This is a genomic window from Sporosarcina aquimarina (assembly GCF_033253705.1).
GTDB classification, from domain to species: Bacteria; Bacillota; Bacilli; order Bacillales_A; family Planococcaceae; genus Sporosarcina; species Sporosarcina aquimarina.
Window position 1 is genome coordinate 228499 of the sequence record NZ_JAUBDH010000005.1, and the last position, 57150, is coordinate 285648.

64 protein-coding genes and 2 tRNA genes (2 of these 66 cut by a window edge) are annotated in these 57150 nt (G+C 44.1%); 57 read left to right on the plus strand and 9 right to left on the minus strand.

Features of this window, described 5'->3' with window-relative positions; translation table 11 throughout:
• Positions 1-1144, minus strand: partial view of a catalase gene (locus QT716_RS10215; protein ID WP_317935945.1) — the 5' portion only. Its footprint begins 335 nt before the window's first position; 1144 of the gene's 1479 nt are visible here — the first part of the coding sequence; its start codon is at positions 1142-1144; its stop codon lies beyond the left edge, outside the window.
• A gap of 317 nt (positions 1145-1461) precedes the next feature.
• On the opposite strand from QT716_RS10215, the gene QT716_RS10220 reads away from it, so the two are divergent.
• The 4 genes from QT716_RS10220 to cydC are packed head-to-tail and all read left to right on the plus strand — an operon-like array spanning position 1462 to position 7319.
• On the plus strand, positions 1462-2865 hold the full coding sequence (locus tag QT716_RS10220) for a cytochrome ubiquinol oxidase subunit I (RefSeq protein WP_317935946.1): 1404 nt from the start codon (positions 1462-1464) through the stop codon (positions 2863-2865).
• Entirely contained in the window at positions 2852-3868 is a 1017-nt protein-coding gene (cydB, locus tag QT716_RS10225) for a cytochrome d ubiquinol oxidase subunit II (protein WP_317935947.1), read from the plus strand. The genes QT716_RS10220 and cydB overlap by 14 nt, the downstream gene beginning before the upstream one ends.
• Positions 3868-5592, plus strand: coding sequence for a thiol reductant ABC exporter subunit CydD (gene cydD / locus QT716_RS10230; RefSeq protein WP_317935948.1), 1725 nt, complete (start codon positions 3868-3870; stop codon positions 5590-5592). The genes cydB and cydD overlap by 1 nt, the downstream gene beginning before the upstream one ends.
• Positions 5589-7319, plus strand: coding sequence for a thiol reductant ABC exporter subunit CydC (gene cydC, locus QT716_RS10235; RefSeq protein ID WP_317935949.1), 1731 nt, complete (start codon positions 5589-5591; stop codon positions 7317-7319). The genes cydD and cydC overlap by 4 nt, the downstream gene beginning before the upstream one ends.
• A 98-nt stretch (positions 7320-7417) precedes the next feature.
• Here the strand turns inward: cydC and QT716_RS10240 are convergent, their stop codons facing one another.
• Both QT716_RS10240 and asd read right to left on the minus strand, forming a co-directional pair.
• Entirely contained in the window at positions 7418-7906 is a 489-nt protein-coding gene (locus tag QT716_RS10240; protein ID WP_317935950.1) for a DedA family protein, read from the minus strand.
• 16 nt (positions 7907-7922) lie between these two features.
• The gene (asd, locus tag QT716_RS10245) at positions 7923-8723 is read right to left on the minus strand and encodes an archaetidylserine decarboxylase (RefSeq protein WP_317935951.1); all 801 of its coding nucleotides are present in this window, start codon (positions 8721-8723) and stop codon (positions 7923-7925) included.
• Positions 8724-8767: 44 nt separating this feature from the next.
• Between asd and pssA the strand changes: the two genes are divergently transcribed.
• The 4 genes from pssA (at position 8768) to recQ (ending at position 11906) form a co-directional block, all read left to right on the plus strand.
• Positions 8768-9301: a CDP-diacylglycerol--serine O-phosphatidyltransferase gene (gene pssA, locus QT716_RS10250; protein ID WP_317935952.1), complete on the plus strand. Its 534-nt coding sequence runs from the start codon at positions 8768-8770 to the stop codon at positions 9299-9301.
• Between the two features lie 102 nt (positions 9302-9403).
• Positions 9404-9494 (plus strand) — tRNA-Ser (locus QT716_RS10255).
• A gap of 125 nt (positions 9495-9619) precedes the next feature.
• On the plus strand, positions 9620-10063 hold the full coding sequence (locus QT716_RS10260; RefSeq protein ID WP_317935953.1) for a hemerythrin domain-containing protein: 444 nt from the start codon (positions 9620-9622) through the stop codon (positions 10061-10063).
• A gap of 70 nt (positions 10064-10133) precedes the next feature.
• A complete protein-coding gene (gene recQ, locus QT716_RS10265; RefSeq protein ID WP_317935954.1) occupies positions 10134-11906 on the plus strand; it encodes a DNA helicase RecQ in 1773 nt (590 codons plus the stop codon).
• 71 nt (positions 11907-11977) lie between these two features.
• Here recQ and QT716_RS10270 read toward each other — a convergent pair whose 3' ends face one another.
• Entirely contained in the window at positions 11978-13129 is a 1152-nt protein-coding gene (locus QT716_RS10270; protein WP_398293125.1) for an MFS transporter, read from the minus strand.
• A 204-nt stretch (positions 13130-13333) separates the two neighbouring features.
• Between QT716_RS10270 and QT716_RS10275 the strand changes: the two genes are divergently transcribed.
• From QT716_RS10275 to argF, 3 genes are all read left to right on the plus strand, one after another.
• Positions 13334-14320: a diaminopimelate dehydrogenase gene (locus tag QT716_RS10275; protein ID WP_317935955.1), complete on the plus strand. Its 987-nt coding sequence runs from the start codon at positions 13334-13336 to the stop codon at positions 14318-14320.
• A 75-nt stretch (positions 14321-14395) separates the two neighbouring features.
• Entirely contained in the window at positions 14396-15484 is a 1089-nt protein-coding gene (locus QT716_RS10280; RefSeq protein ID WP_317935956.1) for a M42 family metallopeptidase, read from the plus strand.
• 129 nt (positions 15485-15613) lie between these two features.
• A complete protein-coding gene (gene argF, locus QT716_RS10285; RefSeq protein WP_317935957.1) occupies positions 15614-16573 on the plus strand; it encodes an ornithine carbamoyltransferase in 960 nt (319 codons plus the stop codon).
• Between the two features lie 79 nt (positions 16574-16652).
• Here argF and sspI read toward each other — a convergent pair whose 3' ends face one another.
• Positions 16653-16865: a small acid-soluble spore protein SspI gene (gene sspI / locus QT716_RS10290; protein WP_317935958.1), complete on the minus strand. Its 213-nt coding sequence runs from the start codon at positions 16863-16865 to the stop codon at positions 16653-16655.
• 95 nt (positions 16866-16960) lie between these two features.
• Here sspI and QT716_RS10295 point away from each other — a divergent pair, with 95 nt between their 5' ends.
• The 4 genes from QT716_RS10295 (at position 16961) to QT716_RS10310 (ending at position 21940) form a co-directional block, all read left to right on the plus strand.
• Positions 16961-17725: a TrmH family RNA methyltransferase gene (locus tag QT716_RS10295; protein WP_317935959.1), complete on the plus strand. Its 765-nt coding sequence runs from the start codon at positions 16961-16963 to the stop codon at positions 17723-17725.
• A 532-nt stretch (positions 17726-18257) separates the two neighbouring features.
• Positions 18258-19295: a phenylalanine--tRNA ligase subunit alpha gene (gene pheS / locus QT716_RS10300; protein WP_317935960.1), complete on the plus strand. Its 1038-nt coding sequence runs from the start codon at positions 18258-18260 to the stop codon at positions 19293-19295.
• A 12-nt stretch (positions 19296-19307) separates the two neighbouring features.
• Positions 19308-21719 carry a phenylalanine--tRNA ligase subunit beta gene (gene pheT, locus QT716_RS10305; protein WP_317935961.1) on the plus strand — a complete coding sequence of 804 codons (2412 nt, stop codon included), beginning with the start codon at positions 19308-19310 and terminating at the stop codon, positions 21717-21719.
• Positions 21720-21727: 8 nt separating this feature from the next.
• Complete coding sequence (locus QT716_RS10310; protein ID WP_317935962.1) at positions 21728-21940, plus strand: hypothetical protein; 213 nt, start codon at positions 21728-21730, stop codon at positions 21938-21940.
• Positions 21941-22164: 224 nt separating this feature from the next.
• Here QT716_RS10310 and rnhC read toward each other — a convergent pair whose 3' ends face one another.
• The gene (rnhC, locus tag QT716_RS10315; protein ID WP_317935963.1) at positions 22165-23103 is read right to left on the minus strand and encodes a ribonuclease HIII; all 939 of its coding nucleotides are present in this window, start codon (positions 23101-23103) and stop codon (positions 22165-22167) included.
• 155 nt (positions 23104-23258) lie between these two features.
• On the opposite strand from rnhC, the gene zapA reads away from it, so the two are divergent.
• The 12 genes from zapA to uvrC all read left to right on the plus strand — a co-directional run bounded on the left by zapA (position 23259) and on the right by uvrC (position 36410).
• Positions 23259-23525 (plus strand): cell division protein ZapA, encoded by a 267-nt coding sequence (gene zapA, locus QT716_RS10320; RefSeq protein ID WP_398293134.1) that lies wholly within the window; start codon positions 23259-23261, stop codon positions 23523-23525.
• A gap of 9 nt (positions 23526-23534) precedes the next feature.
• Positions 23535-24074, plus strand: coding sequence for a CvpA family protein (locus QT716_RS10325; RefSeq protein ID WP_317935965.1), 540 nt, complete (start codon positions 23535-23537; stop codon positions 24072-24074).
• 75 nt (positions 24075-24149) lie between these two features.
• Positions 24150-25856 carry a DNA polymerase/3'-5' exonuclease PolX gene (polX, locus tag QT716_RS10330; protein WP_317935966.1) on the plus strand — a complete coding sequence of 569 codons (1707 nt, stop codon included), beginning with the start codon at positions 24150-24152 and terminating at the stop codon, positions 25854-25856.
• Between the two features lie 13 nt (positions 25857-25869).
• Positions 25870-28230, plus strand: a complete 2361-nt coding sequence (locus QT716_RS10335) for an endonuclease MutS2 (RefSeq protein WP_317936024.1) — start codon at positions 25870-25872, stop codon at positions 28228-28230.
• A gap of 75 nt (positions 28231-28305) precedes the next feature.
• A complete protein-coding gene (locus tag QT716_RS10340) occupies positions 28306-28719 on the plus strand; it encodes a DUF350 domain-containing protein (protein ID WP_317935967.1) in 414 nt (137 codons plus the stop codon).
• A 239-nt stretch (positions 28720-28958) separates the two neighbouring features.
• The gene (locus QT716_RS10345; RefSeq protein ID WP_317935968.1) at positions 28959-30653 is read left to right on the plus strand and encodes an AMP-binding protein; all 1695 of its coding nucleotides are present in this window, start codon (positions 28959-28961) and stop codon (positions 30651-30653) included.
• Between the two features lie 91 nt (positions 30654-30744).
• Positions 30745-31326, plus strand: coding sequence for a TetR/AcrR family transcriptional regulator (locus QT716_RS10350; protein ID WP_317936025.1), 582 nt, complete (start codon positions 30745-30747; stop codon positions 31324-31326).
• A gap of 143 nt (positions 31327-31469) precedes the next feature.
• The gene (locus QT716_RS10355; RefSeq protein ID WP_317935969.1) at positions 31470-32243 is read left to right on the plus strand and encodes an enoyl-CoA hydratase; all 774 of its coding nucleotides are present in this window, start codon (positions 31470-31472) and stop codon (positions 32241-32243) included.
• Positions 32244-32264: 21 nt separating this feature from the next.
• Positions 32265-33038: an electron transfer flavoprotein subunit beta/FixA family protein gene (locus QT716_RS10360; protein WP_317935970.1), complete on the plus strand. Its 774-nt coding sequence runs from the start codon at positions 32265-32267 to the stop codon at positions 33036-33038.
• Positions 33039-33074: 36 nt separating this feature from the next.
• A complete protein-coding gene (locus QT716_RS10365) occupies positions 33075-34055 on the plus strand; it encodes an electron transfer flavoprotein subunit alpha/FixB family protein (RefSeq protein ID WP_317935971.1) in 981 nt (326 codons plus the stop codon).
• Between the two features lie 173 nt (positions 34056-34228).
• Positions 34229-34543: a thioredoxin gene (gene trxA / locus QT716_RS10370; RefSeq protein ID WP_317935972.1), complete on the plus strand. Its 315-nt coding sequence runs from the start codon at positions 34229-34231 to the stop codon at positions 34541-34543.
• A gap of 64 nt (positions 34544-34607) precedes the next feature.
• Complete coding sequence (uvrC, locus tag QT716_RS10375) at positions 34608-36410, plus strand: excinuclease ABC subunit UvrC (RefSeq protein ID WP_317935973.1); 1803 nt, start codon at positions 34608-34610, stop codon at positions 36408-36410.
• Positions 36411-36968: 558 nt separating this feature from the next.
• Here the strand turns inward: uvrC and QT716_RS10380 are convergent.
• Complete coding sequence (locus QT716_RS10380) at positions 36969-37385, minus strand: DUF2507 domain-containing protein (RefSeq protein WP_317935974.1); 417 nt, start codon at positions 37383-37385, stop codon at positions 36969-36971.
• A gap of 227 nt (positions 37386-37612) precedes the next feature.
• Here QT716_RS10380 and QT716_RS10385 point away from each other — a divergent pair, with 227 nt between their 5' ends.
• From QT716_RS10385 to QT716_RS10445, 13 genes are all read left to right on the plus strand, one after another.
• Positions 37613-38221, plus strand: a complete 609-nt coding sequence (locus tag QT716_RS10385) for a succinate dehydrogenase cytochrome b558 subunit (protein WP_317935975.1) — start codon at positions 37613-37615, stop codon at positions 38219-38221.
• A gap of 43 nt (positions 38222-38264) precedes the next feature.
• Positions 38265-40010, plus strand: a complete 1746-nt coding sequence (gene sdhA, locus QT716_RS10390) for a succinate dehydrogenase flavoprotein subunit (protein ID WP_317935976.1) — start codon at positions 38265-38267, stop codon at positions 40008-40010.
• 36 nt (positions 40011-40046) lie between these two features.
• Positions 40047-40847 (plus strand): succinate dehydrogenase iron-sulfur subunit, encoded by an 801-nt coding sequence (sdhB, locus tag QT716_RS10395; RefSeq protein WP_317935977.1) that lies wholly within the window; start codon positions 40047-40049, stop codon positions 40845-40847.
• Between the two features lie 264 nt (positions 40848-41111).
• The gene (locus tag QT716_RS10400) at positions 41112-41504 is read left to right on the plus strand and encodes an acyl-CoA thioesterase (protein WP_398293171.1); all 393 of its coding nucleotides are present in this window, start codon (positions 41112-41114) and stop codon (positions 41502-41504) included.
• Positions 41505-41569: 65 nt separating this feature from the next.
• Positions 41570-41791, plus strand: a complete 222-nt coding sequence (locus QT716_RS10405; protein WP_317936026.1) for a helix-turn-helix domain-containing protein — start codon at positions 41570-41572, stop codon at positions 41789-41791.
• Positions 41792-41989: 198 nt separating this feature from the next.
• Complete coding sequence (locus QT716_RS10410) at positions 41990-42379, plus strand: RDD family protein (RefSeq protein ID WP_317935979.1); 390 nt, start codon at positions 41990-41992, stop codon at positions 42377-42379.
• Positions 42380-42558: 179 nt separating this feature from the next.
• A complete protein-coding gene (locus tag QT716_RS10415; protein ID WP_317936027.1) occupies positions 42559-42966 on the plus strand; it encodes a MarR family winged helix-turn-helix transcriptional regulator in 408 nt (135 codons plus the stop codon).
• Position 42967: 1 nt separating this feature from the next.
• On the plus strand, positions 42968-43774 hold the full coding sequence (gene murI / locus QT716_RS10420) for a glutamate racemase (protein ID WP_317935980.1): 807 nt from the start codon (positions 42968-42970) through the stop codon (positions 43772-43774).
• A 132-nt stretch (positions 43775-43906) separates the two neighbouring features.
• Positions 43907-44665, plus strand: coding sequence for a ribonuclease PH (rph, locus tag QT716_RS10425; RefSeq protein WP_317935981.1), 759 nt, complete (start codon positions 43907-43909; stop codon positions 44663-44665).
• Positions 44662-45276, plus strand: a complete 615-nt coding sequence (locus QT716_RS10430; RefSeq protein WP_317935982.1) for an XTP/dITP diphosphatase — start codon at positions 44662-44664, stop codon at positions 45274-45276. The genes rph and QT716_RS10430 overlap by 4 nt, the downstream gene beginning before the upstream one ends.
• Positions 45273-45776, plus strand: coding sequence for a metallophosphoesterase (locus QT716_RS10435; RefSeq protein WP_317935983.1), 504 nt, complete (start codon positions 45273-45275; stop codon positions 45774-45776). The genes QT716_RS10430 and QT716_RS10435 overlap by 4 nt, the downstream gene beginning before the upstream one ends.
• 77 nt (positions 45777-45853) lie before the next feature.
• Positions 45854-45927: transfer RNA gene (locus tag QT716_RS10440), tRNA-Arg, on the plus strand.
• Positions 45928-46055: 128 nt separating this feature from the next.
• Complete coding sequence (locus QT716_RS10445; RefSeq protein ID WP_317935984.1) at positions 46056-47048, plus strand: tyrosine-type recombinase/integrase; 993 nt, start codon at positions 46056-46058, stop codon at positions 47046-47048.
• Positions 47049-47670: 622 nt separating this feature from the next.
• Here QT716_RS10445 and QT716_RS10450 read toward each other — a convergent pair.
• Together QT716_RS10450 and QT716_RS10455 are read right to left on the minus strand one after the other, a co-directional pair.
• Complete coding sequence (locus QT716_RS10450) at positions 47671-48195, minus strand: hypothetical protein (RefSeq protein WP_317935985.1); 525 nt, start codon at positions 48193-48195, stop codon at positions 47671-47673.
• 187 nt (positions 48196-48382) lie between these two features.
• Positions 48383-48727 (minus strand): helix-turn-helix domain-containing protein, encoded by a 345-nt coding sequence (locus tag QT716_RS10455; protein ID WP_317935986.1) that lies wholly within the window; start codon positions 48725-48727, stop codon positions 48383-48385.
• Positions 48728-48943: 216 nt separating this feature from the next.
• Between QT716_RS10455 and QT716_RS10460 the strand changes: the two genes are divergently transcribed.
• The 17 genes from QT716_RS10460 to QT716_RS10535 all read left to right on the plus strand — a co-directional run.
• The gene (locus QT716_RS10460) at positions 48944-49177 is read left to right on the plus strand and encodes a hypothetical protein (RefSeq protein WP_317935987.1); all 234 of its coding nucleotides are present in this window, start codon (positions 48944-48946) and stop codon (positions 49175-49177) included.
• 263 nt (positions 49178-49440) lie between these two features.
• Positions 49441-49710: a helix-turn-helix domain-containing protein gene (locus tag QT716_RS16275; RefSeq protein WP_398293150.1), complete on the plus strand. Its 270-nt coding sequence runs from the start codon at positions 49441-49443 to the stop codon at positions 49708-49710.
• A 228-nt stretch (positions 49711-49938) separates the two neighbouring features.
• Positions 49939-50139: a hypothetical protein gene (locus QT716_RS10465; protein WP_317935988.1), complete on the plus strand. Its 201-nt coding sequence runs from the start codon at positions 49939-49941 to the stop codon at positions 50137-50139.
• 358 nt (positions 50140-50497) lie between these two features.
• A complete protein-coding gene (locus tag QT716_RS10470; RefSeq protein WP_317935989.1) occupies positions 50498-52375 on the plus strand; it encodes a hypothetical protein in 1878 nt (625 codons plus the stop codon).
• 44 nt (positions 52376-52419) lie between these two features.
• Positions 52420-53202 (plus strand): hypothetical protein, encoded by a 783-nt coding sequence (locus QT716_RS10475; RefSeq protein ID WP_317935990.1) that lies wholly within the window; start codon positions 52420-52422, stop codon positions 53200-53202.
• A gap of 125 nt (positions 53203-53327) precedes the next feature.
• Complete coding sequence (locus QT716_RS10480; protein ID WP_317935991.1) at positions 53328-53555, plus strand: helix-turn-helix domain-containing protein; 228 nt, start codon at positions 53328-53330, stop codon at positions 53553-53555.
• Positions 53556-53592: 37 nt separating this feature from the next.
• A complete protein-coding gene (locus QT716_RS10485) occupies positions 53593-53727 on the plus strand; it encodes a hypothetical protein (RefSeq protein WP_317935992.1) in 135 nt (44 codons plus the stop codon).
• A gap of 109 nt (positions 53728-53836) precedes the next feature.
• The gene (locus QT716_RS10490) at positions 53837-54403 is read left to right on the plus strand and encodes an HNH endonuclease (RefSeq protein ID WP_317935993.1); all 567 of its coding nucleotides are present in this window, start codon (positions 53837-53839) and stop codon (positions 54401-54403) included.
• Positions 54400-54570: a hypothetical protein gene (locus QT716_RS10495; RefSeq protein ID WP_317935994.1), complete on the plus strand. Its 171-nt coding sequence runs from the start codon at positions 54400-54402 to the stop codon at positions 54568-54570. Before QT716_RS10490 ends, QT716_RS10495 begins: the two co-directional genes overlap by 4 nt.
• 131 nt (positions 54571-54701) lie before the next feature.
• Positions 54702-54884, plus strand: coding sequence for a hypothetical protein (locus QT716_RS10500; protein ID WP_317935995.1), 183 nt, complete (start codon positions 54702-54704; stop codon positions 54882-54884).
• Positions 54865-55230: a cysteine-rich VLP protein gene (locus QT716_RS10505; protein ID WP_317935996.1), complete on the plus strand. Its 366-nt coding sequence runs from the start codon at positions 54865-54867 to the stop codon at positions 55228-55230. The genes QT716_RS10500 and QT716_RS10505 overlap by 20 nt, the downstream gene beginning before the upstream one ends.
• Before the next feature lie 133 nt (positions 55231-55363).
• Positions 55364-55717 (plus strand): hypothetical protein, encoded by a 354-nt coding sequence (locus tag QT716_RS10510; RefSeq protein ID WP_317935997.1) that lies wholly within the window; start codon positions 55364-55366, stop codon positions 55715-55717.
• Entirely contained in the window at positions 55714-55860 is a 147-nt protein-coding gene (locus tag QT716_RS10515) for a hypothetical protein (RefSeq protein WP_317935998.1), read from the plus strand. The genes QT716_RS10510 and QT716_RS10515 overlap by 4 nt, the downstream gene beginning before the upstream one ends.
• Positions 55853-56035, plus strand: a complete 183-nt coding sequence (locus QT716_RS10520) for a hypothetical protein (protein ID WP_317935999.1) — start codon at positions 55853-55855, stop codon at positions 56033-56035. The genes QT716_RS10515 and QT716_RS10520 overlap by 8 nt, the downstream gene beginning before the upstream one ends.
• Entirely contained in the window at positions 56025-56237 is a 213-nt protein-coding gene (locus QT716_RS10525) for a hypothetical protein (RefSeq protein ID WP_317936000.1), read from the plus strand. The genes QT716_RS10520 and QT716_RS10525 overlap by 11 nt, the downstream gene beginning before the upstream one ends.
• 1 nt (position 56238) lies before the next feature.
• Positions 56239-56652: a hypothetical protein gene (locus tag QT716_RS10530; RefSeq protein WP_317936001.1), complete on the plus strand. Its 414-nt coding sequence runs from the start codon at positions 56239-56241 to the stop codon at positions 56650-56652.
• Positions 56649-57150, plus strand: the 5' portion of a protein-coding gene (locus tag QT716_RS10535) for a hypothetical protein (RefSeq protein ID WP_317936002.1). It continues 89 nt past the right edge of the window; the window shows 502 of its 591 coding nt (coding positions 1-502); it begins with the start codon at positions 56649-56651; its stop codon lies off the right edge, out of view. The genes QT716_RS10530 and QT716_RS10535 overlap by 4 nt, the downstream gene beginning before the upstream one ends.

The following is a 57150-nucleotide window of genomic DNA, read 5'->3' on the forward strand; positions in this document are numbered from 1 at the left end:
GGTTTCCGTCCACTCGCATTTGACCATCACGATGGAAACTGTGGAACGGACATTTTGGAGCATTTACCGGGATTTGGTGATGGTTTACACCAAGACGGTATCGTTGGGCATCTCCATAAGAGAATAAGCGCGCTTGCAGCATTTTGTCTGGAGAGAAACTGATTCCTGGAACTACTTGAGCTGGAGTGAAAGCAGCTTGCTCGACTTCAGCAAAATAGTTTTCTGGATTACGATTCAATTCAAATTCTCCAACTTCGATGAGAGGGAAGTCTTCTTTATACCAAACTTTAGTTAAATCGAATGGATTGTATGGCATATTCGCAGCTTCTTCTTCAGTCATTACTTGAACGTACATTTTCCATTTAGGGAAATCTCCGTTGTCAATACTCTCTAGTAAATCCCGCTGATGACTTTCGCGATCAGTTGCAATTGTTTGACTTGACTCTTCATCTGTCAAATTCTCAATTCCTTGCTGTGAACGGAAGTGGAATTTCACATAATAACGCTCATTATCAGGGCTGATGAAGCTATACGTATGACTCCCGAAACCGTGCATATGGCGATACGTACGCGGAATTCCGCGATCACTCATGACGATAGTTACTTGATGTAATGCTTCCGGAAGAGACGTCCAGAAATCCCAGTTATTCGTTGCACTTCTCATGTTCGTCCGCGGGTCACGTTTTACAGCGTGATTTAAATCAGGGAACTGCATCGGATCTCTAAAGAAGAATACGGGCGTATTGTTACCAACCATGTCCCAGTTACCTTCTTCTGTGTAGAACTTAAGAGAGAATCCGCGGATATCACGTTCAGCATCTGCGGCTCCTCGTTCGCCAGCAACTGTTGAAAATCGAGCAAACATCTCAGTTTGTTTTCCAACTTCAGAAAAAATCTTTGCTTTTGTGTACTTTGTAATGTCATTCGTTACAGTGAATGTACCGTATGCACCCGAGCCTTTTGCGTGCATGCGGCGTTCCGGAATGACTTCCCGGTCAAAATGCGCAAGCTTCTCTATTAACCAGACATCTTGTAATAGCAGAGGTCCTCTTGGTCCGGCAGACATTGAATTTTGGTTATCAACTACAGGGGAACCTGCAGCTGTTGTTAACTTTTTTCGTGAGTTATTCTCATTTTTCTTCATGTATATTCCTCCTATGTAAATCATTTTCGAACTTCACATTCACTATAGCAGAGCGATTCTTAGATAGCTAGCATTTTGTTTATAATCATTATCGTTAAGGATGAGTTATTGTTAACTGAAAATTTAGTTTGAACAATTATTCTATTTAATTTTGAAATCATGTCCCTTAAAGTGGTATGTGACAACATTCCAACATTAGGTCACAAAACCCCCCTGAAGTTTTGAGGTTTGTAACAGATCCTTTGCTAATTGCTCACAAACTATTTTAGCGTTTAATTTATAATGGAGACAGATTGAGTTTGAGGGGAGAGGTAGAGATGGAAGAGGTTTTACTTTCAAGAATCCAGTTCGCATCGACAACATTATTTCACTTTATATTTGTCCCGTTGTCTATCGGATTGGCGCTGATCATTGCGATCATGCAAACGCTCTACGTTGTTAAGAAAAAAGAGATATATATGAAAATGACAAAGTTCTGGAGTATTTTTTTCCTCATTAACTTTGCAATAGGTGTTGTAACTGGTATCTTCCAAGAATTCCAATTTGGGATGAACTGGTCTACTTATTCTAGATTCGTAGGAGACATATTCGGTGCACCGCTCGCTGTTGAAGCGTTGCTTGCCTTTTTCCTGGAGTCTACATTTATCGGAATTTGGATCTTTGGAGCACAAAAATTATCTAAGAAACTACATTTAGCCTCTATATGGTTAGTTTCAATTGGAACAATATTATCTGCATTTTGGATTTTAGCAGCAAATTCTTTCATGCAAAATCCAGTCGGGTATGTATTACAAAACGGACGGGCGGAAATGAATGATATCGTAGCCCTTTTAACAAACGAAAAGCTCTGGGTTGCATTCCCGCATACAATTTTCGGCAGTATCGCAACAGGTGCTTTCTTTGTAATAGGAGTAAGTGCGTTTTACCTCATAAAGAAACGTCAAGTCGACTTCTTCAAAAAATCAATTACCATTGGTTTAGTAGTTGGACTTGTGGGCGGATTAGGATTGGCATTTACAGGTCACTCCCAAGCGCAATATCTAATGCATGCGCAGCCTATGAAGATGGCGGCTGCTGAAGGTCTATGGGAAGACAGTGGAGATCCTGCTGCTTGGACAGTTGTTGCAAAAATCGATTCAGATGAGCGTGTGACAACTGGACGTTTAGAAATCCCTTATTTATTAAGTTATTTATCCTACAATGAATTCTCGGGCAAAGTATTGGGCATGAATTCATTGAACGAACAAATGATTGCGGAACATGGAGAAGGAGATTACATTCCGCCAGTAAAAACAACCTTTTGGAGTTTCCGAATTATGGCGGGAACGGGTGGTGCTTTGGTAGTTGCGAGCATGCTCGGATTGCTGTTGCTGTTCCGTAAAAAGATCGCAACATCGACGTTCTATTTAAAATTGATGGTCCCGGTTATTTTCTTACCGTTCATCGGAAACTCGTTCGGTTGGATAATGTCTGAAGTCGGCCGACAGCCTTGGGTTGTCAATGGTCTTATGAAGACGGCTGATGCAGTTTCACCGAATGTTTCAGCAGGCAGTATATTGTTTTCGCTCATTTCGTTCTCAGCAGTATACGCAGTTCTCGGAATCATCATGGTGATTTTGTTCATCAAAGTGATTCAGCGCGGACCGGAAGAACGTAAACCGAAAGATGTATCAGTTACAGATCCGTTTAATGTAGGAGGCGTTTCACATGGTACTAAGTGAGTTATGGTTTGTGCTCATCGCAGTCCTCTTCATAGGTTTCATCTTCTTGGAAGGATTCGACTTCGGTGTTGGGATGAGTTTGAAATTCTTGGCTAAATCAGAACGCGACAAAAAGCAGCTCATCAATACGATCGGTCCTGTATGGGACGCAAACGAAGTGTGGCTTATCACAGCAGGGGGAGCAATGTTCGCAGCGTTCCCTCATTGGTACGCGACGGTGTTCAGCGGATATTACTTACCGTTTGTTGTCTTGCTGCTGGCACTAATTGGCCGCGGCGTTGCATTTGAATTCAGAGAAAAAATCGAATCAGACAAATGGGTCAAGACCTGGGATTGGGCAATCTTCACTGGCAGTATTTTGCCGCCATTCCTATTTGGAGTTCTATTCTCAAGCATGTTAAAAGGAATGCCGATCGATGCGGATATGAACATGCACGCTGGATTCTTGGATTTCGTGAACGTGTATACCGTGGTTGGAGGAATTGCATTCGTGCTTCTTTCTTATCTACACGGATTGCTATTCATTACGTTGAAAACAGAAGGTTCTATGCGTGTTCGTGCGAAAGAAGCTGCACTTAAAATTTACTGGGCTGCAGGCGCGAGCATTATCGCATTTGTCTCACTAACTGCAGTGTATACAGATGCATTCGCAAATAGAGGTACGATTTTGATACCTATGTTTGCAGTTGTGATTGTTTTATATGCGCTGCTCCATCGTTTAATTGCAAAAGGACGCGAAGGATTCAGCTTTACAGTAACAGGGATAACACTTATCGCGGTGATGGCATCGTTCTTCATCGGTTTGTTCCCGAATGTAATGATCAGCTCAATGGATACTGCATTTAACATGACAATCCGGGAAGCGGCATCTGGAGATTACTCGTTGAAATTAATGACGTTCGTTGCGCTGACAATGGTTCCAATCGTTATCGCATATACAATATGGGCGTACTATATATTCCGTAAGCGTCTTACGGATGATGTGGAGTCACACGGATATTGATGGACCGACATCTTCTGCAATATAGCGGCAGCAAGAAGACCTTTCTGCTTGTAGGAATCTTGACAGTCGTTCAAGCGGCTTTCATCATCCTGCAAGCTCTCTCCTTATCTTCAGCCATTACCCGGATGTTTCAAGGGCTAGAATGGAAGGGAACCGTTATATCGCTCGCCGTGTTTTTCGTTGCTCATGTGATTCGTCATTCCCTTCAATGGGGGAAAGAACGAGTGGCACTCAAGTTTGCCGATTCGATTGCCCGATCTTATCAAGATCAGTTGGCTGAAGCATTATTAAGAGATGGTACTGGTATGATTGCCCGTTATGGGTCAGGTTCATTACTGACTCTAACGTTAGAAGGTGTTCCGAAATTCCGTAAATACGTCGAGTTGTTTATTCCAAGATCTTTATCGATGGGAATCATTCCGGCGGTTATTTTAGTCTATATTGTCACCACTGATCTTATGTCAGGTGTGACGCTGCTATTCGTAATGCCGATTTTGATTGTTTTCTTAATCTTAATCGGGATTGTTTCTAAAAAGAAAATCGATGACCAAATGGGCACCTACCGCTTACTGTCCCGTCATTTCGCAGATTCCATCCAAGGGATTGAAACTCTTAAGTTTTTAGGAAGAAGTAAGTCCCATGAAAAAGCGATTGCTGAAGTAAGTGACAAATATCGAGTTGCGACGAACCGGTCGTTAAGTTACGCTTTTTTGTCATCGTTTTCGTTAGATTTCTTTTCTAGTCTGTCCGTTGCGCTTGTGGCTGTCGAACTCGGTTTGCGATTGATAAATGGAGGTATTGGGCTTGAAGCTGCACTGGCAATTCTAATTCTAGCTCCAGAGTACTTTTTACCAGTACGCGATTTAGGTGCTGACTTCCACGCAACTATGGATGGAAAAGATGCGGCAGACGAAATTCGTACCCTACTGGCAGATTCGAATTCAGATGCAAAACAAGAACTGCTCAACATTCCAAACGTTTCGGAAGCAGGAGGCTTTTCGGCTGTTGCACTTCAAAAAACAGGTGATCACGATATCAAGATTGCAAACGATATTCAGTTTTCGGTTGCGGGTCATCAAAAAGTTGGGATTGTTGGCGCATCAGGTGCAGGGAAGTCAACACTGATTGATTTGCTTGCTGGATTTACATCTCCGACAAGCGGTTCGTTCCGCATTGGAGATGTGGAAGCGACTACGCTGGCTGCGGATTCCTGGAGACAACAAGTGACCTACATTCCTCAGCATCCCACTATTTTTTCGGATACATTACGGGAAAACATCCGTTTTTATCATCCGAAAGCGAGTGACGCAGCTGTTCATCAGGCGGCGCAGGCTGCAGGGCTAGACCAACTTGTTGGAGAGTTGACCGAAGGCTTGGATGAAGTGATCGGGCAAGGAGGACGTCCGTTGTCTGGCGGGGAAGAACAACGCGTTGCGATTGCCCGCGCATTATTAGAAGATACGAATGTATTATTGCTGGACGAACCGACTGCGCATTTAGACATTGAAACAGAGCATGAAATAAAACAATTACTGTTGCCGCTTTTGGAGGATCGTCTTGTATTCTTTGCGACACATCGACTTCACTGGATGAAGGAAATGGATTGGATTCTCGTGATGGAAGACGGCTGTATCGCCGAACAAGGAACACATGAACAATTGTCCGCTCAAAATGGCGTGTATAGTAAATTGGCACGTGCTCAAAGGGAAGGGATGGTGCTATGAACTACGTCAAAAGCTTCGTTACTCCATATTTGAGTAAATACTGGAAGTTGATGTCTGTGACTGTACTTCTAGGCATTTGCGCTTCCTTGTCCGCAGCACTGCTCATATTTGTGTCGGGGTATTTAATATCCCGTGCTTCTGAGCGTCCAGAAACCATTTTGCTTGTTTACGTTCCAATCGTGTTAGTCCGTGCATTCGGACTTTCCCGTGCGGCGTTTAGCTATGCAGAACGGATGACTGGCCACAACGCAGTATTGAAAGTGCTCTCAGAAATGCGGGTTCGCCTGTATAGAGCGTTAGAACCCCAAGCGTTATTCATCCGTTCCCGTTTTAAGCGGGGAGATTTACTAGGTACGCTGGCAGATGATATTGAACACTTGCAAGATGTCTACATCCGCACGATTTTCCCGACTATTAGCGGATTATTCTTGTTTGTGTTTGCGACAGTTTCTTTGTCAGTATTCGATTGGAAATTCGGTCTGTTCATCGGACTTTGCTTAGGCGTCATCGTATTCGTCTATCCGCTGCTGTCTTTAGTATTCATGAAAAAACATCAGCAGCGTTCGAAACAGCAGCATACAAGACTTTACCACACGTTAGGTGATGCAGTGTATGGGATTCGGGATTGGCTGATCAGCAGCAGAACGACAGATTTCTTAAGTAAGTTTACAGGTGAACGCAACGAGAGTTACGAAACTGATAAAGAACTTGCGAAACGGGACCAGAATCGAACGTTCCAACTTCAGCTGATTTCAGGTGCTATCACTGTAATTGTTGGCGTGTGGGCGGGATTCCAGGCGATTGAAGGAACAATTTTCCCAACATACATTGCAGCATTTACACTCGTAACCTTGCCGATTATTGAATCACTCATTCCGATTTCACATGCGGTTGAACGGATTCCTGCCTATCGAGAGTCGTTTGCTCGTATTCAGCATACAGAAGATACAGCACATGCCATGTCGATTCCATCTGAATTTGTGACAGACATTCCTGAATCCGTCGAAATACAAGTAGAGAATGTATCGTATTCGTATGCTAACGAGCAAAAGAAGGCGCTCAACCAACTGTCACTTACGATTCAACAAGGTGAACGAATTGCACTTCTAGGCAAAAGCGGTGCGGGTAAGTCAACCCTTCTGCAGTTGTTATTAGGTGCACTTCAACCTGAAGAAGGCTCCATCCGGATTCAAGGACATTCTCCAGAATCTTATGGAGAAAACATTCATCAGCTGGTAAGTGTCTTAAACCAAAAACCATACCTATTTGGAACGACGATTGAAAATAACATCCGGCTCGGAAATCCAGAAGCGACACTGGAAGAGATTAAATCAGTCATTCGTCAAGTTGGGCTAGAGGACTACTTAAGTAAACTTCCGGATGGTCTTCAAACACAAACCGAAGAAGCCGGACGCAGGTTTTCTGGCGGCGAACGTCAGCGACTCGCGTTAGCTCGAATTTTGCTGAATCATACGCCTGTAGTCATTGTCGACGAACCTTCTGTTGGACTTGACCCTGAAACAGAACGGGATCTTATCGCGACAATGATGAAAAGTTTGGAAGGCAAAACAGTCATCTGGATTACTCACCATTTGATGGGGATGGAATTGATGGATCATATCGTGTTCTTAGAATCTGGTGAAATTACTGAACAAGGGACGCACCAAGAATTACTAAACCATTCTGGCCGCTATCATCGGCTGGTTGAACTGGATCGGGGAATTTAAGTTTTAGTGAGCTGTTAAATTTGATAATCTTCCTAAATAATAAAAGAAAAAGAGCTGTTCGGATTTCAGTATTTGCTGCTAATCCGAATAGCTCTTTTTCAGTTAAATGGCCAGCCGAACATATAGCCAAGTGTGATGCAGATGATTCCTGAAAGTGTAGTGCCTAGAGATGAAAACAGCATATACCGTTTTACAGCCATGCCGCTCATTCCAGAAAAGCAACAGACGAAATGCCGCATGCCAGGCACGAAGAACCCAAGGGTAACCGTCCAGGAACCATAACGGCTAAACCAACGTTCTACGCGCGATACTCTTTTTTCGGACAGTCCAACCCACTTTCCGAACCGTTCTATGATGGGCCTGCCAACTTTTTTTCCAATCGTGTACGTAACGAGTGTTCCGATGAATACTCCGAGTATAGCGATGATCATTGCATTGACGATAGTTAAGAGCCCCACTGAAGAAAGATATCCTGTGAAAACAATGACGAATTCGTCCGGCATCGGTAAGCCGAAAATTCCTAGTGCTAGAAACAGAAATACTGCATAAACCCCGTATTGGGTAACAAAGTCTTGTAAAACACTCACGTATATCCCTCTTTTGTCAGTTCTTTGATGACTGTCTATTTGGATGCCACTGGCCGATTGTTTCCCCGACTTGAATGTTGCCTTTAATATCAGAAGCTGGTGAAAACGACGAATCTCCTGCAATGAAAAGTAAAATTGTAGATCCGAATGAAAAGTACCCAAAGTCTTCTCCTTTACACGCCTCTTTGGATGCAGAGTAGAGATGTACGGAGTTTACATTCAATGCACCTACTTTGACAAGTGCCAATTTGTCATATGCTGTGGAAATTTCCGTAATAAGTCGATAATTCGTTTCGAAAGGTTTGTCTCCATATGTAAGTCCCATAGTATTCACAGGGTAAGATGAACTCCCGAGTGCGTAGCGTGATGTAATTGTTCCGTCCGCGGGGTAGTGAAAATGATGATAATCAGCGGGTGATAAGTAGAAAACATAGTACCAGCCGTTTTTATAATCAGATGCCCTCTTTTCATCCATGAATATTTGATTTATACTATACGTATGACCTTTTATTGTAAATTGATGTCCGTCTTCCACACGACCGTAAGAACTTAAGTGTCCGTCGGATGGGGAGACGAGTACTTCTTGGGCCGTATTAAAAGGGCGTGCTTCAGGTTTTAGTTTACGTGTAAAAAAGTCTTGCAGACTTTCATAATGCTCCTTCGGATACTCCATGCTGGATTCGTCGATTTGGTAGAATTTAGAATACATGTTTACGAGTGATTTGCTTGCACGTGACTCTGCAGCATACCGAAGCATTTTGGATGCGATAGGATTTCCCGTCAATTCAACGAACGTTTTCAATAGTTTCTTTTTCATATGAATCACCGTCTTTACTAGTATAGATGATAAGGAGGTTTGTGATGTTTTCTTTTAGATATATTGATTATACTAAAGTTAAAGCGCAATTGGCGAATGCAATTACTTTAGTCAACTTAAGTTTTGGGGTTATTGCCCTGATCTTAATCTCGAAAGACCTTTCACATATGAGTCTGGTCTTCATTTTTCTAGCTGCCTTATTCGATCGATTTGACGGTATGACTGCACGTCATTTCCATACAGAATCCGCTTTCGGTAAAGAGCTGGATTCCCTCAGTGATATTATTTCTTTCGGTATTGCACCAGCACTTTTAATCTATCACTCCGCGTTGTCTGATATGTTGTGGGTTGGAATTGCAGCGGTCATTATTTATATTGCATGCGGCGCTGTACGACTTGCTCGTTATAATGTTGAAGAGTTCGACGGAGTGTTCCGTGGAGTTCCAATTACTGCGGCGGGTGTTATTTTAACAGCTTTATATTTTGCAATTCCGTATGTTGGTGCACCATATCTTGTTATTGCCATGCTTGTTCTTTCATGGGCGATGGTCAGCAACTTTAAAATTTCAAAAGTTTAATAGTAGGCCTCTTCACTAACCGTTTCTATATGAAATGTTAGGGGAGAGGCTTTTAATTGAAGAGGCTGCATACATATGATATACTTTTTTTCGTTAAAAAATGGAGGCGTACCCAAGAGGCTGAAGGGGGCTGACTCGAAATCAGCTAGGGCGTGCAAGCGTCGCGGGGGTTCAAATCCTCTCGCCTCCGCCATACATATCGTAAAACCGTCTTCGTAAATGTGCGAGGCGGTTTTTTTACTACAAATGATGGTGTCCGGTTCGTTTCATTCTATGTGTAAATCTGCTATTCTAAGAGTAGTGAATATACGAAAAGGGATGATTAAAATGGCTGGACCTGCTTTGAAACAATTACACTCTCATCGGGCAATCCATGAAGGGGGTCTTTCGGGCGCAATCGGGAAGACGGAAATGCTGATTGACTTTCTTCAACAAGGAGATCAGAAAAATGCGGAGCGCGCTGCAAATGATTTAGTCGACTACTGGAAGACTCGTGTCATTAGTCATGCAGATGCGGAAGAAGAAGGATTTTATCTTGAAATCGTCAATGAAGACCCTTCGATGGACAAGTCAATTACACAGCTGACCCGTGATCATGATTTAATACGCATTATTGTACGTGATATTGAAGAACTTAGGGAAACAGAAGGAATCAGTCCTACTGTTCTGCAGAAATTCTATGCGCTGCTAGTTGTAAACGAAATCCATAGCCGAGAAGAAGAGAGACTGCTATTTATTGAGAATGCTTCAAAAAGCGAATAATCATCAAATCAATTAAAGGCACGTCATTCGACAAAAGAATGACGTGTTTCCAATGAAAGGAGGCCATTAAATGATGCGTCAAGCACTTGAGGTGCTCTCGGAAAAGTTCGGATATACATCCTTTCGAACGGGACAAGAGCAAGTCATCCAGCATGTAATGGATGGACAGGATGCACTCTGTGTCATGCCGACAGGTGGAGGAAAATCACTGTGTTATCAAGTTCCGGCGATGCTTCTTGAAGGAACGGTCCTCGTCATTTCCCCACTTATCTCTTTAATGAAAGATCAGGTAGATGCCCTCTGGCAGCTTGGCATTCCAGCTGCCTACATCAATAGCACATTATCGACTGAAGAGTACTTTGGTACACTTGAAAACGCCATTGCAGGTCATTATCGTCTTCTCTACATTGCACCTGAACGACTGGAGTCTGAGTCTTTTCTGCGCGAACTGAAACGCATGACGGTCCCTATGATTGCAATTGACGAAGCCCATTGTATTTCTCAATGGGGACACGATTTCAGACCAAGTTACCGCAACATTAGCCGGGTATTGAATTGTTTCGATGATAAACCTGTCTTACTTGCATTAACTGCAACGGCTACTCCGAACGTTCGGGAGGATATCCGGATCCAACTTGGAATCCCGCAAGAACAAACTGTGATGACCGGATTTGAACGTGCGAACCTTGTATTTACAGTTATCAAAGGTGAAAACCGAGAAAAGTTCATCAAAGAGTATGTGGAAAAAAACAAAGGTGAGGCTGGAATTATCTATGCAGCTACTCGGAAAGCGGTTGAAAGTATTTCGGACTTACTTAGACGTTCAGGATATGAAGTGGCGAAATACCATGGCGGCATGTCAGATATTGAGCGAGGTCAAGAGCAAGAACGCTTTTTAAATGATGAAGCCACGGTAATGGTTGCGACCAACGCTTTCGGTATGGGTATTGATAAATCGAACATCCGATACGTCATTCATTATCAGATGCCGAAAAATATGGAGAGCTATTATCAAGAAGCAGGACGTGCCGGACGGGATGGTCTTGACAGTGATTGTGTACTTCTGTTCGCATCACAAGATATTCAGACACAGCGGTTTCTAATTGACCAATCGTTGGATACTTCGCGTATCCCTGCTGAACTTGAAAAGCTGCAAGGCATGATCGATTATTGTCATACGGAAAACTGTCTGCAACAATATATCGTGACCTATTTTGGCGAGAAAGACGCGCCTAAGTGTGGTCGATGTGCGAATTGTACAGATACACGGGAACAGATGGATGTCACATTAGAAGCCCAAAAAGTGCTGTCGTGTGTGATTCGTATGGGACAGCGGTTTGGTAAGACGATGATTGCACAAGTGCTCACAGGCTCCAGGAACAAAAAGCTGTTGGACTTTAAATTTAATGAGTTGACGACATACGGGTTATTGAAGGAGAAGAATGCCAAGGAAGTTTCGGATTTCATCGAGTTTCTGATCTCAGCAAACTGTCTGCAAGTGGAGAACGGACAGTTTCCTACAATCCGGGTAGCAGAACGCGGCAGGGAAGTGCTGCTTGGCAATGATAAAATTCTGCGTAAAGGTTCGTTCGTATCGAAACAGCTTACAGAGAACGATCCGCTGTTCGAACAGCTTCGTCAATTGAGGCGTACGCTTGCTCAAGAGGCTGGTGTTCCGCCGTTTGTCGTGTTCTCAGATAAGACGCTGAAAGATATGGCTATGAAGAAGCCTGCGACATCCGCAGAGTTTTTAGATGTGGTGGGGGTAGGTCAAACGAAGCTGGAGATTTATGGAGAAGCGTTCATAGAGGAAATCCAAGCTTTTCAGCTTCAGGAAATTTGAATTTCTTTAAAGCTTTCAGAATACGAAAAGCGACGTCACATTATAGACGTCGCTTTTTTCAATCGATGTAACTATCGGCTAACTACTGTCTGTTTTTTAAATAATCCATAGATCGTGAAAGCTGCGACGAACAGCAAAAGAACACCCGTAAACATGAATGCACCTTGAGAACTCAAATTCAATGCGCCGATAGTGTACGATCCTGCGACAACGCCCATTGAGAAAAATGCATAGAAATAACCGTATGCTTTACCGCGATAGGCAGCCTCGGATGAATCGATGAGCAATGAGTTGATGGAAGGGAAAAGAAACGCGAATCCAACGCCGTATACCGCCATTGTTCCGTACAGGCTTCCCAATTCATCTGCCCGGCTTAGAAGCAACATACTAGCGCCCATTAAAGAAATTCCGAATGCTAATGTAATCATCGGTTTAACATGGTCAAAAATACGGTTGATCGGCAATAGAAATACAAGGATTGCGACAATCCCGAATGTACTTAAAAGTGTCCCGGTTGTTTTGGTGTCAAAGCCCAATGCTTCGACTTTCAATGGGAGGATCAATGCTAATACACCTTGAGAAAACATCAGGAAAAATGCACCAGCAAAGGCACGCTGGATACCTGGGTGACGGAACATGGAGCCTACCATTTTTTCTTTCGGTTTGTCATTTGGTTTTTTGACGCGTTTCACAGATCGTAATAGTAAAAACGCTAAAATCGCCAAAATAAGCATAATGACACCATTTACAAACATGATGGAAGGAGTACTTACTTTAGATGCAACAATACCGCTATAAGCGGGACCTGCTATCGCAGCCATTCCAACAAATGCTCCTGAAATTGCAACACTTTTCCCGCGTTTTTCAGGCTCAGCCCGATTGGCCAGGAATGTAAATGCAGCAGGGATGATCAAACCGTTCGTAAATCCGTGCGCGAAACGGACTGCTACAAGCAGCCAAGCAGCATGGACCGTGGAATAGAGCGTCAGCGCAAATGCGTTCGTCAATAGTCCAATCAGTAAAATGATGAACGGCCCTCTTTTATCTGTAACAAACCCCGAGATAACATTTCCGAACACATTCGCAAGTGAGTATGTACCAACAACTAGTCCAGCCACAAATGTGGAAGCGCCAAGTGACAATGCAAATGGACTCATAATAGGCAGCTGTGAAAACAAATCAAAAAAAGAAAAGAAAACGATTAAATAAACAAAGAATCGCATACATACGCCTCGTTTCAAGAATTCAATAACCCTATTTATTTTAACATGATGATGTTTTAAATCAATGAACTCGGCAGTTAGGGTCTGAAAAACATTGGAATGTGTGACAAATTTGTTGAAAGTCTAAATTGAAAGAAAAAAATAGCAATCTCATCGAAGAAACTGTAAAATGACGAATAGTCAAACAAAAAAGGGGAATGAGACATGGGAGAAAAAATGAGAATCGGAATCGCCGGTTACGGAAATCTTGGCAAAGGCGTTGAATACGCGATTTCCCAACAACCTGATATGGAATTAGTCGGGATTTTCACTCGCAGAGATCCGAGTACCTTACACCCTATAGGAGAAAAGGTTACGGTCTATCCACTTGCAGACGCAGATCAGTATGTACATGACATTGACGTCATGATTCTATGTGGCGGATCACGTGCAGACTTACCTGAACAAGGACCAGCACTTGCAAAATTGTTCACGACAGTCGACAGTTTCGATACACATGCAAAAATCCCTGATTATTTCGCTGCGCTTGATGAAGCAGCTTCAGCTGCCGGGACAACTGCTGTTCTTTCGGTAGGTTGGGATCCAGGTTTGTTTTCAGTGAATCGTTTGTATGGAGAGTCAGTTCTCGCTGACGGGGCAACTTACACGTTCTGGGGGAAAGGCCTGAGCCAAGGTCATTCTGATGCAGTCCGCCGTATTCCAGGTGTTCAGAATGCTGTCCAGTACACAATTCCTTCTGAAGATGCGATGGCAAAAGTCCGTGCGGGTGAACAGCCGGAACTGACGACAAGTGAAAAACATACTCGCGAATGCTACGTAGTTCTAGAAGCGGACGCCGATGCGGCGGTTGTCGAAGAAACGATTTGTACAATGCCGGATTATTTCGCTGACTATTCAACCACCGTGAATTTCATCTCAGAAAAAGAACTTCAAGAAAAACATAGTGCGATGCCACATGGCGGATTCGTCATTCGCAGCGGTAAGACTGGAGAAAACACGAACCAAGTGATGGAATACTCGTTAAAACTGGATAGCAATCCTGAATTCACGTCAAGTGTTTTAACCGCGTATGCGCGCGCTGCACACAAATTATCAGTGTCAGGACAGCATGGTGCAAAGACTGTGTTCGACATTGCACCTGGTCTGCTTTCACCTAAAGATCCAGCCGAGCTCCGCAAAGAATTATTGTGAGAATGCACTGGATACTTTGAATACACCGGAACTTGTACTATACTAATAACAACTTTACTTAGGGGGTCGAAAGATTTGGTTAAAATGGACGACACGCTGCAAATGCTTAAAGAATTAACAGATGCAAAGGGAACAGGTGGAAACGAACGGGAACCCCGTGACGTGATGAAAAAATATATCGAGCCATTTGCTGACGAAATTGACCAAGACGGTCTAGGTTCACTTATCGCAAAACATACAGGCGATGCAGACGGTCCAAAAGTTATGGTCGCGGGTCACCTTGACGAAGTCGGCTTCATGATTTCACGTATTGACGATAAAGGATATTTAAGCTTCCAAACAATTGGCGGCTGGTGGTCACAAGTCATGCTTGCCCAACGTGTGACAATCGTGACGCGTAAAGGCGATTCAATTACAGGAATTATCGGATCTAAACCACCGCACATTCTGCCTGCTGAAGTGCGTAACAAACCTGTCGACATTAAAGATATGTTCATCGATATCGGGGCAGAGTCACGTGAACAAGCAATGGAATGGGGCGTAACACCTGGGGATATGGTAGTTCCTTATTTCGAATTCACAGTGATGAACAATGAAAAGTACTTGCTTGCAAAAGCTTGGGATAACCGCATTGGCTGCGCAATTGCGATCGATGTCATGAAAGAACTGAACAAACAAGGACATCCGAATACGCTGTTCAGCGTTGGTGCTGTTCAAGAAGAGGTTGGCTTGCGTGGTGCTGGAACAGCAGCAGCAAAAATCAAGCCTGACATCGGTATTGCAGTGGACGTAGGTATTGCCGGTGATACACCAGGAGTTACTGCAAAAGAAGCTGCTGCGAAAATGGGAGATGGCCCGCAAGTCATTCTCTACGACGCATCAATGGTTGGCCATAAAGGCTTACGTGATTTCGTTGTCGACATTGCAGAAGAAAACAAGATTCCTTATCAGTTCGATTCCATGTCAGGCGGCGGAACAGATGCTGGATCCATCCATTTGAGCGGCAATGGTGTACCGTCGATTGCAATTACAGTTGCAACTCGCTATATCCATAGTAATGCTGCTATGCTACATCGTGATGACTACGAAAATGCTGTTAAACTCATTGTAGAAGTGATTAAAAAGCTGGATCGTGAAGCGGTTAATAAGATTACTTTTGAATAAGTAGGGAAGAGACAGACCAGATGAGGTCTGTCTTTTTTAATTTCACGTTATGTATAAAAATACAGTTGACTTTATTATTATTCATATTTATACTGTGAATAACCAATTTTATTCATGGAGGATGATTTTATGACGAGCGCATTCGAACTCAAACTTATAGAGAAGCAATTGAAGGGTAAAGACTTTCTTGAAATTGAAGATTTCACATTTGAGGAACTTGACTACATGCTGGAAAAAGCAGCAAAAATGAAGAAAGACTTTCTTGCAGGGGCATCTTCGAATGCGCTCGAAGGGAAAACATTAGGGATGGTTTTTGAAAAAAACTCTACACGTACACGAATCTCGTTTGACGTGGGGATGTTTCAATTAGGCGGTCATTCGCTAATGATGAATCCAAACGAACTCCAAATTGGCCGAGGTGAGTCAATTGCAGATACAGCAAAAGTCTTCTCGGAATTTCTTGATGGTGTGATGATTCGCGCAAATTCTCATGAAATGGTTCAAGAATTTGCGGATAATGCATCGATACCAGTCATTAATGGACTTACGGATAAATTCCATCCATGCCAGGCGTTGGCGGATTTGTTGACGATTCAAGAAGTTAAAGGGAACTTGTCAGGTCTGAAATTATCCTATATTGGAGATGGGAATAATGTCGCGCACTCGCTGCTGATGGCGGCTGCAAAAATGGGGATCCATACTGTGATTGCAACTCCTGTCGGCTATGAAATGGATGATGAAATTGCAAAAAGAATCGGCAAAGCGGCAGCACATTCACATGTTACATTCACACAGACGACCGATCCGGTAGTTGCTGCGAAAAATGCAGATATTTTATATACGGATGTTTGGGTAAGTATGGGGGATGATGAGCAACAAGAGCAGCGCCTAGCAGATTTCGAAGGATTTGAGATTAACGATGAACTCGCTTCGCATGCAAATTCAGACTATACGTTTATGCATTGCTTACCTGCCCATCGTGCTCAAGAAGTATCTGCTTCAGTCATTGACGGAGACCACTCCGTTGTATTTCATCAAGCTGGAAATCGCATGCATGCTCAAAAGGCTCTGTTGGCTTCATTATTGTAAATCAACTTGCAGAATAACACGGAACAAAAAAGGATCGTGATGCACCTTCGAGGTGCATTCCGATCCTTTTTTAGTTGGATTATTGCGCAGCAAATGCCTGCTCAAGTTCCCCTGTAATCTTCATCTTTTCCTGATCATCTGCGCGTTGCCACAATTTCTCGAAAAACACGCCTAAGCCAGGAAGCAGATGCTCTTCGCCGCGCTGAATTGCGTCATCCACAACTCCGCGAATATCTTGCGACTTGTTATCGGTCATATTAGCCGTGATCGCATCTCTGATTTGAAAATTCATTCATCTGACCTCCTTTCTGCGTACATGAGATAAGTATCGCCAAGTGCACGTGTCTTTGATACACTAAAAAGAAAAAAAGGAAGTTATCCTACCCTATGAAACGAATAGAATCTACACAAAACGCACTAGTAAAGCATTGGAAAAAGCTTGTAACCACACGGAAAGAACGTGAACGCTCCGAAGAATTCATTGTGGAAGGCCATCATTTAGTCGAAGAAGCGTTAAAAATAGAAGGATCTGTGCTGCACATCATGTTTCGTGAAGATGTTGAAATTCCGTTCGAATTGGAAGAGTCATCAGTACAAGTCATTGAAATGACGAAAGCAGTGGCTGCTGAAATTTCTGAGACGGAGCACCCGCAAGGAATCTTTGCTCATTGCAAACAGCCGATCCCTTCAGAAGATGCTTATCCTTCATGGAATCGTTTGTTAATGATTGACGCGGTTCAAGACCCGGGCAACATTGGAACAATGATCCGGACAGCAGACGCTGCTGGAATGGATGCTGTCATTCTTGGGAAAGGCTGTGCAGATCCGTTTAACCCGAAAACCGTTCGTTCAGGACAAGGTTCCCATTTCCACATTCCAATCGTAAAAGGTGAACTAAGCGATTGGGTAGATCGTGCGAAAGACGGCGGCCTTCAAGTGATTGGAACAGGTCTTCAACAAGCTCAAGATCATTTCACAGTAGAAGCAACTTCTTCTTTTGCGTTAATCGTTGGAAACGAAGGCGCTGGCGTTTCGGATGAATTTCTTGCTAAGGCGGATACGATTGTAAAGATTCCGATGTATGGGAAAGCGGAATCTTTGAACGTCGCGGTTGCTGCGGGCATCCTGTTGTACACATACGCACGCCGTTAAGCTGTTCAAGTATTGAAGTGTGATGCGGATTCCGCTATACTAATGGAGTATACAAGCACGACAAATGTAAAAGTGTTGACCGGGAAGAGGCAGCAGAATAGTAGATGCTAGGGAATCCATACCTTGACTGGAAGTATGGATCATCGAAACTGTTACCGTTCACCCCGCGAGCTGCCGTCAGGACCAGCAGATTGCTTGCTGTAAAGATGTGCCGGCTACGGACCGTTATTCCGAAGTTGAGAGATCATGTGCAATACTGGCATGATAATCAGGGTGGTACCGCGAATTCGTCCTCGTCCCTATTTTAGGGGACGAGTTTTTTATTTTGTTAAGCTATGTTGCAACGGGGTTGATTTGCGCTTCAGGCGGACGCTTTCCTAGGGGCTTGATTTCAGCTTCCTCGGCGCTTCGCTTCTGCGGGGTCTTCGATCTTCGCTGATCCCTCAGAAGTCGTCGCCTTCCGCTCCAATCAACGGTGTAGATCTACCATAAACCGTTCATTCAACAAAGCTATTTTGAAAGGGGAATGACAATGGAGCAGCAGCTGGAACAGTTAAAACAAGAAGCACTGCAGAAAATTGAAGCCGCAGCGTCAGTGAAAGAACTGAATGACGTGCGTGTTGCATATTTAGGAAAAAAAGGACCGATTACGGACCTTCTTAAAGGAATGGGGAAACTCCCGGCAGACGAACGTCCAAAAATGGGCGCGCTCGTCAATGTTGTGCGTGAAACCGTAACGACTTCGCTTGAAGAAAAAATGGAATTGCTCGAGCAGCAAGCCGTTAATGAAAAACTTGAAAAAGAAACAATCGACATTTCACTTCCAGGCAGACCCGTTAAACTCGGTAATCATCATCCATTGACGCGTGTCGTTGAGGAAATCGAAGACTTCTTCATCAGCATGGGATACGAAGTCGCTGAAGGTCCCGAAGTTGAACAAGACTACTTTAACTTCGAAGCGTTGAACCTTCCAAAAGGTCACCCAGCACGCGACATGCAAGATTCATTCTACATTACTGAAGACGTATTGCTTCGTACACATACCTCTCCAGTTCAAGCACGTACAATGGCTGCCAAAAAAGGTGAGCCGATTAAAATCATTTGTCCAGGTAAAGTGTACCGCCGTGATAATGATGACGCGACGCATTCACATCAATTTACTCAAATCGAAGGACTAGTGGTTGGTGAAGACATTCGTATGAGTGACTTGAAAGGAACACTTTCTTTGTTTGCAAAAAAGATGTTCGGAGAAGAGCGCGAGATTCGTCTTCGTCCAAGTTTCTTCCCGTTCACTGAGCCATCAGTGGAAATGGATATTTCTTGCTTTAAATGTGGCGGGTCAGGATGTAACGTTTGTAAGAAAACGGGCTGGATTGAAATTTTAGGTGCAGGAATGGTGCACCCGAATGTACTGGAAATGGCAGGATATGATCCGACAGTATTTACTGGTTTCGCATTCGGAATGGGACCTGAACGAATTGCGATGCTGAAATATGGCGTTGAAGACATTCGTCATTTCTTTACGAACGATATGAGATTCATTTCACAATTTAACCGCACAGAAGTGTAAGGAGGAGAACCCATGTACGTTTCAACTAAATGGTTAGAAAACTATGTAGATACAAAAGGTATCGCACCTGCGGATCTTGCTGAAAAGATTACACGTGCGGGAATTGAAGTCGATTCAATTATCGATCGTTCTGAAGGATTGACGAACATCGTCGTTGGACATGTAGAGTCATGTGAAAAGCATCCAGAGGCCGACAAATTGAATATTTGCCAAGTTAATGTTGGTGAAGAAACCGTTCAAATTATTTGTGGTGCTCCGAACGTAGCTGCAGGACAAAACATTATCGCCGCTCTGCCGGGCGCAAAATTGCCAGGCGGCATGAAGATTAAGAAAGCAAAACTTCGCGGAGAAGTATCAAACGGTATGATTTGTTCACTTCAAGAGCTGGGTGTAGAAGGTAAAACTGTTGCTAAAGCTTACGCTGAAGGAATTTATGTACTACCTGAAGATGCTGTTCCTGGAACAGATGCGCTTTCTGTCATCGGTTTAGACGACGTTATTCTGGAATTCGACTTAACGCCGAACCGCTCGGATGCATTGAGTATGTTAGGAGTTGCGTATGAAGTCGGCGCGATTTTATCTGAAGAAGTTAACCTACCGAAGATTGAATATACAGCTTCTGCAGAAAGAGCGCAGGATGTATTATCACTGAAGGTTGAAGCAGTGGAAGACAATCCGATGTATGTAGCAAAAGTCGTGAAAAACGTCCAAGTTGCGGAATCTCCGCTTTGGCTTCAAAACTATTTGATGGCTGCAGGTGTGCGTCCGCACAACAACGTGGTCGACATTACGAATTTCGTATTGCTTGAATACGGTCAGCCGCTGCATGCGTTCGATTACGATCGTTTGGCGACAAAAGAAATCGTTGTCCGTCACGCTGTTGAAGGTGAAAAAATGACAACTTTGGACGATGTAGAGCGTACTTTGCATGCGGATCAGCTTGTCATCACAAATGGCAAAGAGCCTGTAGCACTCGCGGGAGTTATGGGCGGAGCGAATTCTGAAGTACATGACGGAACAACGACCGTTGTGATTGAATCCGCATACTTTGCTCCAGCATCTGTACGAAAAACTTCTAAGGAAGTAGGCTTGCGCAGTGATGCGAGTACACGTTTTGAAAAAGGCGTAGACCCGAATCGAGTGGCAGAAGCAGCAGAACGTGCAGCGCAACTTATGGCTGAACTTGCTGGCGGAGAAGTGTTGGCTGGATCAGTCCAATTCGATCAGTTGGACAAAGGATCAGTTCGCATTATCTTGTCACCGGATTACGTGAATCAGCGTCTAGGAATGAAGATTCCAATGGACGAAATGGTTACGATTTTAGAACGTCTCCAAATCCCTGTAGAAGCAGCGAATGGCCAATTGGTCGTAGACGCGCCTACACGCAGACAAGATTTGCGCATTAAAGAGGATTTGATAGAAGAAATTGCACGCCTTTATGGGTACGATGAAATCCCAATGACACTGCCTGTCGGCGAGAGTGTTCCAGGAGGATTAAACAGTTCCCAAGAAAAACGCCGGCTCGTTCGTCGTTATTTAGAGAGTGCTGGATTGTATCAAGCGATTACGTACTCACTAACTTCCCGTGCGGAATCCCAAAGCTTTGCACTGGAGACAGCACCAGTGACTGAACTGCTGATGCCAATGAGTGAAGACCGCAGCGTATTGCGTCAAAGTTTGCTTCCGCATTTGTTGGATGCGACGACGTATAACGTGGCGCGACGCATTGACACGGTTTCATTATATGAGACGGGTTCCGTGTTCTTAGGGACACAAGAAGATGGATTACCGAAAGAAGTCGGTCATGTTGCCGCTGTTATTACAGGCAAGTGGGTCGACCATGCGTGGCAGCAAGAAAATAAGAAAGTCGACTTCTTTGTGATGAAGGGAATCGTCGAAGGAATGATGGAGACTCTTGGGTTAACAGAGAGAGTGACCTATGCGAAGGCGACACACGATGGCTTGCATCCTGGCAGAACTGCGGATGTCTTATTGAATGGTAAAGTTGTCGGTGTGCTTGGTCAATTGCACCCATCTGAACAGAAGAAACGTGATTTGAAAGAAACGTATGTAATGGAGATGAATATGTCTCGTTTGCTCGCAGAACAGACGGAAGCGTTAGTATATGCGCAAGTTCCACGCTATCCATCGATGTCTCGTGATATTGCGCTTGTTGTTTCTAAAGAAGTATCAGCTGGAAGCTTGATCGAAATCATTCAAGATGCTGGCGGTAAGTTATTGAAAGATGTCGCGGTCTTCGATTTGTACGGAGGAGACAAAGTGGAAGAGGGAACGAAATCGCTTGCGTTCTCATTGAAGTATTTCGATGCGGAGCGGACGCTGACTGACGAAGAAGTGGTCACACGTCACGATAAGGTGCTTGCAGCATTGAAGGAGAAATCCGGAGCTGTGTTACGAGGATAATTGGCAGAATGAAAAGCAGAGGGAAATCTGGCGGATGCCGGTTTTCCCCCTGCTTTTTTGTATTGGAGTGGAAGAATGGCGGTTCAGGTTTGTCGGGAATCCGTTCAATCGTGTGGGAAAGTGATCAAGCGGGTGGGGAATCCGCTCAAGCGAGCGTGGAAAGTGATCAAGCTGGTGGGGACGGCAACCCGCCCGATTTGAAGCGCAACCCGCCCGGATAATGCGGGAACCCGATCATTCCGGTGAGGTACCCGCCCGATTGAAGGTTCAACCCGCCCGATTCCTCGGACTAAGCGCCCGATTCCTCGGACTAAGCGCTCGATCTCCTCGGACTAAGCGCCCGATCCCCCGAGCTAAGCGCTCAATTACCTACGCCAAGTCCTAAAAACCCCTGGGCCACAAACACACAACCCCTCAGACAACCAGCCCAACTCATCCCACCAACTCAACCACGCTTCTTAGCAGCCAAAGCGGCCGCCTTCTTCGCATTCGCAAAATGCCATTTCGTCATCGATCGTAAAAACGGCTCGCCTTTCGCCAGCAGGATTGAAGCGGCGGTTTCATCCACTTTCTTACTCGCGCCTTTCGGGAGTGTGCGGCCCGCTAACCCGCTCAATCGATCCATTTCATCCAGAAACGCAACGCGCGCGATAATGGAAGCTGCCGCAACCGCAACATGTAACCCTTCCGCTTTCGTCGCGAACAACACATTCTCGCGAACTATTTCAGGTTCGTTTTTCAAATGATTATAATACACACCGCGCTCTGCAAATTGATCGATTAAAATATAATCCGGACGTTCGTCATCCATTTTCCGTAACACGTGGCGAATTGCTTGGTTGTGCAGCAACGCTTTAATCTTTCCTTGTGACCAACCTTTTGCTTGCACGCGATTGTATTTTTCATTCTCCAGCGTAAGAACACTGTATGTTAGCACAGACTTTAAATCAGGAGCGATAGTTCGCATATAAGGATCTGTTAACAATTTCGAATCTTTCACTCCAAGCTCTGCTAGTAAAGGAATCTGATCAGCACGCACAAAACAAGCGCATACCGTGACAGGTCCGAAAAAATCGCCTGTGCCGGTTTCATCTGATCCAATTACAGATAGAGTTTCCAGCCTTTCAGGGAGAGGAGTGCTTTTTACAGTAGGTTTTTTACCAGCAGCACTGGAAACTTCCGCAGAACCCCATTTCGAAGCCTCTTCTTCAGCACTGCCTCCTTGAAATAGAACCTTGCCAGAGCGATACGCTGTAATTGAAGCTTTCGCTGTCTTCGCAGCAAATACAACACCTGGAGCATTCCGTTTCACTTCATCACTCGCATAATACGATTTCAGTGCTTTCAATTGTTCAGCAGACATCATAAGTACAGTATTCGCCATTCAATTCTTCCTTTCTATCTAGACGTGAAGATCGTATTTGGTTAGTATACCTTGTATAAGGGAAAGCACAAAAATGAACGGCTAGCAATGCCTTTGTTCACAAAACTTCCATTTTCGTGGTATGATTAACTTCATAGTTTTTTCGGCAGGAGGTTATGGCAGTGGGAGAAGAAAAAAAGACACGCATCACGGTTGATATATACGGTCAGACGTATACGATTGTCGGAACTGATTCATCTGCACACGTTCGGCAAGTCGCAACACTTGTCGATGATCGAATGCGGGAAATTCGTGGTATGAATCCATACTTGGATACGACTAAAGTTGCTGTGTTAACAGCTGTCAATAGTGTGCACGATTACTTGAAGTTGCAAGCTGAAAAAGAATTGTTAGAACAAGAATTGAAAAAGTTGAAGGGTTGACGGCTGCTCATGTTAGATATCATAATATTGTTTTTGTTACTCGGTGGACTGATTACAGGATTTAGAAGAGGACTGCTTGTACAAGTCTTACATATGACTGGTTTTATCATTTCGTTTGTCGTTGCGTATACGTACTACAAACAGCTCGCAGACAAATTTGTACTATGGATTCCCTATCCTGGAGTTACCGCAGAATCCAAGTTGAGTTGGTCATTCGGTGAATTGGATTTGGACCAGACATTCTACAGACTGCTGGCATTTTTACTTATTTTCTTTGTGGTGAAGTTTTTACTTCAACTCATTGTCTCCATGTTTGACTTCTTGAAACACCTGCCTGTCCTTGGATTCATTTCACGTTTCTTCGGCGCAGCATTAGGATTTGTGGAGTTTTACGTGATTATTTTATTACTCATCAGTTTCTTAGCGTTACTGCCGATTGAATTCATTCAAAAATTGATCGATTCATCACTGCTCTCTAAAACGATGTTTGAACACACACCTGTGATCTCAAGCGCGGTTAAAGAATGGTGGTACGTCTATACTAAATAAGGCTGAGCGGCTTCCCCCTAGCAGGTGGGAAGCTTTTGTTCAGTCAGGGCATTGAACAACGAGGAGGTTTTTAGGATGAACAAAAAAGTGATCATACAAACACTCGAAAAAATAGCACTCTATATGGAATTATTAGGAGAAAATCATTTCAAGGTAGGAGCCTTCCGGAAGGCTGCAAACGTTCTTGAACAAGATCCGCGAAGCCTTGCAGAAATGGATGATATCTTAAGTTTGAAGGGAATCGGTAAAGGGACTGGCGCTGTCATTGAAGATTTGCTTGAAAAAGGCGAATCCAATTTGCTGCTGGAACTGCAGGAAACCGTTCCAGCAGGTATGATTCCACTGCTCGAAATACCAGGTCTTGGCGGAAAACGAATCGCAAAGCTCCATGAAGCACTCGGAATCGACTCTGTAGAATCGCTTAAAGCTGCTTGTGAAACCAATGAGGTCAGTAAACTTTCAGGGTTCGGTAAAAAAACGGAAGAAAAATTATTGAGCGAGATCCAACAGCTATCTGAACGGAAAACGTCATTTCCACTGTGGCAAATGGTAGGCTTAGTCGGACAGGTCGAACCGATTTTGGATGAAATCGAAGAGATCAGTAAATATTCCGTAGCGGGCAGTTACCGCAGAACAAAGGAACAAAGCAGCGACATGGATTTCATCCTAGTCACTGATACACCTTCCATTGTCCGTGATAAATTACTAAACTTGCTGCCTGTTAAAGAGACAATTGCGGCAGGGGATGCAAAGCTATCAGTCACGTTAGAACTGGATGACCTGATTGACGTCGACTTCCGATTTGTCACAGATGCTCAATATGCGAGTGCACTGCATCACTTCACAGGATCGAAAGACCACAATGTAAAAATGCGTCAGCTTGCTAAATCGCGTGGAGAAAAGATTAGTGAGTATGGCGTTGAGCAAGAAGACGGCACTGTCTTGACATTCGAGTCTGAAGAAGACTTTTTCGCTCATTTCGACTTGCCTTTCATACAGCCGAACTTGCGTCAAAATGGAAGAGAACTCGATCGCCTTAAGGAGTTAGACGGATTAGTAACACTGAGCGATATTCGCGGAGATTTCCACATGCATACCACAGCTTCAGACGGCGGGTACTCCATCCGTGAAATGGCGGACGCGTGTCGTGCCCGCGGCTATTCGCACATGGTCATTACCGACCATTCGCACTATTTGAAAGTCGCAAATGGGTTAACTCCTGAACGTTTACTTAGTCAATTGAAAGAAATCCGTGAAATTAACGAAGAGTACACAGATATAGAAATCTTCAGCGGCACGGAAATGGACATATTACCTGACGGAACACTCGATTTTGACGATGATGTACTAGCGCAGTTAGATTTCGTCATCGCATCCATCCATTCAAGCTTTAATAAGTCACAAGAGAAAATTATGGAAAGATTGCATTCTGCGATGAAAAATCCACATGTCGATATGATCGCCCATCCAACGGGCCGCATCATCGGAAAACGGGAAGGCTATAATCCCGATGTACCACAACTGATTAAATGGGCAGCACAGTATGGAAAACTATTAGAGTTAAACGCAAGTCCATATCGTTTGGATTTGGACAAAGAGTATTTGGAAATGGCCCAAGAAGCGGGCGTGTCCATCGCCATCAATACCGATGCCCACGCAACTGAGCAACTCGAAGTCATGTCGATTGGAGTTGCCTATGCTCAGAAGGCATGGCTGAAAAAAGATACCGTTGTCAATACATGGTCACTCGACCGTTTTAAACGGGAAATCGTCGATAAGTGAAAGGAAGGGATCCATATTGGATTCACGCGTACTGAAAACACTCGAATTTGATAAAGTCCTAGCACTGGCTGCACAACAATGTACGTTCCCTGCCGGCCGTGCTGAAATGGAAAAACTAAAGCCGAACACTGATTTTGCGACAGTCGAACGTCTGCTTCAAGAGACAGACGAAGGTCTCGCTATCCTGCGGGTCCGCGGGAATGTCCCGATGGGTGGAATAACAGATATCCGTCCACACGCGAGACGTGCCCAAATCGGCGGGACATTAAGCGCTCAAGAACTGATGGAAACGGCATCTACCATTCGTGCTAGCCGGATATTCCGCCAGTTCATAGAAGGTGTCGTGCAAGACGAGGAAGTGGAAATTCCACTATTCGTTGACATCAAAGATAACTTGCCAATCGTGACAGGTCTAGAGCACGAAATCAATGCCGCCATCGATGAAAATGGTCGAGTATTGGATAGCGCTTCAAGCGCACTTCGTTCAGTCCGACAAAGTCTTCGGATTCAAGAAGGCAGAGTACGGGAAAAATTAGAAAGTATCATCCGTGGACGCAATGCAGCTAAAATGCTGTCAGATACCATCATCACGATGCGAAACGATCGATACGTAATTCCGGTGAAGTCGGAATACCGCAGCCATTACGGCGGTGTCATTCATGACTCTTCTTCTTCAGGCCAAACGGTTTACATTGAGCCAGATGCAGTCGTTCAAGCGAACAATGAGATCCGAACGCTGAAATCACGTGAAAAAGAAGAAATCGATAAAATTTTGCGGGAGCTATCAGCAAAAGTTCAAGAATATGCCCATGATTTATTTGTATTGGTGGACCAGCTCGTTGCGGTCGATGTCATTTTAGCGAAAGCGAAATACGGTCAAGCCAATCGGTGTACGAAACCTGCAGTTAACCAAGAAGGGTATATGCGACTTGCTAAAGCGAGACATCCATTGCTTCCCATTGAAGAAGCGGTTGCTAATACAATTGAATTTGGAGACGACATTACAACAATCGTCATTACAGGACCGAATACAGGAGGTAAAACCGTTACATTGAAAACGGTTGGGCTGTGTACGTTAATGGCACAAGCTGGATTGCCAATTCCTGTGCTGGACGGTTCTGAGATCGCTGTATTCGGATCCGTATTTGCTGATATTGGGGATGAACAATCGATTGAACAAAGTCTCAGTACGTTTTCATCTCACATGGTCAATATTGTCGACATCCTCAAAAACTTCGATCAGGATTCCCTGATCATATTTGACGAGCTAGGATCGGGTACGGATCCTCAAGAGGGAGCGGCACTTGCCATCTCCATTTTGGATGAAGTGCACGGCACTGGTGCAAGAGTTATGGCAACAACACATTATCCAGAGTTGAAAGCTTATAGTTACAATCGTGAAGGTGTTGCAAACGCGAGTGTGGAGTTCAACGTAGACACGTTAAGTCCAACATATCGCTTGCTGATTGGTGTACCCGGTCGAAGTAATGCGTTTGAAATTTCAAAGCGACTTGGACTAGGAGATCATTTAATAGAACGCGCGAAGTCCTTTACAGGAACGGACCGCGGTGAAGTGGATTCAATGATTGCTTCACTTGAATCGAGTCGGGTTCAGTCTGAAAAAGATGCCGAAGCAACACATGCATTGCTATTGGAAACAGAGACGCTGAAAAAAGAACTTGCCGAAAAGCTCGCTGAAAACGAAAGCATGCAATCTCGTTTGGAAGAAAAAGCGAAGGAGAAAGCGAAGAAGATTGTAGAAGAAGCACGGCTTGAATCTGAAGCCATCATTTCAGATCTCCGAGCGCTGCGTATGACTGCAGGGGCTTCTGTAAAAGAACATGAACTGATCGAAGCACGAAAGCGACTTGAAAATGCTTCACCAAAAGAAGCCCAGAAAAAAGCGCCGAAAGCAAAAGCTGCTCCGCGGCCGCTTCAAGTTGGCGATGAAGTGAAAGTGTTAAGTTATGGTCAAAAAGGGACGTTGATTGACAAAGTATCCGATACGGAATGGGTTGTACAGATTGGAATCTTGAAGATGAAACTCGAGCAATCGGGACTCGAGTTTGTGAAACCTGAAAAAGAAAAGAAAATGGTGGCTTCGACTGCAATTCGCGGGCGGGATCAGCATGTAAAAATGGAGCTCGATTTGCGGGGAGAGCGCTACGAAGATGCAATCCGCAGAACAGAAAAGTATTTGGATGACGCGTTATTATCCAATTACCATCAAGTGTCAATCATTCACGGAAAAGGAACAGGAGCGCTTCGACAAGGCATTCAAACCTATTTAAAAAAGCATTCCCGTGTGAAGAATTTCCGTTTTGGTGATGCTGGTGAAGGCGGGATGGGTGTGACTGTCGTCGAGTTGAAATAACTTACTCTGAAAGTGAAACCTTTTTGAACTTCATCCGTACTCGTTAGGATATCATCGAAAAGGGGCCAGCGACTTATGTCTAACACTGATTTTTGGAATCATCCTTTAGTAGAAACAACGGGCTATTTCAGTACAGTTGTACTTTGTCTTATTGTCTCAATGGTCATCTTTGAGATTGTAACGAAGTACAAGAACTGGGAAGAAATAAAAAAAGGAAACCTTGCTGTTGCCTTTGCCACAGGCGGAAAAATATTCGGTGTCGCAAATATTTTCAGATATTCAATCGAACAACATAATTCGCTTCCACAAATGATCGGGTGGGGAATGTTCGGATTTACTTTACTCATCTTTGCATACGTGCTGTTTGAGTTCTTGACACCCATGTTTAAAGTGGATGAAGAAATTGCTCAAGATAATCGTTCCGTTGGATTTATTTCAATGGTGATTTCAATAGGTCTGTCTTTTGTTATCGGCGCAAGCATATCATAAAAGACATTCAGTAGGAGACGATCTATCAAATGGAAAAACTAGCTAAAATCTTACTCGCACTCTGTGTGGTATTCATCGCCATAGGTATTTGGTGGATGTTTAAACAAACCCCGTAACCATCTAGGTTTCGGGGTTTCAATTTCCTATAATAACAGACATTGTAAACGCATTCATTTTTCGTTATACTTAGTAAAGAATGAATATTCTATGAATATACTATTGAAAAGGAGGCTGTTATGATGACGAACAAACCTTGGCTTTCTCAATATCCGTCAGAAATTCCTGCAAAAGTGGATTATGAACCGATCCCGCTGCAAGAGTTTTTGACGCGTTCTGCATCGAAGTATCCACAAAAAACATCGATGCACTTTTTAGGTAAAGATGTAACGTATCAGGAATTTTATGGTTCTGCATTAAAATTTGCGAATTATTTACAAAAACTAGGCATTGGAAAAGGCGACCGCGTGGCAATTATGCTGCCAAATTGTCCGCAGAATGCAATTGCGTATTACGGAATCCTATACGCGGGCGGAATAGTAGTACAAACGAATCCCTTGTACACAGAGCGTGAAGTTTCTTATCTTATGTCCGATTCCGGTGCAAAAGCCATTATAACTCTCGATTTATTATTCCCTAGAGTGTCGTCCATCATGAAAGAAACAAAATTAGAAAATATTATTGTTACGAGCATTAAAGACTTTTTACCATTCCCGAAAAATCTACTTTATCCATTTGTTCAAAAGAAAGAGAATGGAATTGTCGTAAAGGTCGAGCATCGTGGTGTGCATCATCTATATACAGAGATTATGAAGTCTGCACAAGCAGAGCCGATTCCATTAGATTTTAATTTTGACGAAGATCTTGCCTTGCTGCAATACACTGGAGGCACGACGGGTCCGCCTAAAGGTGTGATGCTCACACACAAAAACCTGATTGCGAACGCTGCAATGTGTAATGCATGGCTTTATAAAGCGAAAGAGGGAGAAGAAGTCTACATGGGAATTCTGCCATTCTTCCATGTATACGGAATGACGACCGTGCTGATCGTTTCCGTCATGTCCGCAAACAAGATGGTACTCATTCCTAAGTTCGATTTTAAAACGGCGCTCAAAGAAATCGATAAGCAAAAGCCGACTCTCTTTCCCGGGGCTCCAACAATCTATATCGGATTGCTTAACCATCCCGATGTTGGAAAGTACGATTTATCCTCCATAAAAGCATGTTTGAGTGGTTCTGCTGCACTGCCGATAGATGTTCAGGAGAAGTTCGAAAAAGTGACAGGCGGCAAACTTGTTGAAGGATACGGACTTACTGAAACATCACCAGTGGCTATTGCGAACTTTGTTTGGGAAGGTCAGCGGAAGCGGGGCTCGATCGGTGTTCCTTGGCCGAATACAGATGTTGCGATTTTACCGCCTGACTCGTCAGTAAACATGAAAACTGGAGAAGTTGGCGAGATTGCTATTAAAGGGCCTCAAGTGATGAGAGGTTATTGGAATCGGCCGGAAGAAACGGACGAAAGCTTCAGAGATGGCTGGTTCTTAACTGGAGACTTAGGCTATATGGACGAAGATGGGTTCTTCTATGTTGTGGATCGGAAGAAAGATATGATTATTGCAAGCGGGTTTAACATTTCACCTCGTGAAGTAGAAGAAGTGTTATATGAAAATGATGCCATTCAAGAATGTGTCGTTGCCGGAATTCCTGATCCATACCGAGGCGAGACAGTGAAAGCCTATATCGTCTTGAAAGAAGGTAAATCGGTTACAGAAGAAGAATTAGATAAGTATTGCCGAGCGAATATGGCTTCTTTTAAAATTCCGCGTATTTACGAATTCAGAGACGAATTGCCGAAGACTGCTGTGGGTAAAATTTTACGAAGAGCATTGGTCGATGAAGAGAAAAAGAAAGCCGAACAGAAGCTTACTTCTTAACTAAAATGCTTGACTATTAACTTAATAGGAATTAATATGAAAATATGAATGAACCATCATTCATATTTTCTTTTTATGGTGGTGAGAAAAACTGAAGCGTGAAAAACCGAAATATAAAAAAATAGTCGATGCAGCTGTATCTATTATTGCACAAAACGGGTACCATCAAGCACAAGTTTCGAAAATTGCTAAAGAGGCGGGAGTCGCAGACGGTACAATCTATTTGTACTTTAAAAACAAAGAAGACATCCTAATCTCGGTATTTCAAGAAAAGATGGCAGTATTTGTAGACTACGTAAAAGAAATTCTCGACATGGATCTGCCAACTTCAGAAAAACTTTTTAAAATGATTGAAAACCATTTTAGAGTGTTAAGTGAAGATCATAATTTGGCGATCGTCACTCAGCTGGAACTGCGGCAATCGAGCAAAGAATTGCGTTTTCGTATTAACGAGGTGTTGAAAGAATACTTAGGTCTCCTCGATGCATTGCTGCGTGAGGGGATAGAAAACGGGGAATTTTCACCTGACCTTGACATCCGTCTCGCAAGACAAATGGTTTTCGGCACAATCGATGAGACATCAACATCGTGGGTCATGAACGACCAAAAGTACAACCTGCAAGAACTGGCTCCGAGAGTCCACAAACTACTACTCTCTGGCATGAAGGGGTGACTGCCAGTCATTGAGCATTTTAAACTAAATTGTCGCAACAAAGTGGTAAATCTTTATTTTTAAGAAACTATTGTGCTATCATTGAAGGCGCTTCCATTTCTACAAATCATCATTGAAAACCGTACTAAAAAGGATGGGATGACATGGAGTTTTTGAAAGTCTCGATTGACCAAGGGGTCGCAGTCGCAACGATTAACCGCCCTCCTGCAAACGCTCTTTCTAGAGGACTTATTCTAGAAGTTGGCGAACTACTGGAACAACTGAAAGACATTGACGAAGTACGAGTCATCGTTCTTCACGGGGAAGGTAAATTCTTCTCAGCTGGCGCTGATATTAAAGAATTCACAACGGTTACCTCGGGATCCGAATTCTCAAAACTATCAGCAGACGGACAACGCATTTTTGAACAAGTTGAAACGTATCATAAACCAGTGATTGCAGCTATACACGGTGCAGCACTCGGTGGTGGACTAGAACTTGCAATGTCATGTCACATGCGTTTTGTAACTGAAAACGCTAAACTCGGTCTACCTGAATTACAGCTTGGTCTCATTCCTGGCTTTGCTGGAACTCAACGACTGCCAAGATACGTAGGGAAAGCGAAAGCGGCAGAAATGCTGCTGACAAGCGACCCCATCACAGGTCTTGAAGCAGTAAAATGGGGACTCGCGAACCGCGTCTTTGCTGAAGACGTGCTGCTATCCGAAACGATGGCAATCGCACACAAAATCGCACTTAAAAGTCCCGTCGCTATGAAGGCTGCACTGTCGATGCTTCAGTTTACAAAAGATGGGGCATACCATAAAGGCGTAACGGCGGAAGCGGATTCGTTTGGAGAAGTATTTGTATCAGAAGATGCCAAAGAAGGCATTCAAGCATTTATAGAAAAACGTGAACCTAAATTTAATGGACGATAATACGTCAAGGAGGTCTGCAGTATGAACATTTATGCTTTAGTAAAACGTACTTTTGACACAGAGGAAAAAATCGTTGTGAAAAACGGTGCCATTCAAGACGATGGTGCGGAATTCATCATCAACCCATATGACGAGTATGCTGTTGAAGAAGCCATCCAAGTTCGTGACGAACACGGTGGAGAAGTAACAGTACTTTCAATCGGTGGAGAAGAAGCTGAAAAGCAACTCCGTACTGCACTTGCAATGGGCGCAGACAAAGCCGTATTGATTAATACAGAAGATGACCTGGATGAGATGGATGAATTCTCAGCAGCTAAAATAATCTCTGAATACTTAAAAGATAAAGATGCCGATCTAATCATCGCAGGAAACGTTGCGATTGACGGTGGATCAGGTCAAGTCGGCCCGCGTGTCGCAGAACTTCTTGGCATTAACTACGTGACGACAATCACTGATTTGAAGATTGACGGGACATCTGCAACACTTGTGCGCGACGTTGAAGGGGACTCTGAAACGATTGAAACGTCATTGCCGCTTCTCGTAACAGCTCAACAAGGATTGAATGAGCCTCGTTACCCATCTCTTCCAGGAATCATGAAGGCGAAGAAAAAGCCACTTGAAGAATTGGAACTGGATGATTTGGATCTTGATGAAGACGACGTCGAAGCAAAAACAAAGACTGTCGACATCTTCATGCCACCGGAAAAAGCAGCAGGACGAGTGCTCGAAGGTGACATTTCTGACCAGGTAAGTGAGCTAGTAAACTTATTAAACAAAGAAGCGAAAGTTATATAATACCGGCAATTTAAACCGTTCTAGGAGGGACTCTACATGTCAAAAAATGTGTTAGTACTTGGCGAAACTCGTGAAGGCGAATTACGGAACGTCTCATTTGAAACAATTGCAGCAGCAAAAACGATTTCAGGTGGCGGATCTGTCACAGCGGTACTCGTTGGAGATTCAGTAGAAAATCTTGCTCAAGAGATGATTCAATACGGTGCAGACCGTGTTGTTACAGTGGAACACCCACACTTGAAGCAATATACGTCTGATGGCTTCAGCCAAGCATTCATGGCTGTTTATGAGCAAGAAAAGCCTGATGCGATTGTATTGGGTCACACAGCAATGGGGAAAGACCTTTCACCAAAGCTTGCTAGTAAACTAGGCTCAGGACTTATCTCAGATGTTACGAAGATTGAAGGAGAAGGCGATTCTGCAGAGTTCATCCGCCCGATCTACTCAGGTAAAGCATTTGAAAAAGTACAAAGCAAGAGCGGACTTTTGTTCTTTACAATTCGTCCGAATAACATCGAGCCACTTGCAAAAGACGAAAGCCGTTCAGGCGATGTCTCATCTTTGTCAGTAGACATTACAAACCTTCGCTCTGTTATTGCAAACGTAGTGCGCAAGTCAACAGATGGCGTCGACTTGTCTGAAGCAAAAGTCATTATTGCAGGCGGCCGCGGTGTAAAGAGTGAAGACGGTTTCAAACCACTTGAAGAACTTGCTAGTTTGCTAGGCGGAGCAGTTGGTGCATCACGCGGAGCGTGTGACGCAGATTACTGTGACTACTCATTGCAAATTGGTCAAACTGGTAAAGTGGTAACTCCTGACTTGTACATTGCAGTTGGTATTTCAGGCGCAATTCAGCACATGGCTGGAATGTCGAACTCCAAAGTGATCGTAGCCATCAACAAAGATCCTGAAGCAAATATCTTTAAAGTGGCTGACTATGGAATTGTTGGCGATCTCTTTGAAGTAGTGCCGATGATGATTGAAGAAGTGAAAAAACTAAAAGGTACAACGGTTTAACAATCCGTACTTGTTAAAATTAGAATGTAAGCAGGGGCGCAATTATTGCCTCTGCTTTCTCTATATAGAGGTTTAGGGGGCAAATTTTTTGAAGTAAGCAGATACTTCGCCTGTTTTTTCTCTGCATGATATAATGAATTTATAGTTGTTATCTATAAAGGAGGACTTACTCAATGGCTATTTTAAATGCTACTGATGCGGATTTCGCAGAACAAACAAATGATGGTGTTGTACTTGTTGACTTTTGGGCACCATGGTGTGGACCTTGTAAGATGATTGCTCCAGTTCTAGAAGAGTTGGATGGCGAAATCGAAGGAAAAGCAAAAATCGTTAAAGTGAACGTGGACGATAACCAAGAAACAGCAAGCAAATTTGGCATTATGTCGATTCCAACGTTGCTCGTTATGAAAAATGGCGAGACAGTTGATAAAGTAGTCGGCTTCCGTCCTAAAGAAGAGCTCGCTAAACTAGTTGACCAACACGCATAAGTTTACGAATCCAAACCGGGTCCCTTTTTCTAGAGGAACCCGGTTTTTTAGCAGGTGATTATAAATGAATGAACTCATCCAACATAAGTTGTCCATTCTTCCGGACGAACCGGGCTGTTATTTGATGAAAGATAGACAGGGTACCGTCATTTATGTCGGGAAGGCAAAAGTGTTAAAAAACCGTGTGCGGAGCTATTTTACGGGGTCGCATGATGCGAAAACTCAACGGCTTGTAACGGAAATAGAAGACTTTGAAACGATTATTACTTCATCCAACATAGAAGCATTGATATTGGAATTGAATCTTATTAAGCAATACGATCCAAAGTACAATATCATGCTCAAAGACGACAAGACGTATCCTTATTTGAAGCTAACGGCTGAACGGCATCCGAAACTGATTGTCACGCGCATCGTGAAAAAAGATAAGGGCCGCTATTTTGGTCCGTATCCAAATGTTACAGCTGCAACGGAGACGAAAAAGTTGTTGGACCGTCTGTATCCTTATCGGAAATGCCATATGCTTCCGGATCGAGTCTGTTTGTACTATCATATGGGCCAATGCCTCGCACCGTGCGTTTATGATGTACCAAAAGACACGTACAAAGAAATGACAGATGACATCGCCCGGTTTTTAAATGGCGGCTATAAGTCTATGAAAAAAGAGCTTACTGAAAAAATGAGTGCCGCAGCAGAAAATCTTGAATTTGAACGGGCCACTGAATATCGCGATCAAATCTCAAATATCGAAACCGTTATGGAAAAACAAACGATGACGATGCATGACTTTAAAAACCGGGATATCTTTGGATACGCTGTAGAAAAAGGCTGGATGTGTGTCCAAGTATTTTTCGTCAGACAAGGTAAATTGATAGAGCGCGATGTGTCATTATTTCCAGTTTATCAAGATCCTGAAGAGGAATTATTAACGTTTATCGGCCAATTTTACGATAAACTCGCGCACATTAAACCAAGTGAAGTTTTACTTCCACCAGGAATTGACCAGGAGATTGTACAGCAGCTGCTCGACATTCATGTGTACATTCCGCAACGTGGTAAAAAGAAGGATTTAGTGCAGTTAGCGAATAAGAATGCTGCCATCTCACTTAAACAGAAATTCCAGCTAATCGATCGGCAAGAAGAGCGGACTATCGGTGCATGCGAAGAATTAGGTGATGCTATGAATATTTCGATTCCACTTCGTATCGAAGCATTTGATAACTCGCATACCCATGGAGTAGAGCCGGTTTCGGCGATGGTTTCTTTTGTCGACGGCAAACCGAATCGCAAAGACTATCGTAAATATAAAACGAAAACAGCGGCCGCCCATGATGATTACGGAGCGATGCGTGAAGTGATTCGCCGGCGGTATACTCGTGTGTTAAAAGATGAACTTCCTTTACCGGATTTAGTCGTCATAGATGGCGGAAAAGGACAGATGGGGATAGCGCGTGAAGTCATAGAAGATGAACTTGGATTATCCATCCCGATTGCCGGCCTCGCAAAAGACGATAAGCACCAAACAGCGGAGCTGCTCTACGGATATCCACCTGAAATCATTCCTCTGAAACGTTCGAGTGAAGCATTTTATTTGCTGCAGCGCATTCAAGACGAAGTTCACCGTTTCGCGATTACATTTCACAGGCAGCGGCGAGATACTGGAACTCTCGTTTCAGCATTGGACGGTCTACCCGGGGTAGGACCGAAGCGCAAACAGAAATTGTTAAAACACTTTGGCTCCGTAAAGAAAATTAAAACAGCGACCGAAGAACAATTAGTAGAAGCAGGACTCCCAAAAGCTGTCGCTGAAAGTGTCGCGACTTATTTTAAGGAGAAAACCAATGCAAGTGAACCAGCTAAAGAATAATGCAAAAGAACGGGCAGCCGCCCGTTCTTTTTGTTTGGTTTCGTACGAGTTTTTTCTATTACAATAGAGTCGAGTTTAAGTGTGGGGCTATATGGTTGAGGAAAGCGCTCATAAAAGTTGAGAAGTGATCATAAAGCGTGAAATGCGCTCATAAAAGTTGAGAAGTGCTCATAAAACGCGGAAAGCGCTCATAAAAGTGGAGAAGTGCTCATAAAGCGGAGAATGCGCTCATAAAAGTTGAGAAGTGCTCATAAAGCGTGGAAAGTGCTCATAAAAATTGAGAAGTGATCATAAAACGCGAAAAGTGCTCATAAAAATTGAAAAAAGCTCATAAAGCGTGGAATGCGCTCATGAAATTTAAAAAATGCTCTTAAAGCGCAGAAAGCGCTCATAAAAGTTGAGAAGTGATCATAAACGGCTGGAATCGCTCATAAAAGTTGTAAAAACTGCACAAAAATCATTCCCTAACCCAATGCACCACTTATCCCTCTACCTAAATCCAACCTTAAACACAAAAAACTGGATCAACAGCACATTGGCCGTCAACCCAGCAATCATTTAATTATCAATCTCATAGGTTTCATCCCAACGGACTTGTAAAATCATCTCGCCGGTTTCTTCATTACGGGATCCGTAACATTCAGTCAGGCAGCCATTGGCGATTTGATACTGTTGCGCTAAGAAACCTGACTCTAGACGAACTGACTCTCGTGTAGCAGGTGAAATAATCCGTTCGGTCAATAAATAATCGGTCTCTTCTTTTCCAGTAGAGGAAATCACTAATTTACCCCAGCCGGCTTCTTTAAAGAATTCGGGGATTTCGTCTATGGAATAGAGGGGGAATTTACGGGCGATATCTTTGCCTGCCCAATACAAAATATCCTCTTCATGTTTTCCCAGAATGCCAGGAATTACATGGTCTCTCAGTAGCTCGTAGCCGAACCGGGTCGGCTCTGTAGTAGAATCATGTGCCAAAACGCGAGCATCCCTTTCGTCATTATCAAATTACTTCGATAGGTATGTCAGTAAATTTGTACTAAGGTGCTTTTTATGAAGCGAGTCACCTTGACCTTCCTAATATGGAGGAGTACAATGTACATGTTATTATATTGTAACATGAAGAGGCGGACCGTCAATCTTTCCACTGCAGTTTAAGCAGGGAAATGATGACACCGGCTCATAAATAAGGGAGGGTTAATCACTTGGTGAGAGAATCAGAGTTCTATTGGCGCCGACTGCATTCATTACTTGGAATTATTCCAATCGGTTTGTTTGTCACGCAACACTTGATCATCAACCATTTTGCTACAAGAGGTGCTGAATCGTTTAACACAGCGGCGCATTTTATTGAAAACCTGCCGTTCATTTACTTCCTCGAATGGTTCGTCATCTACATACCACTCATGTTTCACGCATTTTATGGAGTGTATCTAGCATTCACTTCAAAAAACAACGTGCGACGTTATGGGACATTCCGTAACTGGATGTTTATGCTGCAGCGTATTACAGGAGTATTCCTTGTAATCTTCATCGCTTGGCACATTTACGAGACGCGCATCCAGAAATTATTTGGTGCAGAAGTGAACTACGATATGATGGCAGAGATTTTCTCTAATCCATTCATGGTTGTATTTTATGCACTTGGTATTCTTGCAGCAACATTCCACTTGGCTAACGGCGTTTGGTCATTCCTCGTTACTTGGGGCTTGGCGCAATCACCACGTTCACAAAAGATCGTTACTTATGTAACACTAATCATTTTTGTCGTTCTTTCTGTAATCGGAATGCAAGCACTATTCGCATTCATGTAAGTCATATTATGTAACTATGTAAAACTTGAGGAGTGAAACAATAATGTCAAAAGGTAGAGTGATTGTCGTTGGTGGCGGTCTAGCCGGCCTCATGGCGACCATCAAGGCATCAGAAGAAGGCGTTGGAGTCGATTTGTTTTCCCTCGTTCCCGTGAAACGTTCTCACTCTGTTTGTGCACAGGGCGGTATTAACGGCGCTGTTAACACAAAAGGGGAAGGCGATTCTCCTTGGATTCACTTCGACGATACAATTTACGGAGGCGACTTCCTAGCGAACCAGCCTCCGGTTAAAGCAATGGCAGATGCTGCACCAGGCATCATTCACTTGCTCGACCGTATGGGCGTAATGTTCAACCGTACACCGGAAGGTCTTCTTGACTTCCGTCGTTTCGGAGGAACTATGCACCACCGTACAGCTTATGCAGGTGCTACAACTGGACAACAGCTTCTTTATGCATTGGACGAGCAAGTTCGTGCGCAAGAAGTTGCTGGATTGGTTCAGAAGTATGAACACTGGGAATTCCTTGGCGTTATCATAGATGACGATGGAGTTTGTCGTGGTATCAAAGCACAAAACCTTAGAACGATGGAAATCAAAGCATTCCCTGGTGATGCTGTGATCATGGCAACTGGCGGACCTGGAATTATCTTTGGTAAGTCAACGAACTCTGTTATTAACACAGGTTCTGCAGCTTCGATCGTATATCAGCAAGGTGCAAAATATGCAAACGGAGAATTCATTCAAATTCACCCAACTGCAATTCCTGGAGACGACAAACTTCGTCTTATGAGTGAATCTGCACGTGGTGAAGGCGGCCGAATTTGGACATATAAAGACGGTAAGCCTTGGTACTTCCTAGAGGAAAAATATCCAGCATACGGTAACCTAGTACCGCGTGACGTTGCAACTCGTGAAATTTTTGACGTGTGTGTGAACCAGCGTCTCGGTATAAACGGTGAGAACATGGTTTATCTGGACTTGTCTCACAAAGATCCGCATGAGCTAGATGTTAAGCTAGGTGGAATCATCGAAATCTATGAGAAGTTTACAGGGGATGACCCACGTAAAGTTCCAATGAAGATCTTCCCAGCGGTACACTATTCCATGGGCGGACTTTGGGTAGATTACGAACAGCATACGTCAATTCCTGGATTGTTTGCTGCGGGTGAATGTGATTATTCACAACACGGCGGTAACCGTCTAGGTGCGAACTCACTTCTTTCTGCTATATATGGCGGGATGCTAGCTGGACCGGAAGCTGTTAAATACATGAAGGGTCTGAAGCACTCTGCGGACGACATGCCTTCTAAGATCTTTGACGATGCTGTGAAGGAAGAGCAAGCGAAATGGGATGCGATTCTTAACATGAAGGGTACTGAGAACGCGTATGTCATTCACCGCGAACTTGGTGAACTTATGACTGAGAACGTAACTGTAGTTCGTTACAACGACCGTCTGGAAGCAACGGATAAAAAGATTCAGGAATTACTTGAGCGTTGGAAAAACATTGACATGACGGATACACAGCAGTGGTCTAACCAAGGCGCAACATTCACTCGCCAGTTGAAGAACATGTTATACTTAGCTAGAGTAATCACATTAGGTGCACTTAACCGTAACGAAAGTCGCGGTGCGCATTATAAGCCTGACTTCCCGAAACGTGATGATGAAAACTTCTTGAAAACTACAATCGCAACGTTTGACGGTGAGTCTGCACCGATTTTAACGTACGAAGACGTGGATATTTCTCTACTTCCTCCTCGTGAACGCGATTATTCTAAATCGTAAGATCGATAATTACCTATCGAAAGGAGATTGACGGAAATGAGTGAACAACAAACAGCTGTTCAAGAACCAGCAGTTTCCACAAAAACTGTAATTTTCGAAATCCAGCGGCAAGATACACCAGAATCTAAGCCGTACATGGAATCTTTCGAAATTCCATATAAAGCTAACATGAACGTCATTTCTGCTTTAATGGAAATCCGACGTAACCCAGTCAACAAGGATGGCCAGAAAACAACTCCTATTAACTGGGACATGAACTGTCTTGAGGAAGTTTGTGGAGCATGTTCAATGGTTATCAACGGACGTCCGCGCCAGTCGTGTACAGCGTTGGTTGACCAATTAGAGCAACCTATTAAATTAGAACCGATGCGTACATTCCCAGTTGTTCGTGACTTGGTTGTCGATCGTGAAGGCATGTTTGACTCTCTTAAGAAGATCAAAGCATGGATTCCGATTGATGGTACGTATGACCTTGGTGAAGGTCCTCGTATGCCTGAGCGTAAGCGCCAATGGGCATATGAACTTTCAAAATGTATGACGTGCGGTGTTTGTCTTGAAGCGTGTCCGAATGTAAACGACAGCACGAACTTCATGGGGCCATTTGCGCTTTCACAAGTTCGTTTGTTCAATACACATCCAACGGGTGCGCAAAATAAGGACGAGCGTTTAGCAGCTTTGATGACAGACGGGGGGATTGCGGAGTGCGGTAACTCACAAAACTGTGTAGTTGCGTGTCCAAAAGGAATTCCATTGACGACTTCAATTGCAGCTATGAACCGTGCGACGACTGTTCAAATGTTCAAAAACTTCTTCGGAAGTGACCATATGGTAGACTGATCTATACTAGAAAACTGTCTGGAAATTCAGCGAGAGCTGACTTTCTGGGCAGTTTTTTTGTGCGATAAATTCTAGAATAGTGATCACCCATTTCAACAACAGGGATGTTTTCGAAAAGCAGAATAACTACTTATTATCTGACTCGTTTGATATAATGAAAAAATGAATGACGATTCACTTATTAGACTGGAGGAGACTGGATTGAAGCAGACGTATATTGAAGATTTCAAGGAATGGGAAGAGGGGTTTCGGTTTTCGGTACCGATGCGGGTTCGTTTTTCGGAAACGGATATGTTTGGGCATTTGAATAATACGGTAACATTTGCTTATTTTGAGCAGGCGCGGATTGATTATCTAAAAAGTTTAGGACTGATGAATGATTGGCTGGATCCGTCAGGAGAGCGAATTCCGGTCGTTGCGGATTTGCAGTGTGATTATATGAAGCAAGTATTTTTTGATGAGTCAATTGATGTATATGTAAAAGCAAATTCCATCGGCAGAAGTTCAGTCGATATTCATTATATGGCGAAGAATGCGAAGGGAGAAGTAGTCTTCACGGGACGAGGTGCTATGGTTCAAATTTCGAAGCAGACAGGGTCTGGGGTTGCCTGGACAGAAGAGGAAAAAGAGTTGTTCCACGTGCGAACTAGGAATTGAGCCGGCACAGCCTTACCCTATTTCGAATACTGTAAAGGGAAACCGAATAGGAGGGGCGCGTCTTGATGGAGGAGTTAAACAATCGTTCTGTCCTTACAGGCAGAGAGCGTGAGATTTTCACATTGCTTATTGCAGATCATACTACAAAAGAAATTGCGAGTAAGCTAGGAATCAGCGAGAAAACAGTTCGCAATCACATTTCGAATACAATTCAAAAACTAGGTGTTTCGGGTCGAGCGCAAGCAATGATTGAGTTGCTTCGACTGGGCGAACTAAGTTTGGATTAATTCTCTTGTACATTTATTAAGGCTGCGGAATTTCTGCAGCCTTTTTCTAGTTTATACAGCTGCGTAAATTATCCGACCACTCATCGCTCATAATTTCTATCTAAGGTATAAAGCCGATGTGTGTGATAAACTAAGATAGAAAATAATTATCCTTAACTTTCTATTTCATCGCAATCCTATACAAGAGGAGGTATCTCATTGAAAACGATTACTAAAAAAAGAATGAAAGCATATGGTATCGATATGGCGATTACAATGATTGCAATTGGTGCGACTGAATACTTTCTGCGAAAAAAAGTGAAGAGCGAAGCGGTTCATGCGCTTATCACGCCGTCGGTCATTACGTATTCCCTAGAATGTGTACAGTTGCTCAATAGTGGACAAACTGTAGGATATAAAAAGATGGGATTGGTATTGAAGGACCAAAACGGCATGGACTTGACTACGTACCAACTCATGAAACGGATTTTTTATCGTGATAGTATCAACGGATTCAAGTTACTTGCCAATCGATCTGAGTTTGAACAAGACGAAGGAGAAAGACTACCGCACGATGTTTTTGCAGGAACGATTGTCAAAGAAGTGTAAGTGAAATTCAACATTAAATTAGTTACAACAGCGAAACGAATGTGTACACTGAAAGAGTAGACATAACAGATAGCTATTGATTGTTACATGCAATAGGCAGAAATTGAAAACAAACTGATGATTTGGAGCTGGTATCATTGACAGATAAAGTCACAGCGAATCTTGATGAAATTAATCATATGGAAAAAGATTTGCGTTACATTGCGGCAATTATTAAGCAACAAGGACGCAAGATTCTTAGCAATTATACGATTACACCACCTCAATTCGTTGCATTGCAATGGTTATTTGAGCATGGGGATATGACTATTGGCGATCTTTCGAACAAAATGTATTTGGCATTTAGTACAACAACGGATCTCGTGGATCGTATGGAGAAAAACGAACTGGTAAAACGGGTGCGGGATGAAAAAGATCGCCGCGTTGTGCGTATCCACCTGTTAGCTGAAGGAGAACGCGTGATTCAAGAAGTAATCGATAAGCGGCGCGAATACCTGCAAGACATTGTAAAAGATTTTAATGCTGAAGAATTGACGACGTTTACTGAACTACTTTCGAAGTTACATGTGGAGATGAGATCTGAATAACATGAACCAATTAGAAGAGTTGCCAATCGGTATTATCGATTCAGGAGTCGGTGGTTTGACCGTTATGGACGAACTGCTGAAACGGTTGCCGAACGAACAGTTTTTGTACATAGGAGATGACGCCCGGTGCCCATACGGTAACCGGTCTCCCCAAGAAGTCGTCAAGTTCACCCATGAATTGATCGACACGCTAAACCGGTTTGGCGTTAAAATGGTCGTCATTGCGTGTAATACCGCCACCGCATTTGCCCTAAAACAAGTACAGCCGTTGTTTGACTTTCCCATTATTGGTGTCATTCAACCTGGGGCTCATACCGCTGTTCAAACATCCATGACGCAACAAATTGTTGTATTGGGTACAAGCGGGACTGTGAACAGTCAGGCATACGACCAAGCGATTCTGGCCATGTCACCAAATGCTCGTATTTTCGGGCTGGCCTGTCCTGAATTTGTGCCAATCGTAGAACGGGGTGTGTACAAATTAGAGGAAGCAGATCTAGTCGTTAAAGAAACACTAGCCCCGTTAGCGAAAAAGACTTTCGATACGGTTATATTAGGCTGCACCCATTTTCCGCTGCTGTCGCATTTCATCCAGTACCATTTGCCTGCTGGAACGGCGCTTATTACATCGGGTTCAGCAACAGCAGACACTGCGATACTTATTTTGGATGAATTGCAGCTTCATAGAAAAGTATCGCAAGAGAGACATTCCACGTTTTACACGACAGGCAGTCTTGAACATTTTGAGTTTATCGTGAAAGATTGGCTGCAAATAACGGAACCTGATGTACGGAAATTGGTGCTTTAAACCTTTAAAGTTTTTAGGGAAACCGCAGCAAACGAACGAGTCATTTTTACCCGGCATGCAAATTGCCGGGTTTTTGCGTGGGTTTGAATGGTTATGATAAGATGGATGGATGAACAGAAAGAAGGAATATAAATGAGACATGATGGACGTGCAATGGACGCACTTAGAGATGTGCAGATTGAAAAAGATTATTTAATACACCCTGAAGGATCGGTGTTAATCACCGTTGGCAATACAAAAGTGATTTGTACAGCTTCAGTAGAAGATCGGGTGCCGCCGTTTTTGCGCGGCAGCGGAAAAGGCTGGGTTACTGCTGAGTACTCCATGCTTCCTAGAGCGACAGGGCAGCGTACACAGCGTGAAGCGTCTAAAGGAAAGATTGGCGGACGTACTATGGAGATCCAGCGTCTGATTGGCAGAGCATTGCGCGCTGTAATCGACTTGGAAGCACTTGGAGAGCGGACAATTTGGATTGACTGTGACGTAATCCAAGCAGATGGCGGAACGCGTACAGCGTCGATTACAGGGGCATTTGTTGCGATGGCGCTTGCAACCGAAGGTATCGCAGAGAAAAAGAAATTAAAATCATTTCCAATTCATCAATATCTAGCAGCAACAAGCGTCGGCAAGTCGGAAGAAGGAGAACTCATTCTCGATTTGAATTACATTGAAGATTCATCTGCTGCTGTGGATATGAATGTAGTGATGACAAGCGCAGGTGAATTTGTTGAGCTGCAAGGTACAGGAGAAGAATCGACGTTCAATCGGAAAGAAATGAACGGATTATTGGATCTTGCCGAAAACGGAATCCATCAATTGATTGATTTACAAAAACAAGCACTCGGTCCAATCTGTGATTTGATAGAATCCAAAGAGGAGGCTGCACAATGAAAGAAGTGTTAGTTGCAACGAACAATAAAGGAAAAGTGAAAGATTTCGAAGAACTTTTCAAGCCCCATGGCATTCAAGTGATTTCGTTAAAAGATTTGGATGAGCCAATTGAAGTGGAAGAAACAGGAACTACTTTTGAAGAAAATGCGATTCTTAAAGCTGAAGAGACAGCAAAGATTTTAGGCAAATGGGTCATCTCGGATGACAGCGGGCTTGAGATCGATGCATTAAACGGCGAACCAGGGGTCTACTCGGCTCGGTACGCCGGCGAACCGAAGGATGACGAAGCCAATATCGATAAAGTGCTAGAAGGGCTTACAGGCGTTCCTGAGGGCTCTCGTCATGCCCGATTCCGATGTGTTCTTGCGATTGCCGGACCGGGTCTTGAAACACAGACATTCTCAGGCAGCTGTGATGGCTCAATTGCTTTTGAACGAAAGGGTGAGCATGGATTTGGATATGACCCGATTTTCCATGTGCCATCTGAAGGAAAAGCGATGGCTGAACTGACACCATCTGAAAAAGCAGCAATTTCCCATCGTGGAGAAGCGATGCGCAAATTTGAAAAAGAACTGCCTAACTTAATCGGCAAAGCGGGCGATCGTTCATGAAACTAGTCGTGATGAGTGATTCACACGGAGACACCGACACCATTGAAGCCATTCTTACTCGAGAAACGGACGCGGATGCAATCTTCCATTGTGGAGATAGTGAGCTGGCGTCGAATTTGGAACTGCTGCAAAATCTGCACATCGTCCAAGGAAATTGCGATTGGGGCGCTGCGTTTCAAGATTCCGCACTCGTCGATGTGGCGAAGGAACGAGTACTAATGGTTCACGGTCATCAGCATAGCGTCAAACAATCCCTGATGCAGTTGAAATACGCTGCCCAAGAAACGAATGCAAATATCGTTTTATTCGGCCATTCCCACTTGTACGGTGCGGAGCTCCAAAACGGTGTGCTCTTCGTCAATCCAGGCAGCACAACACAGCCGAGAGGGCATCGGGACGCGACGTATGCAGTGATTGAAAAAGACGAGTCCATCATTGTGACATTCTTGGATCCATTAACCGGAAACGTGGTAGAAGAAGCGAATTTCACAATAAAATAAATTTGTGTTGACTTCTTTTCAATCGTTGCCTATAATAAAACCTGTCGTTCAAATCATTTTATGTATTTGACGCAGTTGTCTCAGTAGCTCAGCCGGATAGAGCAATGCCCTTCTAAGGCATCGGTCGGGGGTTCGAATCCCTCCTGGGACGTTATAAAAGCGGTACAAACCGCGGTATATCAACCTTCTAATGACGAAGAGAGTAACGGTCTATGAGCGGTCACACTACGCACATATGAGCGCTTGCCTTCTAACTCGTCGTTAGGAGGTTTTTTTGCGTTGTCTAAGAAAAGAAACGGATTGGCCGTCAATGCGGACTTGTCGAGTATGTTTAACGCAGAGAATGACGTCAATATGCCCGCGGTAAATCGAAAAGCCGCGCTGTCTATCGAAAAGGCGCTAGAAATCGTTGTCCGTCAGATGCGTGCAAGCGGATTACGTGAGCGGACGGTAAGTGACTACGAAACGTACGTAATGGACTTCGTAATAAAGACAGACGTCGAATACTTGCTCGCTATTGATGCCGATACAATTTACGACTGGCTATCGTCTATGAACGTCAAGCCAACGACTAAGCGCGTTCGTTTAAAGTGTTTCTGCGCGTTTCTCGGAAAGTGTTTCAACAACGGCTGGCTCACGGATATGTTTTGGAAGAATATTCGCATACGTGTCGATGAAGAAGTTAAGGAAGGCGCAACGGAAGAAGATGTATTTAATATTCTGCGCTTGCTCGACTTATCGCGCTTCATTGAATTGAGGGACGCGGCGGCGATTCTCACGATCCACCAAACAGGCATACGACTAGCCACGTTATCGGCGCTTGAAGAACGACACGTAGACTTAGAAAACTGTCTGTTGCGTATCGAGGGCGCCTTATTGAAGAATCGTAAGGTTATATTGTTGCCGTTCGATGGTAGGTTGCAAAAGTTATTCGAGGTGTTATTCGAGCAGAATCGGATAATTCGCGAAGAAAAGGGCGTTCAGAATGAGTACGTATTTATTACTCAATCCGGCGAAAGTGTTTTTAATGAAAACTCGCCTAAATCAAACGCAATAGCTAAACGGCTGAACTTTTACAAGCGGACGTATGGAATTAAGAATATTAATCCACACGGTCTACGCAGAGGATTCGCCAAAGACATATACAGACGCAGCAAAGGCGATCTTGCGCTTGTTAGTAAGGCGTTAGGGCATTCGGACTTTGCAGTAACAGCAAGATATTTACATTTAGAACCGGAAGAAGTAGCGGATAAGCTACGTGAATTTAGATAAACAAAAAGAGGCCAAGCGTTGGAGCGCCTAACCTCTACAATTACATATGATTACACTAAGTTCGCGCAAAGTGTATGTACCTTCATTATATCGAAAAAAATTCGATGATGCAAGGTCTATTAAGTGCACCCTTTTTTAGTGTCAATCCGACGTGGAAACGCCTACTAATACGTCGTTAATCTAACCTTGACCGGTTACGTCGAGCCGCCGCAATAAATCCGACTATATCGCCCGCTAAGACGTTCCTTGTTGCGTTGGGTGACGAATGGGCGAGGACGGCCCTATAACGGTCTGGCTAGGTTTACCGGCGTGTTACGGCACGGGTAAACGTATTCTGTTATCGACGTGGACGGTAAAGCGGCGGGAATACGTGGATTGAAAAATCCCGATACAACAAGGGCATACGAGAAACCTCGGCCGTCACTATGACGCTGATTGATCGCAGTTATCGTTACTTTATTTTCAACTACGATTCTATTCGTTTTTGAAAGTAAGGTAACGAATCCGCGCCGATTTCCTGAACCGAGCAGCTATTCTGCTGATTTGAAAAGCGGAAAGTCAAGGAATAAGTACATAAAGATTAATTGAATATGAAACCTTTTGAACGATAAATGAATCGAATTTAGATTTTCGTGGCGTTTGATTTACGTTTATCTTTTTCACTATGAAGTTTATCTATCTCTATTATCCATTGTTTTTTAAATTCTTTTACTCTAGCTTTATAGTTGTCAGTAGTTATTATATTCTTATCCAACAAATGCTGTATGTGTTGTAGTTTCTTTTTATACTCGTCTGTTAAATAGTTCAAGGATCGATTATACTCTTCATCAACTTCTGGCTTAGCGACCTTCATTTCAACTTGTCGCTTCTTATGATCTTCTTCAATCCTTTCCACAATAACGTTAAAATCTTTCTTGTCTTTAATATTATTTACAATTTTAGGTATTTGGGTAAGTAAGGCGATAATAATTATGCTAGATATAAGAAGTACAGCTAAATCATCATCAATCCCCTCGGCACCAGAAGATAATCTCGCCACCCCCATAATACCGAAAGCGATATAAACAAAAACTTTCTTATTACTCTCTTTCATTAAAAGAATAACAATAATTGCGATTACGACAAAAATACCTGTAATGATATCCATCTTCATTCTCCTTTAAATATTTTTTATTTTTAAAATGTCAATCATGCACAATCCAATTATACCACTTAAATTTGTTTGACTTACCACTTTATATCAATCAATTTGAGTATTCAAAAAAGTGTTTAATATTTAAGTTAAATTATAAAAACCCCGACGCAGAATTACGTCAGGGCTTCGTCACTTCGTATTAAAACTTAACATTATACGGATTAGCTAAGTTCATGATTTCGCTTTCCAGTTCAAACGTGAGCAGCTGCGTTATATCCGTAATATCTAACGCCCAAGCTATTTTCTCGAGCGTGGGAATATGAAGGCGCTCGATGTTACCACGTGTAAGCTGCGAGATTGTCGCTTGTCTAACGTCTGCCATTTCCGCTAGTTGCATTTGCGTTAGCCCGCGTTCGTCCATACGTTGCTTTAGATGGAGAATGACACGTAGCTTATCTTGTGCTTCGTTCTCTAAATCCGCCTCGGTCATTATGAGATCGGGTAGAGCGTCCTTGCCAACTTTAAAGGGCTTTTCATCTGCCATAATGTCACCTGCTTTTTAGATTATATTTATACTTTATACTCTTATACGTTTAAATGCAAATTAGTTATTGACTTCTATTTTAGCCGATGTTATATTGATTATACTCCTAAGCGTTTACGAGTTTTTAAAGCGGGTATACATAAATAAGAGCGTTTTTTATTTACTACCTTTATACTCCTATGCGTTTAATAGTATAATTAGAAAAGGGGAATTTACATGACAAACAATCAAATCACTTACAAGCGGACAGCAATCGGCTGGTTCAACGTAACACTAGTAGAAACTGGAGCAATCATTAACGTATCGCCAGTGGTCTTTTACGAAGCAACAGAAGCGAGCAATCGAACAAAGACCGGCTGTACGGAATTAACGAACGAACAATACAGACGCATTATGAGTGATCGTTGGACTCGTGTAATTAGTATGGACGACGTAAAGCGAACAATCTAAGAACGTCGCTCGGTGCCGTGTGGGTGCGCCAACATCTGCGGGCTAAGTGGAATCGTAACCGCGCCAACGGGACGAGGACAGCCGGAAACGGCGCAGCGTAGCGAGGATATTATGCAATTGTGTCGGAATTGTGAACGGTTATATTACAGTTGTGTTACAAATGCGTTTTGATGGGTGTCTTTTAGTCGATTACGTACCTTTAGGGGTGGGAAGAGATAGCGCTTTTTATTTACATACGCAGCTATCTAATATAAGCAAAGGAGTTGATCCATATTCTAAACGCAGACAATCTCGCAACCGTCCGCTCATTCCACGGCCTAACACAACGACAACTGGCCGACCTATTGGACGTATCACAGCCGTACATTGCGCAAGTAGAGGCAGGCGCGCGCCCTATGACGGACAACCTCAACGCCAAGATAACGACCGCCATCGATTTATCGCCGGACAAACTGGCGCAGATCGTTGCGTTACAGGCACAGATAGACAAAATAACGCTAAACTACGGAAAAGTCGCTTGTATCAACGGTTAGGCGCATTAGTAGGACGGACGTCAAGGCAGTGTATTTCCGGCGGCGTCCGAAATCTTTTAATAAAACGCAAAAAAGACGCTACAAATGCTAAACAATCGCAAATGTACGCCGATATTATACTTAGGTGTGTCTATTTTCGCCTATAGTGTATCCAAATTATCACTGTAACGCAAGTATAACACGGTGGACGGCGGAGTGCAAGCGAAATTACACAAAGGAGCGGATTACATGACGGACAGAAAGAACGTCGAGCGCTGCGTATTGAGTTTACGAGTAGCACGCGCATTAATCGAGCAAGGGTTTCCGGTCGTGGACATAGCGACATCGCACAAGTTAGAGGGCAAAGTCGTTGTTAAGTTCGATGCGACAGCGGAATTAGATGCGGCGCTTGATAAAATACGGGCGGAATTTAGGCGAGAGGTTACTTAAATGTTTACGGATCAATAGACGGATGAGAAAAAACGGACACTTCGCTATATAAGGTCTATATAACGATATGTCCACTTTTTACGAAACTCGCGGATAAAATTCATTTTAGACGCAACGGGTTTGACTTTAGGCTGTTTACAGCAAACGCAATAAACGAGATTAGCAGTTCAAGAGATACCGTCAAAAGGCTTTCGCCTTTATGCCGGGGCTTACGTTACACAAAACGCCTACCACGTATTTAGAACCTATCGCATATATCTATTGCTGGTCTTTCTTTCCAAGCGGAAAAGGCGGATTGACACGGTACTGATCCGTAAACATCAACGATACTAATTCTACTAAAAGGGGACGATTTACCATGACGACATTTAACAAGGTATTACAGGACGGACGCCAACCGATGGAACTCGATGCGCTGATTGAACTTGATAACGATTCGTTGCGCGGTATTTATGCGGAGGCCTCTTTGCTTGCCCGGCACTGGCGCAAGGACTTAACGACGAACCACAACGTACACAACATAACGGACGACGAGGAGCAGTTTGCCACGATGACCTTTAACGCATGGTTACGTGATATGAAAATGGACAGGCCGGTCATTATTGGAGCACCGCCTGCGTTCGGCAAATCGGCAATGCTTGCGACATTCTTGCGTATTATGTGTGCGCAGTATCCTGATAATTTTGGCGCGGTGGTTGTAAAAGAGCGCGTGGCTGAAATCGAAGCCTTACGTAATCAGATTAACGATTATTGCGGAGCGCCCCGTGCATTTACGATTAAGAGTTTCGACGCCGAGCAAGACAACCGACTGGACTACGAGGAGCAGTTTCATAAGCAGAAGAATTACAACGTAGTTCTCATGACGACGAAGCAACTAGAACGACAGGCGATGCGGGATAGTTTGAGTAATTTCACGGAATTTATCATGGAGGATGGCCGTAGCTTGCGACGATCCTTGCTACTAATTGACGAGAAACCGTCGCTAGTATTGTCGCATACGTTGTCCGCGCGGAACTTAAACGACTTTATGAGTGACGTTCTCGAAGTCAGCCGTGACCGTAAAGGAAAGCTGAAAAGCTATTACAATCGCGTGCGCCAGCTAGTAGACGAGTTGCGAGCATTGCTAGAATCGCCGGAAACAGAAGTAGGCGAACTTTCAGCGATTGAGCCGCGCTTTACGGTGCCAGTCCGTTTAGTACGCGACTTTGCAGAGGCTTACGGTCATGACCGCATGACGACGTTGCGTGCAGTTGAGCGTGTAATCAATGCGGGCGGCGAGTATAACGCATTTCAAAGCGTTGGCGTTGTTACAAGTACGCACGTTATTCACTACAAATACACGCTATTTAATACGTACATTTTAGACGGTACTGGAGCGACTGATCCTGACTATATGTCGAGCGATTTCCATATCGTGCAGCCGGACGCCTTGCTCGATTATAGCAACGTGACATTTAGAGTTTGCGACAGTTATAACTTATCGCGGACGGCACTACGCCAGTCGCCGCAGTCAGTCGAGGCCGTAGTCGAAATGACACGTGAAATTATTGCGAATCATGTAGGACAAAAAACGCTAGTTGTCAGCTATGCAGAAAATACGGAAGGCTTGAGCGAGGCATTGTCGCCGGAAATCGCAACGGGGAAGGCGAGAATTAAACACTTTGACGGTGGACGCGGGAGTAATGACTACGTAGACTGCGACAATGCTATTTATATCGGCTCGCTATTCAAAGGCACTCCATACTACACAACTGCGTCACAGGCGGTCATAGGCGACCGTGTGAGCGTCGAACTCGAACGAGGACATACTATGACAGCTTCGGGGCTGACGTTCAATGACGATCGAGTGGAACAGTTCAAACGTGCGGATATTGCGGTCAATATTGTTCAGGAAACGAACCGGTTGCGAGCGAGTAGAAAGCCCGGCAGAGTTACGATTTATTTATTTAACCGTGACGTGGAAATGATAGAGATTGTCCGTAATCATTACCCGCTGGCTAAATTCGAGGAGTTTACACCGTTGCAGAAGTTGACGGGGAAAAAGACAGCTATCGACTCTATTATCGACTACTTTGCAGCGATGAAGTCCGGCGAGCGAGTGAAGCAATCTGCAATATACAAAGAGTTAGAGATTAGTAGTAAAACTTTCAGTAGACAGGCGGATACAGAAAAGTTTAAGCAGGCAATGGTTAAATACGGAGTTATTAAAGAAAAGACATTTTACACAAAAGAATGAGTCAAAAATCAACTATAAAAATTCAACTAAAGGGGAAATCATTCATGAAAACAAATAAGACTACTAATCCAGCAATCGACTACTCAAATATGCCGAGACTAAAGGCGTTTCATTCGGTCAATTACGGAGGTGACTTCACGCAGCGGAAAATTGAGGGGTGCGAGCAATACGCTAACGTCACGGATATGCAGTTAAAACGTGCGCCACGGACGACACAGGAAGGCGCAGCCCGCGATATGATTACGATGATCGAGCGAGCCGAGCAGTCGTTAATCCGTGCTAACCCGCCTATCAATTGCAAGGGCTACGTAGAGCGCGCAGACTACTCGATTATGTCGTTATACAGCGATTACAAGGACAAGATAGAGTACGGTTTGGCTAATTGGTCGGACTATCGTGCAGAACGCAAGAAATGGTGCCAGTGCCGTTATATGTACTGCTTAAATATGTTCCCGATTGAACGCGATAACTTTAAACGCAAGCCAGCCAAGCGGAAAGACGCTCGATACTGTTGCGATGATTGCCGCGTAGCACAAAAAGACGCTGACAAACGCTACAAAGCGACCGGATCATACTTGCCTGTCTACTATTACATGCCGAAATTGACGGAAACAGTTAACGATGAAGCGCGTTTATATGAGAGTGCGACGGCGGCAGACGAAATTGAGCGACAGATTGACAAGCGCAAGACGGAACGTCCTGTAAAAATGAAGCGGACAGACGGCGGGGGCACTCGCGGCGGTGTAATTAAGAAGTATAAATCACTCGCGGAGGCTGAAAAAGGGTATGCCGAGCAAGACCGGACAGGGTGGACGAAAATAAGTTGATTTAATTGCATAAACTTTCGTGAAAACTTGACAAGAGCCGTGGAGATAATCCCATATATAGTAAGAGGGTAGAGTGCAAAGCCCTTTATTTTTAGGGCAACTATAAACAATTAGGAGGGTGAGCGATGAATAATGAGCGATTCAAACAAATTAGGCACAGTCACGAAATGACACAGGAGCAATTTGCTGCATTTTTGGGAATGGGCCGATCGACTGTTGCAAATATTGAAGCCGGTAGAACGCCTGTAAGTGACAGAACTAGAGCACGTCTTGCAAAAGTGATGGACGTTTCTCAGGTTCTTTCTTTTTTTGACGATATAAATAAAATTGAAAAGGTTTTCCCAATTAAATAGTACCATGTCAATTTTAATAAGTCAAGGAGTTGATTTTATGACTGAAAAAGAGCGTACAGACGCGCTTATCGCGTACTTGCACGCACTAGTTACGGTACAAAGCGGCACGAGCGTAAGAGTTTTTGCAGAAATACAGCGAGTAATCGCGCTACTAGAAAGTAAATTGCAGTAAAAATACGAATGAATGAGGAGAATGATCGAATGAAAACTATTATCGGAATTATTAAGAGGCTAAAAGCAATTGACGCAAAGATTAACGCAGTAACAGGCGGTGGCCGCTCATGACTACAAAGCCAAACGTAAAAACTTGCCCGAAATGCCACGGAGAAAAGCCGCTAGAGAAGTTCATGTATGCGGACAAGCTACGCAGCTATTGCAACAATTGCGAACGCCAGCAGACGAAGTGGCGTATTGCCCGACCGGAGAACCGCTTACGAACCGCATTAAAGGACGCAAAACGGAGCGCAGCCAAGTATGGAGCAGTCGATACGCTCACACTCGACGATTTACGCTACCTATTCACGGTCGCGAACGGTCGATGCGCATATAGTGGCGCATTTATGAGCGCACCAAGCGTTGAACACGTTAAGCCCTTGTCAAAAGGCGGTACTAACTCGGTCGATAATATTTTAATCGTTGAAAACGCGCTCAACAAAACGAAAAAAGATGGCGATCCGGCAGAGTTTATCGACCAGCACTACGGCTTTGCAGTCACCCGCGAAATAATCGAATTACTGGCAGCAAGGCGCGGCATCGACTTTGACGTAGTTTATGCCGAGTTTGAGGACGCGCAAGCCGAGTACAGCAACGAGTTTTATCGCAAGTTGATCGGCGGTGCTGGACGATGATCGAACTATACGAGCAGCAACAGCGGGAACTACAAACACAGTTTGCGGATTTTACGGCGGTCATGACGGCGCGTCTACTAGGGCGGGAATTGACGCCGCTAGAATCGGACTATCTAAGGGGGAATACGAATGAGCAGCGACAAACAGACGTATACGGTCGAGGTTGAGTTTATGGAGTTTTGTAAAGAAGGACGCACGGGCGGTGTCTACCCGATAATTTATCGCGGTGACGACTACGCAATCTGCTACGACGAATCAAAAGCCCGCTCATTCCACGTCACGCTCGGAGGGTTGCCCGATGCAGACGATTGAGCGGGGCGTTACGGTCAGCTATCCGCCCTCAGCAAGGCACAGCGACAAGCCCGGCGAACCTATGACGACGTTCAAGCTGACGGAAATGAAAGACGAGGCTATCGAGCGCTACGGGCTTAGAAAGTACGTCGAGCGGGGCGGTGACTACGATGATAAACCGCGAAGTTAGTAGCTACGTAAAAAAGAATTGCGCCAACTACGACCGCGACGGCTTATGCCATTTTGAAACGGACAGCACGGGCGGTCGCTTGTGTCCGCTAATTTACGACCTCGGCAAAAAGTGTAAATACGCAGAGCAAGCGGTCATTCCCGGCGACTCTACTATTGAGGCGATATACAACGCGGGCAAGGTCGGAGCAACTGCCGATATGTGCGAGCGCTGCCGGTCGCCATTTGAGCGGACGAACAACCGGCAGAAATATTGTGAGCGATGTGCTGCGATTGTGCGCGCTGAAAAGGAAGCCCGACGCAAACGAGAATATCGACTTGCGGACGCGCTGAAACGCAAGGACTAACGGGCGCATTTAGGACGCCTAACGTGCGTTTAAAGGCGGTTTACGCCGCGTACATCGGCGATAAGTAAGTGAGGGGTGTACTTGTTAGGGGTACGTCTATTTGACGTTCTAAATGCGGACAGGAGGGTGTGCGATGGAAGTCGTAAGATATGCCGTTATCGTGGCGTGGACGGAAACGGGCGAGAAGGCTTACAGCTTGCTAGGACTGGACGACGACTATAAGCCGGTTGCAATCGAGCCTGTATACGTTGGGAATGCGTCACAGGTCGATATGTTGCGGCACTGGCTCAACAAGGTAAACGGACAGCGTGAGCAAGGACAGCAAGCGATTGTCTTTACGAATATGAAGGCAGCACGGCAGAAGAGCGCTCACGTAATGGATTTTGAGCATATTCACGTTAAATATAGTAGTGAGTTTACGAGAAAATACGCAATGGCGATGCAAGTCGCGCTAGATACAGCAAAAAAGGGAGAAGATCGTACATGAAAACAGCAGACAAAACTAAACGGCCGGCACGCAACACACGCAAGCCGGTTGCACCCAAGCAATATAACCGCGCCGGAATCGAAATCCAAGGAGAAAGAGAGCCGCGCACTAGAGTATTTCCTAAAGGTGAGCGCGATGCCTAAAATATATTGGAATAACGTCACATCGGAGATTTACGCAGACTACCCGTCAGGTAGAACGCGCACAATACCGCTGCCGGACGACATTGACACAACAGAATTAGCTTACGTTTTACAGTCCGATACTCTCCGCGCAGTTATTGATGCGCTGGATAGGGGGCGTCAACGTGAATGCTAAAGCAATCCAACGTGTACTGGACGACAAACGAGCGAAAGAAAAGCGTATGCGATTAGCACGGGTCGAGGCGGAAACACACGCATACCAACCGCCCAAAGCACCGGAAATCGACCTAACTAAAGCGGCCGCAGACGCGAAAGCAATCGGCACGGTAAAGGCACGCGCAGAATACGCAAAATTAAAACGGAAAGCAGGCGGCTAAAATGAAACACTTTGCAACGGTAAACATTGAAAGGCTCGACAATCTACGGCTGCTAGTCGCAAATATACACGCGGAGGAATCGGGTGCGCTTGTAAATCAAATTATCGTCGAGTATGAAGGTATCACAGCGGCGTTGCTGACGTTGATTGACGCAGATGTGAGCCACGTATTGACGAGTGATCGTAGTCTGTACGCAAAGATACTGGCAGACTCTCAAATGAGCGCGGAATTGAAACATAAGAGTGTCACGACCGACACGGCCAGCGCGGTTGAAACCAACGCGGAGATATTGCGAGAACTGTACGGGACGGAGAAAGACGAACCGGAAACACACAAGCAGCCTAGCGTTTGGCGAATATGGCTTGCGTCACACCTACAAAAAATAACGAATATAATCGGGGGCATAAAACAATGACAAACTTTATCGAATTTAACACATACGAAGATTATTTAACGCAAAATACGGAGCGCGCACAGGCGGTCGATAAGTTTAGACAGCGTGAACGCGACGCCTTGCAAGCACACGCAGAACTGAAAGCGGAGTACGAAAAAGTTATCGCGGACAGCGTAGCAAGCGGCAAGGACGCGACTAAACAACTAGACGCACTTGACGCTAAGATTGCAGAGGCCGAGCGTGTGTATATCCGACGCCAGCAGGAGTTAGCGGTAGCACACGCAGCCAAGCCGACCGGCCTAAAGACAACGGACGTAATCGAGGCACAGCGCGAATGGGCGGGCAAAGTTGACGCAGAGCACGTCGCCCCGTTCCTAGAAAAGATGCAGAAAGCACGCGAATTAATTGCCGAGGCTGTCGGTGAGTTTAACGATGCCGAGCGCGAGTACGGCGGCTATATCGAAGAAATTAAGCACGTATACAAGACCGCAAGAGCCAACGGCGACACGCGCAGCCTTA

Bases quoted from the DNA above. Each gene is read 5' to 3' on its own strand.
- QT716_RS10530 (WP_317936001.1), top strand. From the start codon at position 56,239: ATGAAACACTTTGCAACGGTAAACATTGAAAGGCTCGACAATCTACGG.
- cydC (WP_317935949.1), top strand. From the start codon at position 5,589: ATGAACTACGTCAAAAGCTTCGTTACTCCATATTTGAGTAAATACTGG.
- recQ (WP_317935954.1), top strand. From the start codon at position 10,134: ATGATGCGTCAAGCACTTGAGGTGCTCTCGGAAAAGTTCGGATATACA.
- QT716_RS10490 (WP_317935993.1), top strand. From the start codon at position 53,837: ATGACTACAAAGCCAAACGTAAAAACTTGCCCGAAATGCCACGGAGAA.
- QT716_RS10415 (WP_317936027.1), top strand. From the start codon at position 42,559: ATGGAAAAAGATTTGCGTTACATTGCGGCAATTATTAAGCAACAAGGA.
- QT716_RS10365 (WP_317935971.1), top strand. From the start codon at position 33,075: ATGTCAAAAAATGTGTTAGTACTTGGCGAAACTCGTGAAGGCGAATTA.
- QT716_RS10400 (WP_398293171.1), top strand. From the start codon at position 41,112: ATGCGGGTTCGTTTTTCGGAAACGGATATGTTTGGGCATTTGAATAAT.
- QT716_RS10470 (WP_317935989.1), top strand. From the start codon at position 50,498: ATGACGACATTTAACAAGGTATTACAGGACGGACGCCAACCGATGGAA.
- QT716_RS10520 (WP_317935999.1), top strand. From the start codon at position 55,853: ATGCCTAAAATATATTGGAATAACGTCACATCGGAGATTTACGCAGAC.
- cydB (WP_317935947.1), top strand. From the start codon at position 2,852: ATGGTACTAAGTGAGTTATGGTTTGTGCTCATCGCAGTCCTCTTCATA.
- QT716_RS10450 (WP_317935985.1), bottom strand. From the start codon at position 48,195: ATGGATATCATTACAGGTATTTTTGTCGTAATCGCAATTATTGTTATT.
- QT716_RS10515 (WP_317935998.1), top strand. From the start codon at position 55,714: ATGAAAACAGCAGACAAAACTAAACGGCCGGCACGCAACACACGCAAG.
- QT716_RS10355 (WP_317935969.1), top strand. From the start codon at position 31,470: ATGGAGTTTTTGAAAGTCTCGATTGACCAAGGGGTCGCAGTCGCAACG.
- sspI (WP_317935958.1), bottom strand. From the start codon at position 16,865: ATGAATTTTCAAATCAGAGATGCGATCACGGCTAATATGACCGATAAC.
- asd (WP_317935951.1), bottom strand. From the start codon at position 8,723: ATGAAAAAGAAACTATTGAAAACGTTCGTTGAATTGACGGGAAATCCT.
- argF (WP_317935957.1), top strand. From the start codon at position 15,614: ATGACGAGCGCATTCGAACTCAAACTTATAGAGAAGCAATTGAAGGGT.
- QT716_RS10500 (WP_317935995.1), top strand. From the start codon at position 54,702: ATGCAGACGATTGAGCGGGGCGTTACGGTCAGCTATCCGCCCTCAGCA.
- QT716_RS10455 (WP_317935986.1), bottom strand. From the start codon at position 48,727: ATGGCAGATGAAAAGCCCTTTAAAGTTGGCAAGGACGCTCTACCCGAT.
- QT716_RS10465 (WP_317935988.1), top strand. From the start codon at position 49,939: ATGACGGACAGAAAGAACGTCGAGCGCTGCGTATTGAGTTTACGAGTA.
- uvrC (WP_317935973.1), top strand. From the start codon at position 34,608: ATGAATGAACTCATCCAACATAAGTTGTCCATTCTTCCGGACGAACCG.
- QT716_RS10345 (WP_317935968.1), top strand. From the start codon at position 28,959: ATGACGAACAAACCTTGGCTTTCTCAATATCCGTCAGAAATTCCTGCA.
- zapA (WP_398293134.1), top strand. From the start codon at position 23,259: ATGGCAGTGGGAGAAGAAAAAAAGACACGCATCACGGTTGATATATAC.
- QT716_RS10505 (WP_317935996.1), top strand. From the start codon at position 54,865: ATGATAAACCGCGAAGTTAGTAGCTACGTAAAAAAGAATTGCGCCAAC.
- sdhA (WP_317935976.1), top strand. From the start codon at position 38,265: ATGTCAAAAGGTAGAGTGATTGTCGTTGGTGGCGGTCTAGCCGGCCTC.
- QT716_RS10485 (WP_317935992.1), top strand. From the start codon at position 53,593: ATGACTGAAAAAGAGCGTACAGACGCGCTTATCGCGTACTTGCACGCA.
- QT716_RS10220 (WP_317935946.1), top strand. From the start codon at position 1,462: ATGGAAGAGGTTTTACTTTCAAGAATCCAGTTCGCATCGACAACATTA.
- trxA (WP_317935972.1), top strand. From the start codon at position 34,229: ATGGCTATTTTAAATGCTACTGATGCGGATTTCGCAGAACAAACAAAT.
- QT716_RS10405 (WP_317936026.1), top strand. From the start codon at position 41,570: ATGGAGGAGTTAAACAATCGTTCTGTCCTTACAGGCAGAGAGCGTGAG.
- QT716_RS10435 (WP_317935983.1), top strand. From the start codon at position 45,273: ATGAAACTAGTCGTGATGAGTGATTCACACGGAGACACCGACACCATT.
- QT716_RS10270 (WP_398293125.1), bottom strand. From the start codon at position 13,129: ATGCGATTCTTTGTTTATTTAATCGTTTTCTTTTCTTTTTTTGATTTG.
- QT716_RS10510 (WP_317935997.1), top strand. From the start codon at position 55,364: ATGGAAGTCGTAAGATATGCCGTTATCGTGGCGTGGACGGAAACGGGC.
- pssA (WP_317935952.1), top strand. From the start codon at position 8,768: ATGTTTTCTTTTAGATATATTGATTATACTAAAGTTAAAGCGCAATTG.
- polX (WP_317935966.1), top strand. From the start codon at position 24,150: ATGAACAAAAAAGTGATCATACAAACACTCGAAAAAATAGCACTCTAT.
- QT716_RS10310 (WP_317935962.1), top strand. From the start codon at position 21,728: ATGAAAAGCAGAGGGAAATCTGGCGGATGCCGGTTTTCCCCCTGCTTT.
- QT716_RS10460 (WP_317935987.1), top strand. From the start codon at position 48,944: ATGACAAACAATCAAATCACTTACAAGCGGACAGCAATCGGCTGGTTC.
- pheS (WP_317935960.1), top strand. From the start codon at position 18,258: ATGGAGCAGCAGCTGGAACAGTTAAAACAAGAAGCACTGCAGAAAATT.
- QT716_RS10360 (WP_317935970.1), top strand. From the start codon at position 32,265: ATGAACATTTATGCTTTAGTAAAACGTACTTTTGACACAGAGGAAAAA.
- QT716_RS10325 (WP_317935965.1), top strand. From the start codon at position 23,535: ATGTTAGATATCATAATATTGTTTTTGTTACTCGGTGGACTGATTACA.
- QT716_RS10475 (WP_317935990.1), top strand. From the start codon at position 52,420: ATGAAAACAAATAAGACTACTAATCCAGCAATCGACTACTCAAATATG.
- QT716_RS10260 (WP_317935953.1), top strand. From the start codon at position 9,620: ATGATTAAAATGGCTGGACCTGCTTTGAAACAATTACACTCTCATCGG.
- pheT (WP_317935961.1), top strand. From the start codon at position 19,308: ATGTACGTTTCAACTAAATGGTTAGAAAACTATGTAGATACAAAAGGT.
- QT716_RS10295 (WP_317935959.1), top strand. From the start codon at position 16,961: ATGAAACGAATAGAATCTACACAAAACGCACTAGTAAAGCATTGGAAA.
- QT716_RS10275 (WP_317935955.1), top strand. From the start codon at position 13,334: ATGGGAGAAAAAATGAGAATCGGAATCGCCGGTTACGGAAATCTTGGC.
- QT716_RS10340 (WP_317935967.1), top strand. From the start codon at position 28,306: ATGTCTAACACTGATTTTTGGAATCATCCTTTAGTAGAAACAACGGGC.
- QT716_RS10430 (WP_317935982.1), top strand. From the start codon at position 44,662: ATGAAAGAAGTGTTAGTTGCAACGAACAATAAAGGAAAAGTGAAAGAT.
- cydD (WP_317935948.1), top strand. From the start codon at position 3,868: ATGGACCGACATCTTCTGCAATATAGCGGCAGCAAGAAGACCTTTCTG.
- murI (WP_317935980.1), top strand. From the start codon at position 42,968: ATGAACCAATTAGAAGAGTTGCCAATCGGTATTATCGATTCAGGAGTC.
- rph (WP_317935981.1), top strand. From the start codon at position 43,907: ATGAGACATGATGGACGTGCAATGGACGCACTTAGAGATGTGCAGATT.
- QT716_RS10480 (WP_317935991.1), top strand. From the start codon at position 53,328: ATGAATAATGAGCGATTCAAACAAATTAGGCACAGTCACGAAATGACA.
- rnhC (WP_317935963.1), bottom strand. From the start codon at position 23,103: ATGGCGAATACTGTACTTATGATGTCTGCTGAACAATTGAAAGCACTG.
- QT716_RS10495 (WP_317935994.1), top strand. From the start codon at position 54,400: ATGATCGAACTATACGAGCAGCAACAGCGGGAACTACAAACACAGTTT.
- sdhB (WP_317935977.1), top strand. From the start codon at position 40,047: ATGAGTGAACAACAAACAGCTGTTCAAGAACCAGCAGTTTCCACAAAA.